A 56,020-nucleotide genomic window follows, 5' to 3' on the forward strand; every position below is an offset into this window, starting at 1 on the left:
CTGCAGCACGTGGCTGTAGCCTCGCGCGCCGGCTTCGGCGAAACCGGCCAGCATCGCCCCGCCCTTGCCCTGGTTGACGTCCAGGCGCAGCAGGTCGACGCCCTGGCGCTGTGCCAGCGAACGCAATGCTGCCGCGCACGCCTCATGCGAGCCATCGTCGATCAGCAGGCATGGCAGGCCGGCGGCCTGCACGCCGTCGACCACCGCCGCGATGGCGTGCTCGTGGTCGTAGACGGGAATCACCACCAGTGGCGCGAACGCGGCACCGGCAACGGCCGGATCAGTCCGCATCGGCGAAGACCACTTTGCCGCTGGCATGCACACCGTGGCTGGAGGTGTAACGGAAGGCCAGCACGCTGCGTGCAGCATCCCAGTCCAGCTGCAGGGTCAGCTCATCGCCCGGTCGGGCCACATGCTGGAACTTCACCGCATCCATGCGCAGAAACGCTGCCGGCATCGGGAACACCTGGCGGCCAAACCGCACCGCCCAGTCCAGCTGCGCCACGCCGGGCAGGATCGCCGCCTGCGGGAAGTGGCCCTGGAACGGCCGCAGCGCCGGGTCCAGGGTCATCCGCAGCGTGGCGCTGGCCGCATCGCGGTGATCCCAGACCGGCACCGGCATCAGCGGCTGGAACAGCGCTGCCAGTGCCGCCTGGGTGACTTTGCCCTGTGCGTTGATCGGCAGCGCCGGCACCAGCCGCCAGCGGCGCGGCCGGGTGACCGCGTCATGAGCCTGTGCCAGGCGTGTGCCAAGGCGCTGGCCCAGCGCGCGGCGCGCGGCCTCACCGCCCTCCAGCAGCGTCGGGTCGGCCGGTACCACCACCGCGGCCAGCTGCTCGCGCTGCCCGGGCAGCACCAGCACGCGCACGTCATCCACTTCGGCGTCTTCGCGCAACGCACGTTCCAGTGCATCCAGCGAAACGCGGCGCTCTTCAATCTTGACGATGCGGTCGGCGCGGCCCAGCAGGCGGAAGCGGCCATCGGCCAACGCTTCAACGCGGTCCTGGGTACGCCACCAATCCGGGGTTTCCAGATGTGCGGAGGCCACCGCCAGGCAGCCCTCCTCGATGCGCCACTGCACGCCGGGCAGCGGCTGCCACGGCGGCAGGTCGGTGTCCCAGCGGCGCCAGGCGATGCCGCCGGTCTCGCTGCTGCCATAGACCTCGGTCGGTGCCACGCCGAGCCACTGCCGCACCTGGCGTGCGGCTTCTTCCGGCAGCGGGCCGCCAGAGGAGAATACCGCGCGCAGGCGGCCATGCAGGCTGGCCCAGTCGAGCTGCTCGGGCAGGCGCTTGAGGTGGGCCGGGGTCGCGACCAGCACCGTATCGGTACCGGCCAGCGCACCCACCAGATCTTCGTGGAAGAACCGGCGTGGATGGATCAGGCGGCCGGCAGCCAGCGGCCACAGCACGCGGAACAGCAGGCCATAGATGTGCTGGTGCGACACCGTGCCATGCACCTGCACGCCTTCCAGCTGCGTGCCGAACGCAGCCTGCAGTGCGTCCACCTCGCGCGTCAGCTGGTCCATGCGCTTGTTGATCGCACTGGGCTGTCCGGTGCTGCCGGAGGTGAACACGCACAGCTCGCAGGCGCGCTCGTCCAGCGCCTGAAGACCCTCGTCCGGTGCGGCGTCCAGCGCCGCCAGCGGACGATAATCGGCGGACACGTCGCCTGCGAAACCACTCACCTGCGGCTGCAGCGCCTGCAGCGTGGCCGGCAGGTTGTCGGCAGCCAGGAACACCCGCTTGCCGGCATGCCAGGCACCGAACAACGCAGCGGCAAAGGCCACCGCATCATCGAAATACAGGGCCCAGTCACGGCCTGCGGCCGCCGCAAACGCGGCGCGCCAGGCCAGTACGCGCTGGCGGAAGCGGGCGTGGTCGATCACCTCGCCATCGCAGACGCCAACACTTCGATGCGGCCGCGCCTCCAGCAGCAACCGGTCCAGGGCAATCCACTCAGCCATGCGCGTGCGCCGCCTTCACCCGCCGCCGCACCAGCCACTCACCTGCGAACAACACGCCCATCATCACGTACGCCAACAATCCGTTGTAGAGCATCCAGACCCGGTCCGACGCGTACAGCGCGGTCAGCAGGGCCAGGCTGCCGTTGAGAACGAAGAAGCCGCACCACACCTGGGTGACGCGGCGGGTATAGGCCACCGCGAACGGGGGCAGGTCCGGTTCCTGCAGCCGTGCCAGGCGTTCCACCAGCGGCGGGCCGAAACGCAGGCTGGTGCCGAATACCGCCAGCATCACTGCGTTGACCAGCGCCGGGTACAGCTTCAGCGGCAGGGCCTGGTTGAGCACAGTGGCCAGCACCGCCAGCAGGCCGGTGCCGGCGGCCGCAGCCCACCACAGCGGCTGGCGCGTACTCAGCGCGCGCAGCAGGGCCAGGGTGAACAGCAGCAGCGACAGCCAGCGTGGCTCGAAGCGGCCCATCGCCAGGTACACCAGCACCGGGTAGGCCAGCGAGATCGCAGCCACCACGACCGTGCGTGCGCGTGCCATGGTGGAGCCGCCGACGCTGCGGTCAGGCGGCTGCCTGGTCCGGCAGCAGCCTGTGCACCACATCGACGATGTCCTGCACGGTACGCACAGCCTTGAACGCTTCCGGCTGCAGGTTGCGGCCGAGCAACGGCTTCAGCTGAACGATCAGGTCGACCGCGTCGATGCTGTCGATGTCCAGGTCGTCGTACAGGCGGGCCTCGGGGGTGATCCGGGCGGTTTCGATCTCGAAGCTGTCGGTCAGGATGCTGACGATGCGTTCGAACAGTTCATTCTTGGTCATGGCAATTCCTGGCGCCGTTACGACTGGCGGGCGGCGACGAACTCGCCGAGCGCGCGCACGCTGGAGAAATGGCGACGGGTTTCTTCCGAATCGGCCGAGAGGCTGACACCGTACTTCTTCTGCAACGCCAGGCCCAACTCCAGCGCGTCGATCGAATCCAGGCCGAGGCCCTCGACGAACAGCGGCGCGGTCGGATCGATGTCCTCCGGCGTGATGTCCTCCAGCGAAAGGGAGGAAATGATCAATTCCTTGATCTCGTGCTCAAGTGCTTGCACGGGGCGGCTCTCCAGACAGGTCGAAATAACGAGAAAGGTGCTCGGTAACGCGGCGTGCCGCCAAGGCATCCCCCCTTGGCGAGTCGTCTTCGGCCAAGAAAGGCGCGATCGGGATATCTTCGCCGATCTGCAGCCGAACGTGAAAGCGACGTGAGGGGACACGATACCACTTCTGTCCCTTGGTCAGGGTTGGCGGGCTGCAGGTGATCCGCACCGGGGTGACGTCGATGCGGCCCCGTACGGCGATGTTGGCGGCCCCGCGCTGCAGGCGCGGCGGCTGCCCGGGCACGCTGCGGGTGCCCTCCGGGAAGATGACCAGGGTGCCGCCGGCATGCACCGCGGCCACGCAGTCATCGACCAGGCCGGCGCCATCGTCATTGGAGATGTAGCCGGCGGCCCGTACCGGACCGCGCATGAACGGGTTGCAGGCCACGGCCCGCTTGACCACGCAGTCGGCGTTGGGAAGCAGCGAGATCAGGCAGACCACGTCGATCAGGGTCGGGTGGTTGGCCAGCACCAGCAGGCCGTCACGCTGCAGGCGTTCACCGCCTTCGATCTCGTAGGTCATCACCCCCAGCCCGCGCATCAGCCGCAGATGGCTGGCGAACGCGACCTGGACCACGCGCCGGGCGCGCCGGCGACGGGCCACCGGGTCCCGCATCAGCAGCAGTACCGGCATCACCAGGACGCCGAGCAGCAGCCCGCCCAGGCCAAACGCAACAAAGCTCAGGCCGGTGCCAAACACCCGCCAGGCGTGGTCGAGGCGGCGCGGCAGCTCACTCACGGCGGCCCCAGCGCCAGCGCTGGCCATGGGCCACGTGCTCCAGCACTGGCGCGCCGGACAACAGGAAGCGATGCAGGTCCAGCGCGTGCGGCAGCAGGCCAGGCACAGTGCTGGCCTGGCCGTCGGCCGGCTGCCACTGCAGCGCCAGCGTCGGCCGGCCCTCTGCTGGCGCGGTCAAACGCCAGCACCAGGCGAAGAACGGGTCGGGTTCGTCGGCGAACGTCGCGTAAACCTCCGGGAGCGGCGACTCGTAGACCACCACCCGTACCTCGCGGGCGCCATCGGCCAGCAGGCCGACGGCCTCCAGGCAAGCCGTCTCCACCGTGGCCTGGCCCGCCGCCAGCGCCAGGTAGTTGCCGCGGTGGCCGCGGGCGATGGAATACAGCGCGGCAATCGCGTTGTGCACGGACAGGCCGAATCCGGTCGGCGACAACGGCTGGTCGCCGACCAGCGCGCCCAGCAGGTCCATCGAACGGGCCACGTCGCCGTGGCGGCTGGCGAACACCAGCGGCACGTCACTGTCGGCGCCCTGCCCGTCCTCGCACCAGCACGCGGCCTGGATCGCCATCCGGCCCAGCCGCTCGATGCGGCGGCGCTGCATCGCCGGCACCTCGGCCAGCGCCGGCGTGTCCGCGCCGTGCGGCAGGTACGGCGCATCGGCCCAGCCCAGCCACTGGCTACGCTCACTCAGGCCGGGCGCCCAGGCAGCCCAGTCGACGATGGAGAATTCGATCATTTAGCGATGGTGCTTCAACGGGAGAACGATAGGCACGAGCCATTACGGCGACGCGCGGCGGCCCCCCGTTCCTGCAGCCGTGCGTCCGTCCAGGACGTCGCCGGCTGCCCCCTGGCCGCCGGAAAGGAGCGCACGCTAGCACGTCCCGCGCAGGGTGTGCAGGTTTCACATTCCCCAACACGGGGCCCGGCACCGGCAGGCCCCGTCTTCAATCGATCAGTGGTAACCGGTGTCGGCGTGCACCTTGCCACGGAATACCCGGTAGGACCACGCCGTATAGCCGAGGATGACCGGCAGCAATATGACCAGCCCGACCAGCGTGAAGCCCAGTGACGACGCCGGCGCGGCGGCCTGCCACAAGGTCATCGACGGTGGCAGCAGATAGGGCCACATGCCCAGCACCAGGCCGAGGAAGCCGAGCACGAACAGGGCCAGGCTGAGCAGGAATGGCGGCAGGTCGCGGCGCGGGTGGGTGGCACTGCGCCACAGCGCGGCGGCTACCGCCAGGGTCAGCAGCGGCACCGGCGACAGCCACCAGAAGTTGCCGTCGCTGAACCAGCGATCCATCAACCGCGAATCGAGGAACGGCAGCCAGCTGCTCACAAGGCCCATCGCCGCGATCACCGCCACCACCAGTGGCCGGGTCATCTGCCGCGCCAGCGCCTGCACGCGCCCCTCGGTCTTCAGGATCAGCCAGGTGCTGCCCAGCAGCGCATAGCCGGCCACCAGTGCGGCACCGGTCAGCATCGCGAACGGGCTGAACCAGGCAAACGGCCCGCCCTGATAGACACCGTCCACCAGCGGGATGCCCTGCACCAGGGTGCCAAGGATCACGCCCTGGGCAAACGTGGCCAGCAGCGAACCGAGGCCGAACGCCACGCTCCACAACCGGCGCGATCGATGCGCCTTGAAGCGGAACTCGAAGGCCACGCCGCGGAACACCAGCGCCACCACCAGCAGCAGCACCGGCAGGTACAGCGCCGACAGCAGCACCGCATAGGCCTTGGGGAAGGCCGCCAGCAGGCCAGCGCCACCGAGCACCAGCCAGGTCTCGTTGCCGTCCCAGATCGGCGCGGCGGTGTTCATCATCAGGTCCAGCTGTTCCTCGTCCTCGGCGAACGGGGCAAGGATGCCGATGCCGAGCACGAAGCCGTCCAGCACCACGTACATCAGCACGCCGAAGCCGATCACCGCGAACCACGCCACCGGCAGCCAGGTCATCAGGTCCATGTCAGCGCTCCTCCAGCGGTTCATCGGCGGCCGACAACGGACGTGCCGGGGTATGGCTGCCATGGTCCAGCGACGGCCCCTCGGCATACGGCTGCGGCCCGTGGCGCAGGATCTTCACCAGGTACCAGATGCCCCAGCCGAATACGAAGGCATAGCCAACCACATAGACACCCAGCGACAACGCCGTCATCCACGCACTCTGCGGGCCGACCGCATCAGCGGTGCGCAGCACGCCATACACCACCCACGGCTGGCGCCCCATCTCGGTGACGAACCAACCCGACAGCAGTGCGATGAAACCGCTGGGCAGCATCCAGTTCCAGCCGCGCAGCAGCCACGGCGAATCCAGCAGCTTCCTGCGCCACAGCTGGAAAGCCGACACCCAGGCCAGCAGCAGCATCAGCGTGCCCAGCCCAACCATGATGCGGAAGGCGAAGAACACCGGCGTCACCGGCGGCCGTTCGCTGGCCGGCACCGAGGTGAGCGGATCGAAGGTGCCGTCCAGGCTGTGGGTGAGGATCACGCTGCCCAGCTTCGGAATCGCCACTTCGAAGTCGTTGCGCTCTTCCTTCTCGTTCGGCAGCGCGAACACCACCAGCGGCACGCCCTCGCCTTCCTGGGTTTCATGCCAGTGCGCTTCCATCGCCGCGATCTTCATCGGCTGATGCTTGAGCGTGTTCAGGCCATGCATGTCGCCGACGAAGATCTGTACCGGCACCGTCAGCGCCGCGAACGCCACCGCCGCGATCAGCATGCGCCGTCCGGCCTCGACATGTGTGCCCTTGCGCAGGTACCACGCGCCGACGCCACCGATCACGAAACAGGTGGTGATGAACGAGCCCAGCGCCATGTGGGCCAGGCGATAGGGGAACGAGGGGTTGAACACCACCTGCCACCAGTCCACCGGATGCACGATGCCGTTGACCATCTCGTAGCCGGCCGGTGTATGCAGCCAGCTGTTGGACGACAGGATCCAGAACGTGGAGAACAGCGTGCCCAGCGCCACCATGCAGGTGGAGAAGAAATGCAGGCGCGGCGAGACCCGGCCCCAGCCGAACATCATCACGCCGAGGAAGCTGGCTTCCAGGAAGAACGCGGTCAGCACCTCATAGGTCAGCAACGGACCGATGACCGTGCCGGCCACCTCGCTCAGCCGCGGCCAGTTGGTGCCGAACTGGAAGGCCATGACGATGCCGCTGACCACGCCCATGCCGAACGACACGGCGAAGATCTTCTGCCAGAAGAAATACAGCTCGCGCCACACGGGCAACTTCGTGCGCAGCCACCGCCATTCGATGAAGGCCAGCCAGCTGGCCGTACCGATGGTGAAGGCGGGGAACAGCACGTGGAAACTGATGACGAATCCGAACTGGATCCGGGACAACAACAACGCGTCCAAGGGACGCCTCCTGCCTGTGACCGGTGGGATACCGGACCACTTTAGGAGGATTTCGTTAAGGTGGGATGCGACCGGGTGACGCGCTGCTTCACTTTGTCGCAGGGGTCAACCGTTCTGGTAGCTGCCAACCTTGGTTGGCACACACGCCCAGACGCCGACCAAGGTCGGCATCTACCAACAGCGACTGGAGCGGCCCACCGCCCGGAGGGTGCCTCAGTGCCAGAAATACCAGACAGCTGCCGCCACCAACGCCCCCAACAACACCACCTGCACCACCACATAGCCCACGCCACTATCGCGCGATTCAGCGGCAATGCGCTTCTGCAGCGCCTCGCTCACATCCGGCGTTTCTTCCTGCTGTGTCTGCTCACGCAACGCCTGCGCCAGCGCGCGTTCTTCCGCATCGCGAGGGTCGGTCGATGGGCTCACAGCAGTTCTCCGGCGGCGGCATGCCGCGTCAGTTCCTGCTTCAGGACCTGGCGCGCGCGGTGCAGGTGGCTCTTGATGGTACCGCGTGCCAGCCCGGTCACCTGCTCGATCTCGACCAGGTCGAAGTCCTCCAGGTAGTGCAGGCCGACGATCAGGCGCTGCGGTGCACTCAACCGCTCCAGCGCCACGCCCAGATGGCGCCCCGCCTGCAGCGCCTCGCTCAGTTCAGCCGGCCCCGGTCCTTCATCGCCGATTCCCAGTTCCTCCGGCACCTCCACCGCCACCATCCATTGCGCCTCCAGCCGCCGCCGGCGCAGGTGCTGCAGCGCGGTGGTGTAGGCCACCCGGGAAACCCAGGTGCGCAGCGAGGATTCAAAACGAAAGCGGTGCAGCTGGCGGAACACGGCCAGGAAGGTCTCCTGCAGCAGGTCGGCCACCTGATCGCGGTCGCCCACCATGCGCCCGATCACATGTGCGCAGGTGCGCTGGTGGGTCTCGACCAGCTGCGAAAACGCCGCCTGCGAGCCATCGATGATGGCCCGCACCAGGGCCTGGTCCGCATCCAGCGGTGCGGCGGGTGCCGCCGTCGCCGCTGCATCGTGGCGGCGACGGCCCCGCAGTGCCGACAATGCTTCGCCGAGCAGGCTCATCTGCGGGGCGCCCCCTGTGCCCGTGACATGGGCCGGCTCAGCCCTTGCGTGCGGCGGGGCGGGTGAAGTGCCAGGCCAGCAGCTGGCCCAGGCCAGCACTGCCGACCAGCGCGGCGGCGGCACCGAAGGTCAGGTCACGGGCACCGATGGCTTCCAGCAGGGCCATGGCCAACGCCAGGCAGACCAGGCTGATGCCCCAGCGCAGCGCCCCCTGGCGGCGGCGTTCTTCTTCCAGCACGGCCAGCGAGCGGATCACTTCCTCCGGCACGTGCGGGGCCACCAGCTTGCTGCGGGCGCGGGCATCGGCAATGGCGTGGATCGCATAGGCGATGCAGATGAAGAGGGTGATCGGGATCAGTTCCTGCATGGTCGGGCTCCTGTTCGGTGGATGATGCGGGTTCAGAAGAATGGATGCGCAACCCCGGCCACCGGTTGCACCACTTTGCCAATCCCGCCGCCATGACCTGTGGCCCCTGCCCCGGGCCCTTGCGGCTGCTACGCTTGGCCGGTTTCCTCTTCTGGTGCCGTCCGCCCATGTCCCGAGTGCTGCCCCTGTCCCTCCTGCTGTCGGCCGTGCTGGCCGCACCGGCTGCGCATGCCGCGCCGACGCCGATCACCATCGAACAGGCCATGGCCGACCCGGACTGGATCGGTCCGCCGGTCGAGAAGGCCTGGTGGTCGTGGAACAGCCAGCAGGTGGAATACCAGCTCAAGCGCAACGGCAGCCCGGTGCGCGATACGTTCCGCCAGCCGGTGGCGGGTGGCGTGGCCGCACAGGTGGCCGATGACCAGCGCGGCACCCTGGACGTGGCCGAGCCGGTCTACGACCGCAGCCGCAGCCGCAGCGCCTTCGTCCGCAATGGCGACGTGTTCGTGCGCGACCTGCGCAGCGGCGCGCTGACCCAGCTGACCCGCAGCAACGAGCGCGCGGGCAACGTGAACTTTGCTGCCGACAATGGCGTGATCTGGCGCGTTGGCCAGAACTGGTTCCACTGGACCGCCGCCAGCGGCGTGCAGCAGGTGGCCAGCCTGAAGGCCGAGAAGGATCCGCGCACGCCGCCGAAGGCCGACGTGCTGCGTGACCAGCAGCTGCGCACGCTGGAAACCCTGCGCCGCGACCGCGACCAGCGCGAAGCACTGAAGGACCAGGACCAGCGTTGGCGCCAGGCCGACCCGACCCGCGCGCCGGGCCCGGTGTACCTGGGCACCGACGTGGAGATCGCCGACAGCGTGCTGTCGCCGGACCTGACCCACCTGATCGTGGTGACCAAGCCGAAGGACTTCGATGACGGCCGCGGCGGCAAGATGCCGCTGTACGTGACCGAGTCGGGCTACGAGGAAACCGAAGACACCCGCACCCGCGTCGGCCGTAACGGCTTCGAGCCGCACACCCTGTGGTACGTGGACGTGCGCACCGGCAAGGCCGAGAAGGTCTCGCTGGCCGGCCTGCCTGGCATCAGCACCGATCCGCTGGCCGAGCTGCGCCGCAAGGCCGGCAAGGACGCGCTGAAGGGCGAGCGCAGCCTGCAGGTGATGAGCGACTTCATGGGCGGTGGCATCCGCTGGAGCCCCGATGGCCAGCAGGCCGCAGTGATGCTGCGTGCCAACGACAACAAGGACCGCTGGATCATCAGTGTCAACGCTGCCGATGGCCGCGTGCAGAACCGCCACCGCCTGACCGACAACGGCTGGATCAACTGGGGCTTCAACGATTTCGGCTGGATGGCCGATGGCCGCACGCTGTGGCTGCTGTCGGAGGAATCGGGCTTCTCGCACCTGTACACCCAGGCCGGCACCGCCAAGCCGCAGGCGCTGACCAGCGGCAAATGGGAAACCTCGGCACCGGTGCCGTCGGCCGATGGCAAGGGCTTCTACTTCCTGTGCAACCAGCAGGCCCCGCATGACTACGAAGTCTGCGCGGTCGACACCGGCAGCCGCCAGGTGCGCGAGCTGACCAGCCTCAACGGCGTGGAAGACTTCTCGCTGTCGCCGGACGGCCAGCAGCTGCTGGTGCGCTACTCCGGCGCCTACCTGCCGCCGCAGCTGGCCGTGCTGCCCAGCACCAGTGGCCAGGCCCGCGTGCTGACCGACACCCGCACCGCCGACTACAAGGCGCGCCAGTGGATCCAGCCGAAGCTGGTGGCAGTGCCGTCCAAGCATGGCGCCGGCGTGGTCTGGGCCAAGTACTACGAACCGGAAAACAAGGAACCGGGGAAGAAGTACCCGATTGTGATGTTCGTGCACGGCGCCGGCTACCTGCAGAACGTGCACCAGCGCTACCCGGCCTACTTCCGCGAGCAGATGTTCCACAACCTGCTGGTGCAGAAGGGCTACATCGTGCTGGACATGGATTACCGCGGCAGCGAGGGCTACGGCCGCGACTGGCGTACGGCGATCTACCGCAACATGGGCCACCCGGAACTGGAAGACTACAAGGACGGCCTGGACTGGCTGGTCGACACCCAGCAGGGTGACCGCGACCACGCCGGCATCTACGGCGGTTCCTACGGCGGCTTCATGACCTTCATGGCGCTGTTCCGCTCGCCGGGCACGTTCAAGGCCGGCGCCGCGCTGCGCCCGGTGGTCGACTGGCACCAGTACAACCACGGCTACACCAGCAACATCCTCAACACCCCGGACATCGATCCGGAGGCGTACCGCGTGTCCTCGCCGATCGAGTACGCGCAGAACCTGCAGGACAACCTGCTGATTGCCCACGGCATGATGGATGACAACGTGTTCTTCCAGGACTCGGTGAACCTGACCCAGCGCCTGATCGAACTGCACAAGGACAACTGGTCGATCGCTCCGTACCCGCTGGAGCGCCACGGCTACGTCCGCGCCGATTCCTGGCTGGACCAGTACAAGCGCATCCTCAAGCTGTTCGAGCAGAACCTGAAGTGAGCAACGCCGCGGCCACGATCCATATCGTGGCCGCGGTCATCCTGGATGACCGCGGCCGGGCGCTGGTGGTGCGCAAACACGGCGCCAGCCGCTTCATCCAGCCCGGCGGCAAGCCCGAACCCGGCGAAGCGCCACTGCAGGCGCTGGCCCGTGAGCTGGACGAGGAACTCGGCGTGCAGCTGTGCACCGATGCCTCCATCGCTGGGCACGTTCCAGGACTGGGCGGTGAACGAGCCTGGCCACCGCGTGCAGGCCCAGGCCTGGTGGGTGCAGGTGGACGGCATGCCACAGGCACGCGCGGAGATCGCCGAACTGGCCTGGGTGCCGCTGCAGCCACCGCACGGCCTGCCCTTGGCACCGCTGAGCGAACACCATATCCTGCCGGCCGTCGCCACCCGGGTGACGGCCCGCTGAGCGCGCGGGCACCGATTGCAAGGACACCGGATGTCAATGTCGATCCCGCCGATTCCTTCGCTGGTCCAACCGACCTATCACGCTTGGGTGCGCCCGATCGCACACGCCTCGTTCTGGCTGTCACTGCTGCTCACGGTCTACTTCGTGATGCAGGGACTGCTGCTGTGGCCGCTGCACAACCTTCCGATCTGGCACCTGGTTGAGAGGGAAGTACAACTCCAGCACCTGCACAGCCTGATCTGGCTTCTGGCGCATCCGGTGGCCGCGTCGATGATCGTCGCACTGCTGTGCCTTGCCTCGACACTGGCCAGCTGGGGACTGCTGCGCGAGCGCAGCTGGGGCCTGTGGAGCTTTGTGGCGATCCTGCTGATGAGTGCATTGACCAACTTTGCGATCGCCGGGTGGCTGGACGTGTTCATGCGCGACGTCATCCCGTTTCTCTCCGACGACGCCGTCCTGCAACAGGAACTCCATCTGAAACGCTGGTTGATCACGCTGACCATGGTGGCCATGTCGTTCGTACTCCTCGGCCTGCAGGGCTGGCTGGCCTGGCGCCTGCTGCGACCAGACATCCGCTCGCGCTTCCACTGAGCCACACCCCTTTTCCGCACGACAAGGACCGTCGCATGCGCTTGCTGACCCTTCTCCCCGCGCTGCTGCTGTTCGCCGCGCTGCCTGCCGCCGCCGATGCGCTGCGCTGTGGCGAATACCGCAGCACCGACGGTGGCATGGCGCTGATATTCACATCACCCAGCAGCGGCTACCGCCGCGACGACGGCAGCGAGCCGGAGCCGCTGTGGGTCGATCGCAGTGCGGCGCAGGCCCGACTGGTCATGCTCGACGATGGCGTGGCACTGCCGGTCCGGATCAGCGCCGATGGGCAGCGCATCGAAGACGACGTGGTGGTCTACACGCTGCGCCAGTCCCGGGGCTGCGCCAGCGAACCCGCCGCGATTGCCGGCAGCTGCCGCGCCGCCGGCAGCCACTGCATTGCGCAGCTGCCCGCGGCTTCGCCCGGCCAGATCCAGCGCGCGTGCGACGAAGGCGTTGGCGCGGGCTGCTCGGCGCTGCTGCGACAACTGCGGGATGGCAGCCCAGCAAAGGCCACCGACGACGTCGGTGCCACGGGCTTTGAACGCCCGCCTGCCTGCCGCGAACACACGCCCGGGCATGACCCGCAGGCCTGCGAGGCGCTGACCAATGATGCATTGGCTGCCGCCATGCAGCGGGTGAATCAACGCCTGCAGCAGGAAGACGAAGACACGCTGGGTTCGCCGCTTCCGGCCGCTGCACGCGATCAGCTGCAGCAGCGGTGCCTGCAGCACCGCAGTGGCCGCTTCTGCGTGGAAGTGGCCGCGCAGCAATTGAACGCGCTGGAACCTGCGTTGGCAGTGCAGGCCCTGCAGGTGGTCTGCGATGCAGGCCGCGTCAGTGCCTGTGAGCGTATCGCGCCACTGCGTGAACTCGGCACCGACCTGCGCCTGGTTCCGCTGCAGCAGGTGCCGTGCGGCCGTTACCAGGCCGACGGTGGCGTGATCGACATGCTCGACTTCGGTGATGGCGCGCATGCCCGCCTGCATGAAGGCGCCGTCCAGCTGCAGCAGAACGGCGAAACCCTTGTGCTGCGCCAGCTCGGCAACGGCGACCTGCTCGGCATGGACAACCAGACGGCCTACCAGCGTTACCAGCTCGTGCCCGGCACGGCACAATGCACGCCCCCGCGCGAGGGCCAGGGTTCGCCGTAGCGCCAGGAGCTTCCCGTTCGATCGTCAAGGAGACGACATGCATTCACCCGCACCGCGCCGCCGCTGGCTGGCCTGGGCGTTGCTGCTGGCCGCGCCGATGGCCGCCGCACAGTCGCCACAATGCGGCCTGTTCAAGGCCGACGAAGGCAGCGGCACGCTGCGCATCAGCTCACCGAACCGCGGCGAGCAGAAGCACTTCGGCAGTGCGCCGTCTCCGGTCGCGTTCCAGCAGATCGACGGAAAGCTGCAACTGGTGAACCTGGAGTACGGCCTGCCCAGCGCGCTGCAAGTGCGCGATCGTGGCCGCACGGTCGAGGTGGATGGCACGGTCTACCTCCTGCAGGCGCCCGCACAGTGCGCCGCAGCCGCCACGCCGGCTGCAGGCAGCTGCCTGGCTGATGCGGCGGCGTGCCTGGACAACCGTCGCGAAGCGACCCCGGCCGCCCTGGAAGCGGGGTGTCGGGAAGGCGTGCCCGGCATGTGCCTGCAACTGGCTGATCGTTGGCACGAGGAGGCCAAACCCTCGGTCGAGGCCGATCCCGCCCTGGCAAAGGCAGCGCTCGACGCCGCCTTGTCTGGCATCAAACTCCCCGCTGCCTGTGACAACGGTGGCTTCGAACAGGGAACCCCGGCGTGTGCCGCGGCACTCGAGGCCAACCCGGCAGTGCAGGAGCAGCTGGTCAAGGCCGCGATGACGGCCGCCATGACCGAAGCCATGGTAACGATGACGGCACCGACCGTGCCGGTGATCATTCCAGCTGAGCGGCGGCAACAGTTGTTGCGGTTGTGCCGCGAGGTACCGCACGGCGGCTTCTGCACCCGCGTGGCTGAGCTGTCCTGGGACGCGGGAGATCCCCAGCAGGCGGTGCAGGCGCTGGCTGCGGCCTGCACATCCGGCAATGACACCGCCACCTGCGAGCGCCTGCCGGCGTTGCAGGCGGTGGGCGCATCGCTGCGACCGCAGCCCGCAACTGCATTGCCCTGCGGCAACTACCGGTCCGACGGCGGCCTGATGGACACGCTGGATTTCGGTGACGCCGGCCTGGTTGGCGTTGGCTGGAGCAGCCATCTTCGCGCACGCGTCGAAGCGGGCGACATCCGCATCCACCACGACCGGGACGGCGACTTCGTGCTGCGCCCGCTGCCCGGCGGCCAGTTGCTGGGGCTGGATAACTGGACCCGCTTCCAGGTGTTCGTCCCCACCGGCGAGGGCCCGACCCGGTGCAGTGCACCGAAGCAGTTCAAGGTGCTGCCACTGCCGCAGGATTGCCCGCTGGCGCTGGCCAACGAGGGCGGTGCCGAAGCCTGCTGCGCGCAGGGCAAGCTGCAGGGCTGCAACATTCTCGGCAACCGCCTTGCGCTGTCCGGGAACTGGCTGCAGGCCGCCGAGCACTACACCACAGTCTGCCGCGCGGGCGTGCGCGAAGGGTGCGAGAACCTGGTGACCGCGCAGGGCAACGGCGCGGAACTGGACGCACGGGCAACCCTGGAGCAGCTGTGCAAGGCCGACCGTAGTGGCCTGCATGTGGCCTGCGACGTGCTCGGCACCCAGAACTGGGAGCTGATCACGCTGGGAGGTGCTCTGCAGAAGGCGGTTGACGAGGCAGCCGTGGACGACGCTCCGGCGCCGCGCAACTCCAACCGCAAGCGCTGAGCCCGCCAGGGCCTGCCCGCAGCTTCGGGCGGGCCCTGCGGTAAAGTACGCGCCATGAACGAATTCGAGCGCGTGCGCGCCTATCTCACCGACCTGCAGGACCGCATCTGTGCGGCGATCGAGGCCGTCGATGGCCAGGCCCGCTTCCAGGAAGACCTGTGGCAGCGTGCCGAGGGCGGTGGCGGGCGTACCCGCGTGCTGCGCGACGGTGCGGTGTTCGAGCAGGCCGGCATCGGCTTCTCCGACGTGGCCGGCAGCCGCCTGCCGCCATCGGCCTCGGCCAACCGTCCGGAACTGGCTGGCGCCTCCTGGCGTGCCACTGGCGTGTCGCTGGTGTTCCACCCGCTCAACCCCTACGTGCCGACCACCCATGCCAACGTGCGCTTCTTCCAGGCGCAGCGCGACGGCGAAGTGGTGGCCAGCTGGTTCGGCGGTGGCTTCGACCTGACCCCGTTCTATCCGTTCGACGAGGACGTGCAGCACTGGCACCGGGTCGCGCGCGACCTGTGCGCCCCGTTCGGCGAAGAACGCTATGCCGCGCACAAGCGCTGGTGCGACGAGTACTTCTTCCTGCGCCACCGCAATGAAACGCGCGGCGTCGGCGGCCTGTTCTTCGACGACCTGCACGGCGACTTCGAGCGCGATTTCGACTATCTGCGTGCGGTCGGCGATGGCTTCCTGGATGCCTACCTGCCGATCGTGCAGCAGCGCAAGGACACCGCCTACGGCGAGCGCGAGCGAGAGTTCCAGCTGTACCGACGCGGCCGCTATGTGGAATTCAACCTGGTCTACGACCGCGGCACGCTGTTTGGCCTGCAGAGTGGTGGCCGCAGCGAAAGCATCCTGATGAGCCTGCCGCCGCGGGTGCGCTGGGAGTACGGCTTCACCCCGGAAGCGGGTAGCGCCGAGGCATGCCTGGCCGATTACCTGGTGCCGCGCGACTGGCTCTGACCTTCCGGCGCCACGCCTGAGGCGTGGCGTCTTCTCCTGCCTGTGGTGCGCCCTGCACCGGACAGGTCCTGCTTTGCCTCCTTCAAGGATGACCCCATGCATGCTGCTGTTTCCCTCCGCCCCCGCGCTGCGGGCTGGCGCTCTCTGCTGTTGCTCGCACTGGCCTCGGCCAGCCTGCCGGCTGCCGCGCAATCGATGGCCTGCGGCACCTACAAGGACAGCGACGGCACTATCACGCTGACCATCGAGAGCGAAGGCCACGCCTTCCTGTCCGGTCCCTACCAGGCCACCGAGGAACTGCGCATCGCCCGCCAGGAAGACGTGCTCGGCACCGGCAACCTGTCCACGGGACGCCTGGAAAACTGGTTCTTCTCGGACAACGACCGCACGATCAACACGCCCTATCGCGAGTTCACCCGTGAGCACGCCGCCGCCTGCAAGACGATGCCCGAGCCCATCGAAGATGGTTGCGTGATGAACACCTCCGAGTGCCTGGAGGCGCTGCCCGAGGCCGCACCGGTGAAGCTGCACGCCTGGTGTGCCGAGGGCGTGGGCGCGGCCTGCTCCCAGCTGTTGGAGACCTACCAGCAGCAGGCCAAGGACGCTGCCCCGGCGCCTGCACGAGCCGAGCCGCCGAAGCCGGAGATCTGCAAGGAGGATTCCGCATCCTTCAACGCCGAGGGTTGCAGGGCGATCGCCGAGGTGGTCGGGCTGGAGATGATCGGCAAGTCCCTGCTCGGGCTGCAGCATTCGGTTGATCCCGTGTTGCCGTCCGCGCAGCTCGATGAGCTGGCCACATTGTGCCGGCAGCAGCACGGCGAGACCTTCTGCGCCGACGTTGCCGAGGTGCTGTGGAGTGGCGGGCGCCTGTTGCAGGCCCACGAAGCGCTGCAGCTGTCGTGCGCGCAGCGCGCGGACGGCGTGGCCTGCGGCCGCGCCAAGGCGCTTGCCAGCCTGGCCGCTGCGCCGGTCGCTTCACTGGCTCCGGTGCCGGCCTCTGCGCTGCCGTGTGGGAGCTATGAAGCCGAGTACGGTGTGCTCTCGCAGCTGCGCTTCCTCGATGGCGGCCTGGTTGAGGCCGAGGGCCGCGACCAGCGCCTGCGCGCGCGCCTGCAGGACGGCCGCATCCTCATCCGTCCCGATGTCGGCAGCGACTTCGTGCTGCAACCGCTGAAGAACGGAAACCTCGCCAGCGTCGACGGCGGCAACCGCTTTGCCTACTACGAGCGCAAGCCGGCCACAGGCAATGCCAGCTGCACGCCGCCGGTGGCGTTCGTGGAGATCCCGCTGCCACTGGATTGCCCCACCCTGGCACGCAAGGACGGCGCCAAGGCCTGCTGCACCGAGGGCAAGCTGCTGGGCTGCAAGGTTGCCGGCGAAGCCCTGTTCGAGGCCGAGAAATGGGCCGCGTCGCTGCCCTACTTCGAGACGCTGTGCGGCGCCGGTGTCCGCGAAGGGTGCCTGGCATTGGCAGCGGTGTATTCGCATACCGCCGACCCGAAGATCCCGCAGGCCATGGCGGCGCTCTGCGCGAAGGATGGCGAGGGCACGCATGTAGCCTGCGATGTGGACGCCACCCGCAACTGGCCGGCACTGAAGGCCGAAGCCGCGCTCTGAGGGCGCGGGAAGGGGTACCCGTAGCGTCGAGCTTGCTCGACGCTACACGTCAGGTGCTCTTCCTGGGGATGATGGTGATGTGCCCGTTGATCTCCAGCAGGGCCAGCTCGACATCCTCCACGCCCAGGCAGCCCTGCTGGCGCATCGCGGCCTCGAAATCGGCGCGGGTGACCTGCTCACGGCGCAGAACGGCGTCGAACAGGCGCCCATCACGCGCGATCACTACCGGTTCTCCTTCCACCAGGCGCTCGATGCGACGGCTGCGGGTGCTCACCCAGCCCACCCCGTAGTTGAGCAGGATCAGGCTCGCGGCCAGCAACAAGCCACCGCCCAGCGAGGTATCGGTGCCGAGCAGTGCGTTCTGCACGGCATTGCCCAGCAGCACCACCAGCAGCACGTCGAAGGGGGTGATCTGCCCCAGCGGACGTTTGCCACTGAGCCGGACCATGCCCAGCACCACGACGTAGACCACCACCGCGCGCAGGATGAACTCCCACCACGGCATCGCCAGTGAGAACAGATCGGGCATTGCGGGTTCCCCTGCGGAGCGGTGGCCCAGCGTGGCGCAGGCCACGTCATCTGGCAACGGCACAAATAAAAAGCCCCGCTGACCAGGGGGAGGTCAACGGGGCCGGGGAACGGGCACTTGGGGAGGAGTCCCCGTTCCGAGATCTGCTCCAGGGGATGGGAGAGATCCACAACAGGCGTTGCGCCTGTCGAGAGTTATAGAAGCACTCCGAACACTAACGGTTCGTGAAGGGGCCCAATTTAATGAACCTCCATCAGGGCAACATTCATGATCGAGTCAGAAACCTCTGACGAATGAACGAATTCACGTCGTTTTCGGCCTGAAACACCCTCAGTGTGCTTCGTCCCAGTTGTTGCCGATGCCGGTATCGACCACCAGCGGCACCCGCAGTTTGGCCGCTTGCGACATGCGCTCGACCACCTGCAAACGCAACTCCTCGACGAAACTGCTTTCGGTTTCGAACACCAGTTCATCGTGCACCTGCAGGATCATCCGTGCCGGTGCGCCGCTGTCACGCAGCCACTGGTCCACGTCCACCATCGCGCGCTTGATGATGTCGGCGGCGGTGCCCTGCATCGGCGCGTTGATCGCGGCGCGCTCGGCACCGGCGCGCAGGCCCTGGTTACGTGCATGAATGTCGTTCAGGTACAGGCGGCGGCCGAACAGGGTTTCCACATAGCCCTGGTCGCGGGCCTGCTGGCGCATCCGCTCCATGAAATCACGCACGCCCGGGTAGCGGCTGAAGTACAGCGCCACGTAGTCCTGCGCCTGGCCACGGTCGATGCCCAGGTTGCGCGCCAGGCCGAAGGCGCTCATGCCGTACATCAGGCCGAAGTTGATCGCCTTGGCCGCGCGGCGTTCGTTCGGGGTCACTTCCTCCAGCGTGCGCCCGAACACCTCGGCGGCGGTGGCGCGGTGCACGTCGGCGCCCTGCTCGAAGGCACGCACCAGGCCCGGGTCCTCGGACAGGTGGGCCATGATCCGCAGCTCGATCTGCGAATAGTCGGCCGCCAGCAGCTGGAAGCCCTCCGGGGCGATGAACGCACGGCGGATGCGGCGGCCATCCTCGGTGCGGATCGGGATGTTCTGCAGGTTCGGGTCTGACGAGGACAGGCGGCCGGTGGCGGCACCGGACTGGTGGTAGCTGGTATGCACCCGGCCGGTGTCCGGGTTGACCATCTCCGGCAGCTTGTCGGTGTAGGTGCTGCGCAGCTTGGCCAGGCCCCGGTAGTCCAGGATCACTCGCGGCAGCTCGTGCTGGTCGGCGATCGCCTCCAGCGCCTCTTCATTGGTGCTGGGCTGGCCCTTCGGGGTCTTCACCACCGCCGGCAGCTTCAGCTCATCGAACAGCACCGCCTGCAGCTGCTTGGGCGAATCCAGGTTGAAGCTACGGCCGGCCAGCTCGGTGGCCTTCTGCTGCGCGGCCAGCATGCGCGAGGACAGGTCCTGGCTCTGCCGGCGCAGTTCATCGGTGTCGATCCGCACGCCATTGGCTTCGATCGTGGTCAGCACCGGTACCAGTGGCATCTCGATGTCGCGGTACACGCTGTCCAGCGCCGGCTCGGCCAGCAGCTGCGGCTGCAGCGCGCGGTGCAGGCGCAGGGTGATGTCGGCGTCCTCGGCCGCATAGCGGCTGGCTTCGTCGATGCCCACCTGCGAGAACGGAATCTGCTTGGCGCCCTTGCCGGCCACGTCCTCGAACTTGATTGTGCTGTAGCCCAGGTAACGCAGGGCCAGCGAATCCATGTCGTGGCGGGTGGCGGTGGAGTTGAGCACGAAGCTCTCGAGCATGGTGTCGTCGTGGTAGCCCTGCACCTCCACGCCGTGGCGGCGCAGCACATGCAGGTCGTACTTGCCATGCTGGCCCAGCTTCTTCTTCGCCGGGTCCTGCAGCACCGGGCGCAGTGCGTCCAGCACCTGCTGCATCGGCAGCTGCGCCGGCGCGCCCGGGTAATCGTGGCCGACCGGAATATAGGCGGCCTTGCCCGGCTCGACCGCCAGGCTGATGCCCACCAAGCGCGCACGCATCGCGTCCAGCGCATCGGTTTCGGTATCGAAACTGATCAGGTCCGCCTGCTGCAGGCGCTCGACCCAGGCCTGCAGCTGCTCGGCGGTCAGCACGGTCTCGTATTCACCCGGTGCGGCCAGCGCCGGATCCAGCGTGCCGGCGGCCGGTGCCTCGGCGCTGCCACGGGCGAACCCGGCGGCGGTGCCACGCAGGCTCGGCGTTGCTTCGCTGGCGGCCGTCGGCGCCGGCAGCGGTGCACCCAGCTCCTTCAGCGCCTGGGTGAAGCCGTAGCGCGCATACAGCTCGGTCAGCTCCGGCACGTCCTGCTCGCGCAGGGCCAGCGTGGTCGGGCTGGCGTCCAGCTCTACGTCGGTGCGGATGGTCACCAGCTCGCGGTTCAGCGGCAGGCGCTCCAGCGCGGCGCGCAGGTTCTCGCCGATCTTGCCCTTCATGGTTGGCGCGGCGGCCATCACCCCGTCCAGGTGCTGGTACTCGGCCAGCCACTTGGAGGCGGTCTTCGGCCCGCATTTCTCCACGCCCGGCACGTTGTCGACGGTGTCGCCCATCAGCGCCAGCAGGTCGATGATCTGGTCGGCGCGCACGCCGAACTTCTCCATCACTGCGGCATCGGAATCCATGCGGCTGCCAGTCATGGTGTTGACCAGCTCGATGCCCGGGCGCACCAGCTGGGCAAAGTCCTTGTCGCCGGTGGAGATGGTCACCTTCAGGTCCTGTGCCACGCCCTGCAGGGCCAGTGTGCCGATCACATCATCGGCCTCCACGCCGGGAATGCGCAGGATGCTGATGCCCAAGGCTTCGACGATGCGGCACATCGGCTCGACCTGGCTGCGCAGCTCGTCGGGCATCGGCGGGCGGTTGGCCTTGTACTGGTTGTACAGGTCATCACGGAAGGTCTTGCCCGGCGCATCGACCACGAACGCCACGTAGGCCGGGCGCTCCTTCAGTGTCGAGCGCAGCATGTTGACCACGCCGAACAGCGCGCCGGTGGGTTCGCCCTGTGCATTGGACAGGGGCGGCAGCGCGTGGAACGCGCGGTACAGGTAACTGGACCCGTCGATCAGGACTAATCTGCTCATGGGTCGATTCTACGCGCCCGTGCCTGCACTGCGACGACACGGCACAGCCGCGGCGATGGGGCATAATCAAGGCTCTTTCCAGGCAAAGGCCCCCGCCGATGAAGATCCTGATGCTGGCTTCCCTGCTCCTGCTCGCTGGCTGCGCCAGCATGGGTGGCGCGGGCGCTCCCCCGGTGGACGTCAAGGGCGCGGATGTGTCCAAGCGCACCATGGACAACGGCGATGTCATCGAGGAATACCGCGTGTCCGGCCAGCTGCGCATGGTCAAGGTGACCCCGTCGCGCGGTGCCCCGTTCTATATGTACGACAAGAACGGCGATGGCCGTTTCGACAACGACAAGGACGGCGTGTCGCCGGTGTACTGGAAGCTGTACAGCTGGTGATGTGACCGGGGTCGGATCCCTGCGCTTCAGTAGATCCACGCCATGCGTGGATGGGCCCCTGCCGGCCCTACAAAAGATGACGCCGGCGCGCATCCTGCGGCCGGCGTCGGGTCCCCTCCCCGGGAACGCTTGTATCAGCGGATGACCAGCACCGGCAGCGTGCTGCGTGCCAGCACTTCAGCGGTCTGGCTGCCCAGCAGCACACGGGTCACACCACGGCGGCCATGCGAGGTCATCACGATCAGGTCGCTGTTGCGCTCGCCGGCGGTCTCGATGATGCCGTCAGCCGCATAGCGGTCCAGCACGTGCACCGGGTTGGCGGTAATGCCCTGCTCAGCCGCCTTGGCCAGCGCCGGCTGCAGCACCTTCTGCGCGCCTTCCTCGCGGTCGGCCTTGTATTCAGGGCTGTTCATGTAGCCCACGCTCCAGCCCATGGCGTCGTACATGCCGACGGCCCACGGCTCGGAAACGGTCACGATATCGACCTCGGCGTTGAGGTCCTTGGCCAGCTCCAGACCCTTGGCCAGGCCCTTGTCGGCCAGCTCGGATCCGTCGGTGGCAATCAGGATGCGCTTGTACATGGTGGGGCTCCGTGGCGGTCTGCCAGATGGGAACAACACCATTGCACACCGGATGTGCAGGGCGCGCCTTGAGCAGGATCAATCCGGCGCGGCGCAGCGGCGTGTGCGCACCGCCGGCTTGCGTACCCGGACACTGCAGCGCAAGCTGGGTGGGCGGCGGCACCGCCGCCTTGGGAGAACCCGCATGCAGGACAGCAAGCCGACACCACGAAGCCCCCTCAGGATCATCCTTTGGAGCCTCATCGCCGCCTTCGTGCTGTTCTACGGCGGCTATCATCTGGGCAAGGACATGGCGCTGCGTGACAACGCCCGGCAGTCAGCCGGCCGATAACGCTCTTCTGTAGAGCCGAGCCATGCTCGGCTGTTTTTCCCGCCAGAAGCAGCCGAGCATGGCTCGGCTCTACATTTTCTGCCCTCAGGCGATCTGCACCACGCGCGCGTTCTGGCACAGCGGATAGCTGCCGACGAACTCGGCAATCGCATCACGCATCGCTTCGAACGATTCGCCGTACATGTACAGCGCGGTCTCGGTCGGGCCCTGCCACCAGCTGCAGATCTCGCCCAGGCCGTCGATGCGCTCGGACAGCTGCTCGAACACGTGGTTGGAATCGCACTGCTCGTAGACCTCGTCCGGCAGGGTCAGGCCATCCAGGTAGATGCCCAGGCCTTCGGTCACGCCGAAGCCTCGATCAGCCTCGCCCGCCCCCTGCAGTTGCGAACCCTTCGGCGCGCCCAGCTGTTCCAGCAGGTCGATCAGCTTCGGCACGCCCGCAACGTCCACCAGCGCCACTTCGATATCGCCGTATTCGACCTCGCCGAGGTCGGACATCGCGGTGCCGCCGCCAGTCAGCTCACCCACCTGCGCCGCCTGCAGCAGCGCATCGAGCGGATCCTCGAACAGTTCATGACGATGCTCGGGCTGCAGCTTGGCGTTCAACTTCACGGTGACGTGCAACGTGGGTTCGGTCATCGGGGCGTTCCTGGAAGATGTCAGGCCCCATTGTAGAGTCGAAGGTAGCGGCAGGAGCCGCTGCCAACGTCGCTTGCGACGGCCCGAAGGGTGCCGGTCAGGACGACCGACATAGCTTGCTCGACTGCCTTTGTAGAGTCGAGCCGTGCTCGACTGCCTTTCCCACCAGAAGCAGCCGAGCATGGGCTCGGCTCTACAACAGCCCGTCAGCGCAGGAACGGCGCCACCTTGCGCTTGAGCAACTCCACCAGCACCGGGTCCATGTAGTCGTAATCGTCCGGGATTTCCAGGCAGATCACCCGCTTGCCGTTCAGCCATGCCTTGTAACGGCTGGACAGACGGTTGCGGTGCGCCTTTTCCATAACGAACACCAGGTCCGCCCACTGCAGCAACTCGGGGCTGAGTACTTCCTCGGCGTCGGCCAGCAACCCGGCCGAGGCGGTCTCGATGCCCGGCCAATCGGCAAATACCTGCTCGGCGGTGGGGCTGCGCAGGCGGTTCTGGCTGCAGAGGAAGAGCACGTTGCGGGTCATGCCCGCAGCGTATCGGGGTCGGACTCCTTTTCCAACGGAAAAGGGCTCTGACGCCAACCGGGTGCTTTCAGACAAGTTGCATGGCCGGAAGACCTTCAGCAAACCATTATGTGCCTTTCCACCATCCAGATGCCCATGATCACCAAGGATGACCTGTTAACGACGTTCGCAGAGGTAGCCGAGGCCCACGGCTGCTACTTCAGCAGGTACGTAGTCGCGACCTACACGCTCTATTGCTGCATAAGGAATGCCAAGGCACATGACCTCGCGATCGCGTCCAAGAATGTCGATGATCCGGAATTCGCCGCCAGCGTTGTGCTGAACGCACCGCACAATCTTTCACATGATGGGCCAACGATCTTCGAGATTCCACCCAACGCCTACGGGTTTACCCATGCGATGGCGGTTCCCAGCATGTATCACGGGCTTCTGAACCGAATCGAGAAGCGCACGGGTCTGTTCCTGTGCCTGCCGATCTTCCGGTGTGAATTCAACGGCAACGAATCAGAAGATGACTTCAGGTGGTCCACACATCACATCGTTGACGTCAACAACTGGCATAGGACCAGGCAGCCGAAGATAAGCGTGTACTTCGACAATCCCCGCACTGGCGGCGGAACGGACAAGGGCGGCGCCATCGTGAGCCTGGAGACATTGATTGCCGAGATCGACAACCTCAACGGCGTGGGCAACGGCTTCATCGAGATCACCAACTACCGCGGCGAGGTGATCGAGGTGCTGTCGCCGGCGGAAGGCCACTATGTGTTGATCCGCAACCGCCAGGATGAAGAAGCGATGGATCGCGCGAGCGTGATTTCCGCGGTGGAGAAATTCACCTCAGAATGACGCGCCACCGCTTTCGTACAGTCGAGCTTGCTCGACTGAACGCGCAAAGCAGTCGAGCAAGCTCGACTCTACAGGAGAGATTCTCCCCTCCCCGACGGTGATCAGATCACCGTCAGGTTGGCATACGCCATCACCAGCCACTTGCTGCCGGCGTCGGCGAACTCGACCTGCACGCGGGCGTGGGCGCCGTTGCCTTCGTAGTCGGTCACCATGCCTTCGCCGAACTTGGGATGGGTGACCAGCGCGCCGAGCTTCAGCGGCGGCGCCTCGATCGAGGCGTGGCCCATTACCCGGCTCGCGCCCATCGAGGCCGGGCGCGAGACCTGCACCTTCGGGCGCACTTCGTGCAGCAGCTCGCGCGGAATCTCGCGCAGGAAGCGCGACGGCAGGCTGTAGTTGTCCTGGCCATGGATGCGGCGCGATTCGGCGTAGCTCAGCACCAGTTTCTGGCGTGCGCGGGTGATGCCGACGTAGGCCAGGCGGCGCTCTTCTTCCAGCCGCCCGCTTTCCTCCAGCGAACGTGCGCTGGGGAACAAGCCTTCTTCCAGGCCGGCCAGGAACACCAGCGGGAATTCCAGGCCCTTGGCCGAGTGCAGGGTCATCAGCTGCACGCCGTCCTCGCCCGCCTGCGCTTGGCCCTCGCCGGCCTCCAGCGCGGCATAGGCCAGGAATGCGACCAGCTCGTCCATGTCCTCGCCCACTTCCTCGATGTCGTCGGCGCGGCGCACGAAGCGCGAGGCCACCGAGACCAGTTCGTCGAGGTTGTCGGTGCGCGATTCCGAGTCCAGCGCGTTGCGGCTTTCCTTGCTCCAGTGCTCGCGCAGCTGCGAGCGGGCCAGCACGTGGTCCACGCGCTCGGCCAGGGTCATGTGCAGGGTCTGCGCCTGCAGCTCGTTGACCAGCACCAGGAAGCCGGCCAGTGCATTGCGCGCACGTGCGGCCAGCGCGCTGCCCTGGGTGACCAGCATGGTCGCTTCCCACAGCGAAATACCCTGCGCGCGCGCCTCGCGGCGCACTTCGTCCAGCGTGCGGTCGCCGATGCCACGGGTGGGCGTGTTGACCGCGCGCTCGAAGGCGGCGTCATCGTTGCGGTTGGACAGCAGGCGCAGGTAAGCCAGCGCGTCCTTGATTTCGGCACGTTCGAAGAAGCGCATGCCGCCGTACACGCGATAGGGCACCTGTTCGCTCAGCAGCGCCTCTTCCAGCGCGCGCGACTGCGCGTTGCTGCGGTAGAGCACGGCCACTTCGGTGTAGCTGCCACCGTCGCGCACCCACTGGCGGGCACGCTCGACGATGTAGCGCGCCTCGTCCATCTCGTTGTACGCCGCGTACAGGTCAATCGGTTCTCCGTCGCCACTGTCGGTCCACAGCTGCTTGCCGATGCGATCCGGGTTGTGCGCGATCACCGCATTGGCAGCGCCGAGGATGTTGGCAGTGGAGCGATAGTTCTGTTCCAGGCGGATGGTCTGCGCACCTGGGAAATCACGCAGGAAGCCCTGCACGTTCTCGACCTTGGCACCGCGCCAGCCGTAGATGGCCTGATCATCGTCGCCGACCACGAACACGTGGCCGGAATCGCCGGCCAGCACGCGCACGAAGGCGTACTGGATGGCATTGGTGTCCTGGAACTCGTCCACCAGGATCTCGCGGAAGCGGGCGCGGTAGTGCGCCAGCAGCGCCGGGTTGTCGCGCAGCAGTTCGTGCGCGCGCAGCAGCAGCTCGGCAAAGTCGACCAGGCCGGCGCGGTCGCAGCGCGCCTGGTACTCGATGTAGGCCTGGCGCATGGTTTCCAGCCACGCATCATGCGGCTCGGGCTGGATGTGCTGCGGGCGGCGACCCTCATCCTTCTGTTCGTTGATCCACCACGCGATCTGCTTGGCCGGGTACTTGCCGTCGTCCAGCTCCAGCGCCTGCACCACGCGCTTGACCAGCCGCAGCTGGTCGTCCGAATCCATCACCTGGAAGCCTTCGGGCAGCTTCGCGTCCTGCCAGTGCAGGCGCAGCAGGCGGTTGGCCAGGCCGTGGAAGGTACCGATCCACATGCCACGGCTGCCGTTGGGCAGCTGGGCATCGATGCGGTGGCGCATTTCGCCGGCCGCCTTGTTGGTGAAGGTCACCGCGAAAATGCCGTGGGTCGGCACGCCATCGACTTCATGCAGCCAGGCGATGCGGTGGGTGAGTACGCGGGTCTTGCCGGAACCGGCACCGGCCAGCACCAGGTGGTGGCCGGGGGGAGCGGAGACGGCTTCGCGCTGGGCCGGGTTCAGGCCATCAAGCAGGTGGGAGACATCCATGCCCCCATTTTACGGCATCGCCGTCGCGGCTCCTGCGACCACCTGGGTGGCCAGTGCCTGCGCCTGCTGACGCAGTTCAGGCACCGCCAGGCTTTCCCACAGGCTGCCGATGCGCAGGCTGCCGAGCACGCCCAGCCGTGCCTGCGGCTGGCCACCGGCTGCACGCAGGCGGTCGCCCGGCACCGTGCTGTCCAGGCCCAGCCCATGCGGGCCGGGGCGGGCCAGGCCATCGGCCTGCAGCTGCTGCAGCAGCGGATTGCGTAGCGCACTGGCGCGGGTTTCCACGCCGGTAGCGTTGATCACGCCGCTGATCGTCCACTGCTGTTCATTGCCGGTGGCATCGCGACCCGACAGCCGCAGGGCATCGCCTTCGCGGCCGACGCGTTGCAGGCGGGACCGGTGAATACGCAGTTGGCCGCTTTCGATCAGCGCCTGCAGCTGTGCGTCGACCTCTTCGGCGATGCGGTGGCGATGCACGTCCCAGTAGCGCACCACATGGCGCAGGAAGCGGCGCTGGTCGGCCGCGTCGAGGCTACGCCACAGCGCCTGCCCGTGCGGACGGATGCGGTCCATCACGCCCTGCCACGGCAGGCCGTCGGCCTGTGCCTGGCGTGCGAACCCACGCAACGCGCGCAGGCGCTGGCGCAGGTTCATCGGCAACAGCGTGGCCGGGTCGAACGTGGGCAGGCCGCCGTGCGCATGCGGCAACGGCAGCAGGCCGTGGCGCGAGATCACGTGCAGCGGGCCGGTGTGGCCGGCAGCGACCAATGCCAGGACGGTGTCGGCCATGCTCAGGCCGGAGCCGACGATGGCCACGGCCTGCTCGCCGGCCAGGGTGCGCACGCCGTCGTAGTCCCAGGCCTCGATCACGTCATCGGCGGGCAGTGCCTCGGCACCGGCTACCGGCAGCGGTCGCATGCTGTTGCCGGTGGCCAGCACCGCCTGCGCGGCGTGCAGAGTGCTGCCATCGCCGAGTGTCAGCTGGTAGCCATGGTCATCCGGCTGTAGGCCCAGCACCGGCTGCGCGATCACCTGCAGCTGTGCCGGGCTGGTCGCAGCGGCCTCCTGCAGGCGCTGCTGCAGGTAGGCAGCAAAGTAGTGGCGGCACACATAGCGCTCGCCCAGCACCTCGCGCGCCTCGCCCGGGTAGGCATTGGCGGCCATCAGGTAGTCGAGGAAATCGCCGGGCTGGTCGGCAAACGCACTCATCTTCGCCGCCGGCACGTTCAGCAGGTGCTCCGGCCACGGCGTGGCATAGGCGATACCCTGGGCCAGCTGCGAGGCGGGTTCGAAGATGGCCAGCGCCAACGGCGCCTTGGCCTGGCGCAATACCTGGATCGCCACCAGCACCCCGGCCGCACCACCACCGATGATCGCCAGGTCCAGTTCGCCATTACGCGGTGAATCAATCATGTGCCGATTGTAGGCCATCGGCGATGACAGGCCGGATTGCCGAAATGGGCGGGATGGGCACAGCCTTATGTCGAAGTCCAAAGATCCGAAGAAGGCAAGAGGCGGCAATCCGGGAGCGCTAGCTCAGGAAGATGCTCTCACCTGACTGATCCGGATGGTGAACATTGCCTGTAGCAGGAGCTTGCTGACTGCATCGATATCGCCAGCGATTTTCTCGACCTCTGGAACGGAGTACCCCTCTGATATCTCCCCTGGGAACATCATGGCTTCCCTTATCGCTTCGCTCTCACCAGGTGTTCCAGCCAATTGCTGGACATCCAGTAGCTTTAGTGAGAAGGCAAGGTATTGATCACGGTGAACACGGTAGAGGCGATTTCTGTCCGCTGCCTTTCGTGCCCAAGTGTCATGTTGAACCCTATTGCGCAGGAGCCGAACTGCGTCTAGTGAATCCAAGGCTTCGTTGACAATTTGCAGCTCCAGACCGCTCAAGTTCTCGACCGCGATCCTCCGTGCTTCATCGGTCGCCTTCTTCGCAGTGCCGTACTTCTTGAGCCTCGCCTCTGCTACCTCCGGCGTCGTGTTCAGCAGTACTGCAAATAGGCAGTAGAGATTGATCTCTGCTTGAGCCCAAGTCGAAGCGACAGCCCCTACGGCAGCAGCAAAGCCCTGCACGTCATCAACAACATATGGCCCAACCTCAATGAGCAAATTTCCGCCTTCATCGAATATTTGCAGTCCATGATTTTCATTGCTCATTACGGCCGTAGCTCCCTGTCAACATAATGTTCAATAAATCGAACAACGGTTTTTCGCTAGCCTTCCTCACATCAACGCATCGGCCAGCCGTGCAATACCTTCGCGGCTGCGCCGCCACGCAGGGCGGCTGCGCCACTGCTGCAGGTCCAACTGCCGCGACTCGCGCAGGTAGCCATCCTCTATCGCGCACAGCTGCTGCACCAGCGCGCGGTCGTAGCAGATCAGGCCGATCTCGGCATTCAGCGCGAACGAGCGGATATCCATGTTGATCGAGCCGAGCACGGCGATGTCCTCATCCACGCTCATGTGCTTGGCGTGCAGGAACTGCGGCTCGTACAGCGCGATGCGCACACCACAGCGCAGCAGCTCATCGTAGTAGGCCTCCTGCGCCCACGACGTCAGCCGCTGGTTGTTGCTGGCAGACAGGATCAGCTGCACCTGCACGCCGGACAACGCCGCAATGCGCAAGGCGCTGAGCGTGGCTTCGTCCGGCACGAAGTACGGGGTGACCATCACCAGCCGGCGTCGCGCCAGGTGGATCAGCGCGGCTACCGCGTCGCGCGCGTTGCTGTACGGGTAGGCCGGGCCGCTGGGCAGCAGCTGGGTGGCGATGTCGTCGCCGCATTCGGGCACATCGGTGATCACATCCAGGCGCTGGCCGGTCTCCATGTACCAGTCGCTGGCGAATACGGCTTCCAGATGCGCCACCGCCGGGCCACGCACGCGCGCCACCAGCTCGCGGTTCGGGTGGCCCGGCACGAACTGCGGGCCCGCCAGGTTCTGCGAACCGACGTAGGCCACTTCGTTGTCGATCACCGCGATCTTGCGGTGGTTGCGCAGGTCCATGCGCCCGCTGCGGCGCCAGCGCAGGCCACCGGGCAGCATCGCGCGCACTTCGATGTCGCGCGCCTGCAGGCGCTTGCGATAGGCGCGCAGGCCACGCTTGGCGCCCACCGCATCGAGCAGCACGCGGCACTGCACGCCACGCGCGGCGGCACGCTGCAAGGCCTCGACAATGGCCTCGCCGACCGCGTCATCGAACATCAGGTAGTACAGCAGGTGCACGCGGTCTTCGGCCTGGTCGATGTCGGCGATCAGCGTGTGCAGCGACTCGTCGTAGTCGGTCAGCAGATCGACGGCGTTGCCGTGCACCGGCATGAAATCGCCCTGGCGCTGCACCAGCGGCACGATCTCAGCGCTGGCGGTGTCGGGCTGTGGGGTCCAGCGCAGGCGATGCTGCAGCGCCTGCTCCTCGCGGATCACCTGCGAGGCCTCGGCCTGGCGGCGGATGCGCTCGCGCGACAGCCACGGGTGGCCGAACAGCAGGTACAGCGGCAGGCCCAGCAGTGGCACGAAGCCGACCAGCAGCAGCCAGCTGCGCGCCGCCCCCGGCGTGGTGCGGGTGGGAATCCAGCACAGCGCGACCAGCCGGATCAGCCAGTCGATCAGCAGCAGGTAGGAACCCAGCAACCACTCGAACAGCATCGCGTCGCCCGTCGGGAGGTGATGGGCCATTCTGCCCAGCGGGGTGTGTAGAGTCGAGCCACGCTCGACTGCTTTGAAGCCGTGTGCCAACCAAGGTTGGCACCTACCGGGTGGGGGGGACAGCGTGTCGACCAAGGTCGACACCTACCGGGGGTGGGGACGGCGTGCCAACCAAGGTTGGCACCTACCGGGTGAAGGGACAGCGTGTCGACCAAGGTCGACACCTACCGGGGGCGGGACAAGTTGCCGACCAACGGTCGGCACCCACCCTCTGGATGCCAGGCATGAAAAAACCCGCCACAAGGGCGGGTTTCTTCGCGGGGATCAGCAATCCTTGCGGATTACTTGATCTTGCCTTCCTTGTACGGGACGTGCTTGCGCACGACCGGATCGTACTTGGAGAATTCCATCTTCCCCGGGGTGTTCTTCTTGTTCTTGTCGGTCGTGTAGAAGTGACCGGTACCAGCGGTCGAAATCATACGGACCTTATCGCGCTTGCCTGCCATGATCGTCTACTCCTCAGACCTTTTCGCCGCGCGCACGCAGCTCAGCCAGAACGGAATCGATACCGTTCTTGTCGATGGTGCGCAGTGCATGCGCGGAAACACGAAGCTTCACCCAGCGGTTTTCGCTGGCAACCCAGAAGCGGCGCTCGTGCAGATTCGGCAGGAAACGACGACGGGTCTTGTTGTTGGCGTGCGAGACGTTGTTACCCGTCTGCACTCGCTTGCCGGAAACCTGGCATACGCGGGACATTGCGCACCTCGATAGTAAGTTGTGTCAGCCCGTAGCCCGGGAGACGGCGGCCTCGATGGTTGCCCACCACACGTCAAGAGAATCAAAGGGTTACGCTGGCGTTGGGCGGCCGGGGACGTGCTCCCGGAGGCGCCGCCCGGTAGAAAACCGGACACAGCGAGCCGCGCATTATGCACGGGTTCAAGCACTTGCGCAAGTTACCCACAGGCTGGGGCTGAATGCGACGGTCGCTCCCTGTAGAACCAGCTCAGCGCAGATGCGGAATCACCTGGGCCAGTAGATGGGCATCCTTCAACGCGCCGTGCAGGCCGCGCTGGCTGGGAATGCGCAGGCGCTGCAGCACATCATCCAGCTTGTTGCCCTGACCCGGCCAGCGCCCGCGCGCCAGCTTCAAGCTGCAGGTAATGCGGCAATGCTGGGCCAGCGTGCCGGGGATGCCAGCCAGGCGCAGCTCGTTGTCCAGGAAACCCACGTCGAAGGTGGCGTTGTGCGCGACCATCTCGCTGCCACGCAGGAACTCCAGCAGCTCGGCGGCCTTGCTGGAGAACAGTGGCTTGCCCACCAGCATCGCGTCGCTGATGCCGTGCACGCGCTGCGCGCCCCAGTCCACCTTGCGCTGCGGCTGCAGGTAGGTGTGGAACTGGCGGCCGGTGAGCTGGCCATCGATCAGTTCGACGGCACCGATTTCGATCACCCGGTGCCCCAGGCGGTGGGAGATGCCGGTGGTTTCGGTATCCAGTGCGACGATGCGGCTCATCAGGGTGTGCGTTCTCCAGTACGTGCAGCCGGATTTTCGCACGCGACCGATGCACTCACCCCAACGCTTCCACCACCCAATCAATGAACACCCGCAGCCGCTGGCTCATGTGCCGGTTCGGCGGGAACATCACATGCATCGGCATGGGCGGCAGCTGCCAGTCCTCCAGCACCGGCAGCAGCTCGCCGCGCGCCAGATGCGGCTCGGCCATGTAGCTGGGCAGCGCGACCACGCCCAGCCCCGCCAACGCAGCGGCCAGATAGGCGTTGCCGTCGTCGAAGCCGACCGTGTAGCGGCCCTGCACCTCGACGCGCTCATCGCCGCGATGGGCGCGGAACACGCGGGCGCGGCCACTGCGCGGGCTGAGGAAACCGACCATGTGGTGATCGGGCCCTTCCAGCGCGCGCGGGTCGGTCGGCACGCCGAAGCGCTGCACATAGCCGGGGCTGGCATGGAAGCCGATCGGCAGCGCAGCAAGCGGCCGCGCCACCAGCGCCGGGTCGGCCGGCGTGCCGCCACGGATCACGCAATCCACGTTGTCAGCGATGACATCGACCTCGCGGTCACTCACGCCGATGTCCAGCTGGATCTCCGGGTAGCGCGCCTGGAAATCCGGCAGCGCCGGCACCAGCCGCAGCCGCGCGTAGGGTCCGGGCACGTCCACCCGCAGGCGCCCGCGCGGCTGGGTGGCCGCATCGCCCAGCCCGCCCTCCACCTCTTCCAGCTCGGCCAGCAGGCGGGCGATGCGCGGGTAATAGGCCGCGCCATCGGCGGTGACGCTGACCCGGCGCGTGGTGCGGTTGAGCAACCGCAGCCGCAGGTGCGCCTCCAGCTGCTGCACCAGCTGGGTGGCCGTGGTGCGGCTGATCTGCAGGGTCTGCGCGGCGCGGGTGAAGCTGCCGGTTTCCACTACCCGGGCAAAGGCCCGCATCGCCTCGAAACGGTCCATGGTGGGTCATGATTGTTTGGAATTGGCGATCAATCTAGGCCGATCATCGCGGTTTATCCAGACAGCGCTGGCGCGGAGGATGGGCGTTCTCTCCCACGGGATCTTCCCATGTCACAGCGTGATGTCGTTTTCCCCGCCAGCCGCCAGACCCTGTACGAGCGCAACCGCTACTCGCCAGCGATCCGATCCAACGGCTTCCTGTTCGTTTCCGGCCAGGTCGGCAGCCGCGAGGACGGCTCGCCCGAACCGGATTTCGAAGCGCAGGTGCGCCGCGCCTTCGAAAATCTCAATGCGGTACTGGCTGCCGCCGGCTGCAGCTTCGATGACGTGGTCGACGTGACCGTGTTCCTGGTCGACCCCGAGAAGAACTTCGAGAAGGCGTGGGCGATCGTGCCCGAGTACTGGGGCGAAGCACCGCACCCGACCCTGACCGGCATCGGCGTGACCTGGCTGTACGGATTCCAGTTCGAGATCAAGGTGATCGCGAAGCTGCCGTGATACGGGTAGTGCCGGCCGCTGGCCGGCAATGTGTCGGAGGTCGAAAAGCGTGTCGACCAAGGTCGACACCTACCAGGGCAGTCGGCGTGACCTGGCTGTATGGTTCCAGTTCGAGATCAACTTGATCGCGAAGCTGCCTGCAGACCGGTAGTGCCGGCCGCTGGCCGGCAACGTGTCGGGGGCCGAAAAGCGTGTCGACCAAGGTCGACACCTACCAGGGCAGTCGGCGTGACCTGGCTGTACGGGTTCCAGTTCGAGATCAAGGTGATCGCGAAGCTGCCGTGATACGGGTAGTGCCGGCCGCTGGCCGGCAATGTGTCGCAGGTCGAAAAGCGTGTCGACCAAGGTCGACACCTACCAGGGCAGTCGGCGTGACCTGGCTGTATGGTTCCAGTTCGAGATCAAGGTGATCGCGAAGCTGCCTGCAGACCGGTAGTGCCGGCCGCTGGCCGGCAACAACGTGTCGGGTTCGAAAAGCGTGTCGACCAAGGTCGACACCTACCAGGGCAGTCAGCGTGACCTGGCTGTATGGGTTCCAGTTCGAGATCAAGGTGATCGCGAAGCTGCCGTGATACGGGTAGTGCCGGCCGCTGGCCGGCAATGTGTCGGAGGTCGAAAAGCGTGTCGACCAAGGTCGACACCTACCAGGGCAGTCAGCGTGACCTGGCTGTATGGGTTCCAGTTCGAGATCAGGGTGATCGCGAAGCTGTCTGCAGACCGGCGGTAGTGCCGGCCGCTGGCCGGCAGCAATGTGTCGGAGGTCGAAAAGCGTGTCGACCAAGGTCGACACCTACCAGAGCTGGCGTGTGCCGCCCACCTGAACGGGAGGTTCCGACGAATTCCCGAGGTGGCCATTGATATTGTATCCGGCGAAAACCGCTTGCTAGCCTCCCCTCCATGCGCCGGATCACCCGCCAACTGCGTACGTACCTGATGATGCTGCTGATGGCGGCATTCGTGGTCGTGCCGGTGGCCGACGCACTGGTGTGTGCGGTGGAACCGCATGCCAGCAGCGCCCATGTCGAATCCCTCGCGGACGACGCAGGCGGTGACAGCGACAGCGACAGCAAGCACACGGGTGCCTGCACGCATAACCACTGCCACCACTCCACGCTGAGCCTGCCGGCGAACGATTTCGCCGCCTTCGGTACGCCGCTGCCGGCGCGCTGGATGAATGCCGGCGACGTTGCGACCTATGCGGTCGCCCAGGATGAATTGACGCGTCCCCCCCGGGCGTGAGTTGAGCGCGTCCCGCAATCGCGGGCTCCCGTTTCACTCACAACCGGAATCCCCCTATGTCGATCCTGACACCTCGGTCGCCGCGCGCGGCCGGGCTGGTCGTCGCCGTGTTGCTGGGCCTGGCCCCGGCAGCATCGGTGATGGCGCAAGCCGCCCCCTCCTACGACACCCTGCTTGAACGCCTGGACCAGCTGCCCGGTACCCGTGTGGGTACGGCACTGGCCGAGGCCGCCGATGCGCGTGCCGACCAGGCCCGTGCGTTGCCCAATCCTTCCCTCTCCTACTCCGCCGAAAACGCCTGGGGCACCGGCTCCTATGGCGGCATGGGCAAGGCCGATACCGTGCTCACCCTGTCCCAGCCGCTGGAGGTCTGGGGCCAGCGTGGCGCGCGTGTCCGTGCCGCCCGCGCCGAGGCACAGGCCGCCAACCTGCGTGGTGCCCAAAGCCGCAGCGACGTGGCCAGCCAGCTGGCGGTGGTCTACGCACAGGCGGAAAGCGCACTGCGCCGCTACAGCCTGGCCGAAGAAGCACTGACCCTCACCCGCGATGACGCCAACGCCGTCAACGCGATGGTCAAGCAGGGCCGCGAGCCGCAGCTGCGTGCGGTGCAGGCGCAGAGCGAAGTGGCCAACGCCAGTGCTTCACTGGATGAGGCACAGGCCTTCCGCGATGCCGCGCTGGCCCGCCTGGCCGGTGCCGCGCTGCTGGATGCGCCGGTGCAGTCGATTGACGACAGCCTGCTCGACCGGGCCCCGCCGCTGCCGCGTGGCGCCACCGACGTGGCACTGGCGGTGCGCATCGCCGAAGCCGAAGCCGATGCGGCCGGCAAGCTGGTCGACGTGGAGCGCAAGCGCGCCCTGCCCGACCTCAGTGTCACCGCCGCACAGACCCGCTTCCGCGAAGGCGGCGAGCGTGCCTACAACCTCGGGGTCAGCCTCAGCATCCCGCTGTTCGACCGCAACCGCGGGGGCATCCGCGCCGCCAATGCCGACCAGCGCGCGGCCGAGGCCCGCCTGGACCAGCAGCGCCGCGACAGCGAGGCCGCGCGCCTCTCCGCCGTAGCCGGACTGAAAGCCGCCGGAAGCCGGACCCGCGCAGCCGATGAAAGCGTGGTCGCCGCCGAAGAGGCGTATCGCCTGGCCCGCATCGGCTTCGATGCCGGACGCATCTCGCAGCTGGAACTGCGCAGCACGCGCAGCGCCCTCATCGCCGCCCGCGGCACCGCCGTGGATGCGCGCCTGTCGCGCGTCGGCGCCGAAATCGATCTTGCCCGCCTTGAGGGGCGCGCACCTTTTGTGGAGGCCAAATGACTCTCTCCCGTACTTTCCCGCTGATCGGCGGCGTGCTGCTGACCGTCCTGCTTGCCGGCTGCGCCGGCAACGCGCAGACGCCTGCCAATGAAGACCCCGCTGCGGCCAAGGCCGGCACCGACGATGGCCACGGCCATGCCGCCGACAGCAAGGAGGCCAAGGCGGAAACCGCGAAAGCCCCCGCCGACGCCGATGAAGGCGTGGTGCAGCTGACCCAGGAACAGATCAAGGCCTCCGGTATCGAAGTGGTCGCGATCGGTCGCGGTGGCGGTGGCTCGACCCGGCTGTCCGGCAGGGTCGAGCCCACCGTGGGCGCCCGCGCTTCGGTTGCCTCCACGGTGACCGGCCGCGTCGAGCGCGTGCTGGTCGCGCCGGGCACGGCGGTGAAGCAGAACCAGGCACTGGCCATCGTGGTCAGTGGCGAGGCCGCGGTGTTCCGCGCCAATGCGCTGGCCGCCTCGGCCGAAGCAGAAGCCGCGCGCCTGGCCTATGGCCGCGACAAGGCGCTGGTCGACCAGGGCGTGGTCGCCCGCCAGGAAATGGAAACCTCGCGCGCACGTTCGCTGGCGGCACAGGCCCAGGCCGCCGCCGCGCAGGCCCAAGCCGCCGCCAACGGTTCGCCGGACAGCAGCGGTCGCGTGCGCATCACCAGCCCGGTAGCCGGCATCGTCGGCAACGTGCAGGTCACCCCGGGTGGCGTGGTCGCCGCCGGCAGCGCGGTGGCCGACGTCGCCGACCCGACGATGAACGAGCTGGTGTTCACCGCACCGCCGGCGCTGGCCGCGCAGGTCACGCCGGGCATGAAGCTGGAAGTGAGCGTGCCGGGTGGCAGCTTCACCGCCACCGTCACCGGGTCGGCCGCCGATGTCCGCCAGCAGGGCGGCGTCGCGGTGATCCGTGCCACGCCGGTGGATGCCGCGCTGCCGCCGGCCGGTTCGCCGGTATCGGCGGTGGTCGTCACCGAAGGCCAGGATGGCTCGCTCAGCGTGCCCGCCGATGCGGTGCAGAACGTCGATGGCAGCAGCGCGGTGTTCGTCGCCGTCGAAGGCGGCTTCAAGGCGCAGCCGGTGCTGGCTGGCCGTCGTGCTGGTGACCGTATCGAGATCCTCGGTGGGCTGACCGGCAACGAGCGCATCGTCGGTGCCAACGCCTTCCTGCTCAAGGCCGAGCTGGCCAAGGGCGAAGCCGAGCACGGCCACTGAGGAGGCGACCATGTTCAAGCTGATCATTGAAACAGCGGTTCGGCACCGCTGGCTGGTGGTGTTCATGGCGGCGCTGATCGCTGCCGTGGGCCTGTTCCAGCTGGGCAAGCTGCCGATCGACGCGGTGCCGGACATCACCAACCGCCAGGTGCAGATCAACACGGTGGCACCTGCACTGACCCCGGAGCAGATCGAACGGCAGGTGACCTACCCGCTGGAAACCGCGCTGGCCGGCATTCCCGGCCTGACCACCACGCGTTCGCTGTCGCGCAATGGCTTCTCGCAGGTCACCGCGATCTTCACTGATGCGACCGACATCTACTTCGCCCGCCAGCAGGTGGCCGAACGCATGCGCGAAGCGTCTGAAGACCTGCCCGATGGTGCGTCGCCGATGCTGTCGCCGGTCACCACCGGCCTCGGCGAGGTGCTGATGTGGACGGTGGACTTCACGGCGTTCGATCCGGCCAGGCTGGCCAAGCCCGGTGAAGCGGGTTGGCAGGCCGGCGAGGTCTACCGCACGCCGGAAGGCAACCTGCTTCGCACGCCGGAAGAACGTGCCACCTACCTGCGCACCGTGCAGGACTGGATCATCGCGCCGCAGATGCGTTCCAGCCCGGGGCTGGCCGGCGTCGATACGGTCGGCGGCTACGTCAAGGAATACGGCGTGCATCCGGACAGTGCCAAGCTGGCCGCGCACGGCCTCGGCCTGGCCGACCTGGTCACTGCCCTGCAGCGTTCCAACGTACAGGCCGGTGCCGGTTTCGTGCAGCGTGCCGGCGAGGGCCTGGTGGTACGTGCTGACGGCCTGGCGCTGACCACCGACGATCTCGCACAGGCCCCGGTAGCCACCCGCAATGGCGTGGTGGTACGCGTGGCCGATGTGGCCGACGTCGACCTGAGCCGCGCACCGCGCCTGGGTGCGGCCAGCCGCAACGGCCATGAAGCCGTGCTGGGTACCGCGCTGATGATCGCCGGCGGCAACAGCCGCACCGTGGCGCAGGCAGCTGCGGCGCGCCTGGAACAGGTGAACAAATCGCTGCCGGCCGACATCGTGGCGGTACCGGTGCTGGACCGCAGCGTGCTGGTCAATTCCACCATCAAGACCGTGGCCAAGAACCTCACCGAGGGCGCGCTGCTGGTGGTGGTGGTGCTGTTCCTGCTGCTGGGCAACCTGCGTGCGGCAACGATCACCGCGCTGGTCATTCCGCTGTCGTTCCTCTTCGCGGTGATCGGCATGAACCGCTTCGGCATCAGCGGCAACCTGATGAGCCTGGGTGCACTGGACTTCGGCATCCTGGTGGACGGTGCGGTGATCGTGGTCGAGTCGACGCTGCTGATGCTGGGCCAGCGCCGCGCCGAACTGGGCCGTGCGTTGACCGCGATGGAACGCCTGCGCGTGGCCGCCGATTCGGCCATGAAGATGGCGCGCCCGGCGGCCTTTGGCCAGCTGATCATCCTGCTGGTGTTCGCGCCGATCCTTACCCTGGAAGGCGTGGAGGGCAAGACGTTCCACCCGATGGCGGCCACGTTCATGCTGGCCCTGATCGGTGCCTTCATCTTCTCCTTCACCTTCGTGCCGGCGATGGCCGCACTGCTGGTGCGCGAGCCGAAGGTGAAGGACGGCGATGCACATGCTGACGATGGCGAGCACGAAACCAAGCTGATCCGCGTGCTGCGTGCGCGCATCGAACCAGTGGTGCGCAAAGCCGTGGCGCATCCGCGCACGGTGCTGGCCGGTGCGGTGATGATGGTGGTGGTGGGTATCGGTTCGTTCTCGCTGCTGGGCCGCGAGTTCATGCCGACGCTGGACGAAGGCAACGTGGCGATGCAGGCCCTGCGCGTGCCGTCGACGTCGCTGGAGCAGTCGCTGGCGATGCAGCTGGCGCTGGAAAAGGCGATTGCCAAACAGCCGGAAGTGGAAACCGTGTTCTCGCGCACCGGTACCGCAGAGGCGGCGATCGACCCGATGCCGACCAACATCTCCGACAGCGTGATCGTGCTCAAGCCACGCAAGGACTGGCCGGATCCGAAGCTGGGCAAGGACGCGCTGGTGGCACGCTTCGAAAAGCTGGCCGGGCAGCAGCTGGGCAACAGTTTCGAGTTCAGCCAGCCGATCGAACTGCGCTTCAACGAACTGATCTCCGGCGTGCGTACCGACCTGGCGGTAATGATCTTCGGCGATGACTTCAGCCAGCTGCAGAAGGTGGCCGACCAGGTGGCGTTGAAGCTGCGTGCGGTGAACGGTGCGGCCGACGTGCGGGTGGAGCAGATCTCCGGCCTGCCCACGCTCAACGTGGCCATCGATCACGTGGCGGCGGCGCAGTACGGCCTGACCGCGGCGGATGTGAGTGACGCGCTGGCCACCGGCATCGGTGGTACCGCCGCCGGCAAGATCTTCGAAGGCGACCGTCGCTTCAACGTGGTGGTGCGCCTGGACGATGCCTCGCGCAATGATCCGGACCAGCTGGCTTCGCTGCCGATTGCCACGCCTGCGGGCCTGGTGATTCCGCTGTCGTCGGTCGCGCGCATCACGGTCAGCGAAGGACCGAACCAGATCAGCCGCAACAACGGCAGCCGCCGCGTGGTGGTGCAGGCCAACGTGCGTGGCCGCGACCTGGGCGGCTTCGTCGGCGAAGCGCAGGCAGCGGTGGCCGACGTGGCACTGCCGCCGGGTGCGTATCTGACCTGGGGCGGCCAGTTCGAGAACCTGCAGCGCGCGGAAAAGCGGCTGGCAACGGTGGTGCCGGTGGTGTTCCTGCTGATCGGCAGCCTGCTGTTCATGGCCCTGCGCAGCGGCAAGGAAGCCATTCTGGTGTTCAGCTGCGTGCCGTTGGCGCTGGTCGGCGGCATCCTCGCGCTGCTGCTGCGTGGCATGCCGTTCTCGGTGTCGGCGGCGGTCGGCTTCATCGCCGTCTCCGGCGTGGCCACCTTGAACGGCCTGGTGCTGATGCAGGCGATCCGCGAGCGCCTGGATGCCGGCGACCTGCCGCTGCAGGCGGCGATCAACGGTGCATCGAGCCGTATCCGTGCGGTGCTGACCACGGCGCTGGTGGCGATCGTCGGCTTCATTCCGATGGCGATCGCCAGCGGTTCCGGTGCGGAAGTGCAGAAGCCGCTGGCGACGGTGGTGATCGGTGGCCTGATCACCGCCACCGTGCTGACCCTGCTGGTGCTGCCGACCTTTGCAGCGCGGGTGGCCAAGCCAAGGGCGGTGGGCTGAAAGACCACGGGGTCGGATCCTGCGATCCGACCCCGTTTTCCAATCAGGGGTAGTGCCGGCCGCTGGCCGGCAATGTCGAACAATTGCGGTGCATGCGGGTTGCCGGCCAGCGGCCGGCACTACCTTGGAACGGTCAGGCCTTCTTTCGTTCGGCGATGTACGCCTGGATCTGCTGTTCCAGCACCGGCAGAGGCACCGAGCCCTGCTTGAGCAGGGTGTCGTGGAAGCCCTTGATGTCGAACTTGTCGCCCAGCTCCTTCTCGGCCTGCGCACGCAGGCGCACGATGGCGATCTCCCCCAGCTTGTAGCTCAGGGCCTGGCCCGGCCAGGAAATGTAGCGGTCCACTTCGGTGGTCACTTCATGCTCGCTCAGCGCGGTGTGGTCACGCAGGTAGGCCAAGGCCTGCTCGCGGCTCCAGCCCTTGCTGTGCACACCGGTGTCGATCACCAGGCGCGTGGCGCGCCACATTTCGTAGGTCAGGCGGCCGAAGTCCTCATACGGGGTTTCGTAGATGCCCATTTCCACGCCCAGCTTCTCGCAGTACAGCGCCCAGCCTTCGCCGTAGGCGGAGATGTAGGCGTTGCGGCGGAACTCGGGCAGGTTCTTCTGCTCGGCGGCAATGGCACCCTGCAGCGCGTGGCCCGGATCGGATTCATGCAGGGTCAGCGCCGGCAGGTTGTACAGCGGGCGCGACGGCAGGTTGTAGGTGTTGAGCCAGTAGGTGCCCATGCCACCGCGGCCGGCGGTCCAGAACGGCGCGATGTCCGGCGGCACCGGCACGATGGTGAAGCGCGCGCGCGGCAGCGTCATGTACTTGCCGAGCTGACCGTCGGCCCGCTTGGAGATCCATGCGGCGCGCGACAGCAGCTCTTCCGGCGTCTTCGCATAGAACTGCGGATCGGTGCGCAGGAAGGTCAGGAACTCGGCGAAGCTGCCCTTGAACTTCACCTGCTTGATGATGTCGTTCATTTCCTTCTGGATGCGTGCGACTTCATCCAGACCGATGCGGTGGATCTCGTCCGGCGACAGGTCCAGCGTGGTGTATTCGTGGATCTGCTGCTTGTAGTACGCCTTGCCGCCCGGCATCGCTTCGGCGGCCAGCGTGGTACGCGCCTGCGGCACGTACTCGCTGACGAAGAAGGTGCGCAGCTGCTGGAACGCCGGCACTACCTTGCCACTGATCGCTTCCCGCGCCTGCGCCTGCAGCCTGGCCTGTTCGGCGGCCGGGATGCTGTTGGGCAGCTTCTTGAACGGCGCGTACAGCGGCGACTCAGTGGGATCCATCAGCTCGGCGACGGTGGCGATGGACACTTCGCGGCCATCGAGCACCGCGCGCGGCACGCTGAAACCTCGCTTCAGGCCGGCGCGCATGTTTTCGGTCTGCTGGCCGAAGTAACGCGGTACATCGTTCAGGCGTGCGATGTAGCTCTGGTAGTCCTGCACGGTCTTCATCTCGCGCCGGGCCATGAAGGACAGGTTGGACCAGAACGAGGAGTCGGCGTTGAACGGCATCTCGTAGCCACGCAGGCGCACTTCTTCGGCCAGGTTGAACACCTGATCGCGGTAGATCGCGTAGTTGATCTGGTTGTCGGGCGACAGGGTCTTCGGGTCGATCTTCTTCAGCGCAGCGAGGGTTTCATCCCATACCTTCAGGCGCGCCTGCTGCGCGGCCGGGCCGACGTCGGGCATGCGGGTGGCGTTGGCTGGCGCGTCCTCGTCCTCGCTGGCCTCGCCGCCGCCCTCCTGGCGCCACTTCCATTCCTTCTCGTACAGCGCGCGGAAGGCGGCATCGGCGGGCGATTCGGTAGCCACGCTGGCCGGCGCGGCGGCGGCGGGCGGTGCGGCCAGGGCTACGGCGGGGGTGGACAGGGCGATCAGCAGGGCAACGGCAAGACGGGTTTTCACGAGCACAGGTTCCCGGGAAGGCAGACCCCGATGATGGCACCGCCCACGGCCCGTGGCATGGGACGAAGGTCCTGCCTGGGCCGTGCCGGGTAGCTGCCGACCTTGGTCGGCGCTGGCTTTCCCCGTGTGCCAACCAAGGTTGGCAGCTACCCGGCACGGCCGCCGGACATGCAACAGAGCCACGCCATGCGCGGATGCGCCGGCGATCCGGTCGGGGTCAGAGCCCTTTCCTGCGGAAAGGGCTCTGACCCCGCAGCCTCAGTGGCTGGCCTTGTCCCGCTTCCAGCCGCGGTGCTTGATGTCCAGCTGCAGGCTGTACAGCGCGGTGAACGCCGGGAACAGGTTCTGCAGCACGCCCACCGAGTCCTGCTTGGCCGAGAACAGGAAGTAGCTCAGCGTCATCAGGCTGCCGACCACGCTCATGTACCAGAACAGGCGCGGGATGACCGGCTTGCCGGCGCGCTTGGAGGCCACGAACTGGACCAGCCAGCGGCCGCCGAACATCAGCGCACCGGTGTAGCCGATCAGCTTCCAGCCGGTCACATGCAAGCCGGTCCAGTACAGCCAGGTCAGCGGCTGGTCGAGCCAGTGCAGTGCCAGTGCCATCATCGCTCTTCCACCGCGGTGCGCTTGCTGCGGGTGATCAGCCAGGCCACGCCACGCAGGTCACGGATGCCGACCAGGGCGCGGCCGAGGTTGTTGTACTTGGAGACACCGGCGGTACGGTGGCGGTGGTTGACCGGCACGCTGGTGGTCTTCCAGCCGGCGCGCTGCATCAGCGCCGGCAGGTAGCGGTGCATGTGGTCGAAATACGGCAGGTCGAGGAACGCGCTGCGCTCGAACAGCTTGATGCCGCAGCCGGTATCGGGCGTATCGTCGCGCAGCATGCGTGCACGGATGGCGTTGGCCCACTTGCTGGCCCAGCGCTTGCTGCCACTGTCCTGGCGGTTGACGCGCCAGCCGGCGAACAGCTTCACCTGTGCCTCGGCGGCATCGCGCGCCGCCAGCAGCTTGGGAATGTCGGCCGGATCATTCTGCCCGTCGCCATCCAGGGTCGCGATCCACGGCGCACGTGCGTGCTTGACGCCGGTGCGCACGGCGGTGCTCTGCCCGCTCTGATTCACATGGTGCAGCACCCGCAGTTCCGGGGTGGTCGCCTTCAGGCCCTGCAGCACCGCCAGGGTGTCATCGCGCGAGTGGTCGTCGATGTAGACGATCTCGAACGGAAGCCGTCCACGCAGTGCGGCGGTGATTTCGGCAACCAGCGGGGCGACATTGTCGCGTTCGTTGAACACCGGGACGACAACGGAAAGCTCGGGTTGGCTCATAAGGCACTCGGCCAAAGGGGGACAAAGACCGCGCATTCTCCGAAGCCGAGGTTATCCGAAGATGAATCCGGCTGTGTGAGGATCCCTCCTCAGGCGCGGTCGCCAAAATACTCGCGGCACCACTGCACGACGGGGGGCAACCCTGCTTCGATCGGGGTCACCGCGTCGAAGCCGAATGCGTCATGGGCGCGCCGGGTATCGGCCATCGTGCGCACCATGTCGCCCGGCTGCATCGGCTTGTAGACCTTCTGCGCGGGGCGACCGGCGGCCTGCTCGATCACGCTGATGAAGCGCTCCAGCTCGACCGGCGTATGGTTGCCGAGGTTGAACACCCGGTGCGGTACCGGACCATCGGCCGGATGCGCGAGCGCGCCGAGAATACCGGACACGATGTCGGAGACATGTGTGAAGTCGCGCTGCATGCGGCCTTCGTTGAACACGTCGATCGGCCGCCCGGCCAGCACCGCGCGCGAGAACAGCAACGGTGCCATGTCCGGCCGGCCCCACGGGCCATACACGGTGAAGAAGCGCAGGCCGGTGGCATGCAGGCCGTACAGCTGCGCGTAGGTGTAGGCCATCAGCTCGTTGGCCGCCTTGGTGGCCGCATACAGCGAGCGCGGCTGGTCCACGCGCTGGTCCTCGGAGAACGGCGGCGTGGCCGAATCACCGTAGACCGAGCTGCTCGACGCATACACCAAGTGCTGCACGCCACGGTGGCGGCACAGCTCGAGCATGTTGACGAAGCCGATCAGATTGCTGTCGACGTAGGCCTGCGGATTCTCCAGCGAATAGCGCACTCCGGCCTGTGCGGCCAGGTGGATCACCGCAGTCGGCTTCACCTCGTCGAACAGCGCCGCCAGGCCTTCGCGATCGGTCAGGTCGAGCGTGCGCAGGTCCAGCGCCGGGCACAGCGCGGCCACGCGGTCGCGCTTGATCTGCGGGTCGTAGTAGTCGTTGAAGTTGTCCAGGCCGACCACCGGCTGGCCCGCCTCCAGCAGCGCGCGGGCGGTGTAGGCACCGATGAAGCCGGCAGCGCCGGTAAGCAGGATGGTCATGGCAGGGGCCCGGAAGCAGAAATTCAGGCCCCTGATGTTACCGGTCTCAGAACAAACCGAAACGCTTCTTCGCCACGTTGACGCGGCCCGGCTCGATCACATCGTTGATCTGCTTCGCATCGAAGCGGTCGAGCAGGGCGTCGGCGCCCTTCTTCAGCTTCAGGTCCATCTCTTCCGGATACAGCGGAACCAGGCTCATGAAGCTGATGGTCCTGCCATCCTCCAGCTCCAGCGTGGCGAAGTCCTCCGGAGCAGTCACCGGCATCAGCACGATGGCACCGTCGAAGCCTGCTCCGGGCGCATAAGGCTCGCTGGGATGGCCGTTGGGAATGGTGTGGCCGAAGCCCAGCCAGGTGTCGTACTCATGCGGCAACCGCGCCATGCCCTTCAGCAGGCGCACCGGCCAGTAATTGCGCTCGTCCTCGAAGGCGTCCTGGGACATCGGCCAGTCGGCCGGCAGGGTCACCATCAGCTCCATGTAGCGCGGCACGTCCGCGTCCACGTCGGCGGGCACGGTCATCGGCAGGTCGCTCATGCCGGAGGTGACCAGGCGCAGGTACGGGCAGTGGTCATTGGCCGGCACCACGTGCACGTCAATGTGCACCAGGTCGGAAATGAGTTCGTGCAGGACCGTGGCGATCGGTCCGAGATGGCGCTCGATATGGCCGCTGATCGCTTCGATGTGCTGCTCTTCGCCGATGGCGAGCACAAAATCCTTTTCGCGCCGGTGCCTCAGTATCTGGGTACCGTCCGGGCTGACGTCCTCGTACTCGTATTCGTTGCTCATGTCCTGCTCCCTGGATGAGGCCACGGGCCGGAAGGCAGTACATCCCACGGCGCGCGCGGCGGTACGTTCCCTGTCATTCGCGGGACACGGCAGGAACGGGCCGCGCCCCCTGTCACTGCGCCGGGCTCAGCCCTGGCGCGTGCGCAGCTTTTCCAGCACGCCGTCCAGGGTATCCAGGTCGGTGTAGTGGATGATCAGCTTGCCCTTGCCGCCGCGACCATGGTTGATCGCCACCTTGGCCCCCAGGGCTTCGGACAGCTCGGTTTCCAGCGAGGCGATGTCGGCCTGCTGCACCTTCGGCGTGGCCACCGGGCGGTTGCTCGGCACCTTGCCGGCCGCGAAGGCCTGCGCACGGCGCTCGACCTCGCGCACCGACCAGCCTTCATCGGCCGCTTCCTGCGCCAGCTTGCCAGCCAGCTCGGGGGCCAGGGTCAGCAGCGCGCGGGCGTGGCCCATTTCCAGGCGACGGGTTTCCAGCAGCAGGCGGATCGCCACCGGCAGCTCCAGCAGGCGCAGCAGGTTGGACACCGCCGCGCGCGAGCGGCCGACGGCCTCGGCGGCCTCGGCATGGGTCAGGGTGAATTCGCTGATCAGGCGCTGCAGCGCTTCGGCTTCTTCCAGCGGGTTGAGGTCTTCGCGCTGGATGTTCTCGATCAGCGCCATCGCGATGACGGTGCGGTCTTCCAGCTCGCGCACCACCACCGGCACTTCGTCCAGGCCGGCCAGCTGCGAGGCGCGCCAGCGGCGTTCACCGGCGACGATCTCGTAGTTGCCCGCCGGCAGCTGGCGCACCAGGATCGGCTGGATCACGCCCTGCGACTTGATCGAATCAGCCAGCTCGGAGAGCTTGCCCTCGTCCATCTCGCGGCGCGGCTGGTACTTGCCCGGCTGCAGCTGGCCGACGGCCAGCTTGCGCAGCACCTCACCCGGCAGCGGTTCGATCACCGCGGTACTGGCCTGCACCTGGCTGACCGCACCCTTGGGACCCAGCAGGGCATCCAGGCCACGGCCGAGGCCTCGCTTCTTGGCTGCCGGCTTGCTGCTGGTCATCAGACGGTCTCCACGGCCTTGCCGGCCTTGTTGCGTTCGTTGTTGCGGCGGATGATCTCGCCGGCCAGGCCCAGGTAGGCCACGCCACCGCGCGAGGCGCGGTCGTAGCCGACGATGCTCTGGCCATGGCTGGGTGCCTCGGCCAGGCGCACGTTGCGCGGCACGATGGTGCGGAACACGCGGTCGCCGAAGTGCTCGGTGAGCTCGGCCGAGACCGCGTTGGCCAGGTTGTTGCGCACATCGAACATGGTGCGCAGCACGCCTTCGATCTCCAGCGCCGGGTTGAGGTTGGCACGCAGCGCTTCGATGGTTTCCACCAGCGCGCTCAGGCCTTCCAGTGCGTAGTACTCGCACTGCATCGGTACGATCACCGAATCGGCGGCGGCCAGCGCGTTGAGCGTCAGCAGCGACAGCGCCGGCGGGCAGTCGATCAGGATGTAGTCGTACTCGTCGCGGATCGGTGCCAGCGCGCGCTTCAGGCGCTGCTCGCGCTCGCTCTGCGCCATCAGCTGGATCTCGGCCGCAGTCAGGTCGATGTTGCCCGGCAGCAGGTCGTAGCCTTCGGCCGTCTGCACGCGCACATCGGCGGCGCTGGACTCGCCCAGCAGCAGATCGTAGGTGGAGGAGACCAGCTCGCGCTTGTCCACGCCACTGCCCATGGTCGCGTTGCCCTGCGAATCCAGGTCGACCAACAGCACGCGCTTGGGTGCGTTGGCCAGGGAAGCGGCCAGGTTGACGGCGGTCGTGGTCTTGCCGACGCCACCCTTCTGGTTGGCGATGGCGATGATGCGGGCCATGCGGGTGTGCCTCGTCGACGTGTGCTGGGACCGGTCATTATGCGTACAACCGGGCCCTTGCGGAAATCGTGGATCGCCAACCTCTTGTTCCACAAGGGGCTGGCGACGGGAATCAGGGACCTGTAACAGTGACCAGGTGGCGTTCGCCGGCCAGGCCGGGCACGCTCAACGGGGTCACCTCGCGCACCTGCCAGCCAGCCGGCAGCTCCGCGATCTCTTCATGCGGGTAGACGCCCTTCATGGCCAACAGCACGCCGCCGGGGCGCAACAGATGGCCACCGACGCGGACGATGCCGGCCAGGGTGTCCATCGCACGCGCGGTCAGCTGGTCGTAGTGGCCAGCTTCGTCCAGCGCCTCGGCGCGCGATTCGGCCACGCGGGCATTGCCCAGACCGAGCTGGCGCACGGCCTCGCGCATGAAGCGCGCCTTCTTGCCGTTGCTCTCCACCAGGGTGACCTGCAGGCCCGGGCAGGCGATCGCCAGCGGGATGCCGGGCAAGCCGGGACCGGTGCCGAGGTCGGCCAGGCTGCCATCGGCCACGAACGGCTGCATCGCCAGTGAATCGAGCAGGTGGCGGGTGACCATCTCCTGCGGATCGCGGATGGCGGTGAGGTTGTAGGTGCCGTTCCAGCGGTGCAGCAGGGCCAGGTAACGCAGCAGCGGCGGCGCCAGCGCGGCGTCCAGGCCCATGCTGGCCAGGCCCTGTTCCAGCGTGGCAGCCACGCTGGCGGGAAGTGGGTGTTCGCTCATGCCGCCATTATCGCCGGTTTTGCGCGCTGATTCCCCGCTTCAGTGTGGATACCAGGCCAATGCCGCACGGAACTGGCCGGTGGCCTGCCATTCGTGCAGGTGCCAGCGCGCGGCCTCGCCCAGTTCCGGGTCGCACCAGCGCAGGTGCAGGGCGCCATCGGCCCCCGGTGCCAACTGCAGGCGGTGCAGGCCGAACGAGATGCCCTGCCCGTGCGCCTTCAGGATGGCCTCCTTGACGCACCACACGCGGAAGAACCAGTGCTCGCGCCCGGCCTCGTCCAGGCTTTCCAGCCAGGCCACTTCCTCGGGGTGGAAGAAGCGCTGCACGATTTCCAGAAGACGCGGCCGCGGGCGCAGCAGTTCCAGGTCGACGCCCAACCGCACGCCCTCGCCCAGCGCCACCAGCAGCACCTCGCCGCTGTGGCTCCAGCCGGTGCCGTAGTGGGCCAACGCGCCGCTCAGCTCCGGCCGGCCCTTGTCATCGCGGACCAGCGGCAGCGTGTCCGGGTCGGCGCCCAGAGCCTGCGCCAGCACCTGCCGCGCCTGCGGTTCGCCGCGGTGGCCCGGCACGTGCGGGCGCCGCCAGACCGTCACCGGACCGAAGCGCCACGGGCCGTCGAGGGTGGCTGGCAGGCTCATCCGCACGCGCCCATCACGCAATTCCACGACGGGTTCACAGCCCTGCGCGTCAACTGGTCACAGTTCCCCACCGGAGGTTCGATCATGGGCATCATCATCTGGCTGATCGTCGGCGGCATCGTAGGCTGGCTGGCCAGCATCATCATGAAGCGCGATGCCCAGCAGGGCATCATCCTCAACATCGTGGTCGGCATCGTCGGCGCGCTGATTTCCGGCTGGCTGTTCGGCGGCGGCATCAACGAAGCGATCACCATCCGCACCTTCCTGTTCTCGCTGATCGGTGCGGTGATCCTGCTGGCAATCGTCAACCTGTTCACCCGCAAGAGCATACGGTGATCTGAGGGTAGTGCCGGCCGCTGGCCGGCAGACGTTTCAGAACGGGCCCGGCAATCGTCGGGCCCCGTTCGTTCAACCCAACTGCACCCACGCCGGCGCATGGTCGCTCGGGCGCTCCCAGGTACGCGGCTCACGGTCGATGCCCGAGGCCACCGCACTGCCCTTCAGCGCGTCGGAAACCAGGGTCAGGTCGATGCGCAGGCCCAGGTTGCGGCGGAAGCCCGCGGCACGGTAATCCCACCAGCTGAACACACCGGTCTCGTCGTTGTGCAGGCGGAAGCCATCGTGCAGGCCCAGCTGCAGCAGCTTGTTGAGCGCGCCGCGCTCGGCGGTGGAGGTCAGGATGTGGTTCTCGTTCCACACCTCCGGGTCGTGCACATCGCGCGCGTCCGGGGCGATGTTGAAATCGCCCATCACGATCAGCTTCGGGTGCCGCTGCAGTTCTTCGGCGATCCAGGCATGTACCGCCTCCAGCCAGCGCAGTTTGTACTCGTACTTGTCGGTGCCGATGTCCTGGCCGTTGACCACGTACAGGTTGATCACCCGCAGGTCGCCGAAGGTACCGGCGATGACGCGCTTCTGCTCGTCCTCGAAGCCGGGAATGCCGATCTGCACGTCCTGCGCCGGCTCACGCGACAGCAGCGCCACGCCGTTGTAGGTCTTCTGGCCGGCGAACACGCTGCGGTAGCCCGCGGCGATCAGCGCCGAATCGGGGAACTTGTGGTCCTCCAGCTTGGTTTCCTGGATACCGACGATGTCCGGGCCGAACTCCTTGAGCCACTGCTCCAGGTGCGGCAGGCGGACATTGAGCGAATTGACGTTCCACGAGGCGATCTTCATGGGGGCATTCTACCCGGGTGGGCCCTGATGGGCGCCCCTATACCCCGGTAGACGCCAACCTTGGTTGGCGCCAGCAATCACCGTGTGCCAACCAAGGTTGGCAACTACCGGAACCCGATCACCGCAAGAGGAACTTCAACAACCCCGCAATCTTCGAATATGGTGGCCGCAGCCGGTCGCTGGCGGCCCAGCGCGACTGCCACAGTACCGGCAGCCGCTTGCTCATCGCATCGAACCCGGCCCGGCCGTGGTACGCGCCCATGCCGCTGGCCCCTACCCCGCCAAACGGCAGACCATCGGCGGCGAAATGCAGCAGCGTGTCATTCACCGTCACCCCACCGGCCACCACCTGGCCGAGGATGCGCTCCACCGTCGCCGTGTCATGGCTGAAGGGATACAGCGCCAGCGGCCGGTCGCGCGACAGCACGTCGGCCAGCGCCGCATCCAGATCCGGGTACGCCCGCACCGGCAGGATCGGCCCGAAGATCTCCTCGCGCATCAGGTCCAGGTCGTCCGGCGGGTCCAGCACCACAGTGGGCACCAGCAGCCGCTCACGATCAGCGCGCGCATCGTCCACCTGAGCCAGCGGAATCACCGGCACACCGCGTTCGCGCGCCTGCGCCAGATAACCCTGCAGGCGCCGGTACTGGCCTTCGTTGATGATGCGCGTGTAGTCGTCGGCGCTGCTGAAATCGCCGTAGCGCTCGCGCACCTGCTGCTGCAGCGCCTGCACGAACTCGCGCTGGCGCGCGGTGTCGATCAGCACGTAATCCGGCGCGATGCAGGTCTGCCCGGCGTTGAACCATTTTCCGGTGGCGAGCCGCGCTGCGGCTTTATCCAGCGGGAAATCGCGACAGACAATCGCCGGCGACTTGCCGCCCAGTTCCAGCGTGACCGGCACCAGATGCTCGGCGGCGGCCGCCATCACCTTGCGGCCAACCGCCGTCGAGCCGGTGAACAGCAGATGGTCCAGCGGCAGCGACGACACCGCCGCGGCCACATCCGCCCCACCCTGCACCACCGCCACGCGATCGGGCGGGAACACGCTGGCCAGCAGATCGGCCAGGAACGCGCTGGTGCACGGCGTGTGTTCGGAGGGCTTGAGCAACACGTGATTGCCGGCGGCAATGGCGGTGACCAGCGGCACCAATGCCAGCGTAACCGGATAGTTCCAGGGCGAGATCACCCCGACCACGCCCAGCGGCGTCGGCCGCAGCTGCGCGCGCGCCGGCCACAGCCGCCAGCCGGCACCGACGTGCTGCGGCTTCGACCAGCGGCGCAGGTGACGGCGCAGGTGGTCGATGGCCGACAGCACACTCATGCCATCGGCCAGCTTCGATTCGACGTGGGCGCGATGGCCGAAGTCCTCGGCGATGGCCTGGGCCATCTCGTCCAGGCGCGGCTTCAGCGCCTCGCGCAGGCGGCGCAGGTCGGCTTCGCGCTGGTCGAGCGAGGGGCGCTGGGCCTGCCACGCACTGCGGAGGGTGAGCAGGACGGCGGGAAGGTCGGCTGGGGCGGTGGTGGTCATGGGCCGACTATACGGCGTGCTGTGCAACGCAAAGGTAGTGCCGGCCGCTGGCCGGCAGCCCCATGGATCTCCGGCAGACATCGTGCATTTGCCGGCCAGCGGCCGGCACTACCAAAAAGAGGGCCGCGGTCTGCACCGCGGCCCCTGAAACCCGGTGGGTGCCGACCGTTGGTCGGCACGCCGGTTACTTGGTGATATCCACGTCCTTGGTCTCGCGCAGGAACAAGCCGCCGATCACCACCGACATCAGCGCGATGATGATCGGGTACCACAGGCCGTAGTACAGGTTGCCGGTACCGGCCACCAGCGCGAACGAGATCGCCGGCAGGAAGCCACCGAACCAGCCGTTGCCGATGTGGTACGGCAGCGACATCGAGGTGTAGCGGATGCGGGTCGGGAACAGTTCGACCAGGTAGGCGGCGATCGGGCCGTAGACCATGGTCACGTACAGCACCAGCAGCCACAGCATGAAGATCGTGCCGGCGATGTTGATGCGTGCGCCATCGGCCTTGGCCGGGTAGCCGGCGGTGGTCAGGGCGGTCTTCAGTTCCGCACCGAACGCATCGGCCTTGGCCTTGCCGTCTTCCTTGGTCAGGCCGGCGGCCTCATACGAGGTGACGCTGGCGCTGCCCACGTTCACCATCGCCAGCGAACCGGCGGCGGCGGGCTGCACGTCGTACGGCACACCGGCCTTGGTCAGCGCGGCGGTAGCCACGTCGCAGGAGCTGGTGAACTTGCGCAGGCCGACCGGATCGAACTGGAACGAGCAGGTGGCCGGATCGGCCACGACCAGGGCCGGCGAGCTGCTGCGGGCTTCTTCGATGGCCGGGTTGGCGAAGTGGGTCAGGCCCTTGAAGATCGGGATGTAGGTGACGGCGGCCAGCAGGCAGCCCGCGAGGATGATCTTCTTGCGGCCGATACGGTCGGACAGCCAGCCGAAGAAGATGAAGAACGGCACGCCCAGTGCCAGCGCGGCCGCGATCAGCAGGTAGGAGGTGGTGGCATCGACCTTCAGCATGCTGCTGAGGAAGAACAGCGCGTAGAACTGACCGCCGTACCAGACCACCGCCTGGCCAGCCGCAGCGCCGAGCAGGACCAGCAGCATCAGCTTCAGGTTGCCGCCCTTCAGGCTGTCACGGAACGGGGTCTTGGAACCCTTGCCCTCGGACTTCATCTGCTGGAACAGCGGCGATTCGCTCAGCTGCAGGCGGATCCACACGGACACGCCCAGCAGCAGGATCGAGACCAGGAACGGAATACGCCAGCCCCAGGCTTCGAAGGCTTCGTTGCCGAGGAAGTAGCGGCAGGCCAGGATGATCAGCAGCGACATGAACAGGCCGAGCGTGGCGGTGCACTGGATGAAGCTGGTGTACAGGCCGCGCTTGTCGTCCGGCGCATGCTCGGCCACGTAGGTGGCGGCACCGCCGTACTCGCCGCCCATTGCCAGGCCCTGGGCCAGGCGCAGGATGATCAGGATCACCGGTGCGGCGAAACCGATCGAGGCGTAGTTGGGCAACACACCGACCAGGAAGGTCGAGATGCCCATGATCAGGATGGTGACCAGGAAGGTGTACTTGCGGCCGATGCGGTCGCCGAGGCTGCCAAAGAAGGCCGCACCGAACGGACGCACGAAGAAGCCGGCAGCGAACGCCAGCAGGGCGAAGATCATGCCCGTGGTTTCATTGACGCCACTGAAGAACTGCTTGGCGATGATGGCGGCGAGTGAGCCGTACAGGAAGAAGTCATACCACTCGAAGACCGTACCGAGGCTCGAGGCGAAGATGACCTTCTTGTGGCCCTTGGTCAGGGTGCCCGCCGCATTGTGCGGGCTGGATGCAGTGCTGGACATGGGACGTTTTCCCTCTGTAGATGCCGACCTGGGTCGGTGGGTGCCGACCGTTGGTCGGCACACAATTCGGTAGGTGCCGGCCGCTGGCCGGCACGCTCTTAGAAGCTGTACTTCGTGGTGAACTGCAACCGGGTGATGTCACCCTTGTTGCCGTTCTCCACTTCGCGACGGCCGTACATCAGCTCGGCGCCGATATCGACCTTGGGCAGCGGCGAGTAGAAGATGTTGCCGCGGATGCTCTGCACGCTCTTGGTCACCAGCGGGCCGAGGATGCTGTCGTTGTCGTAGTCGCTGCGCGCGTAGATCAGGTTGGTGCGCAGCTTCGGCGAGAACGCATGCCGCCAGCCCACGTAGCCGGCAAGCACGCCGGTCGGGTTGAGCTCGTCGCGTGCCACGTCGTAGGCGCTGTCGGCGGTGATGCCCAGGCCAATGTAGCGGGCGATGCCTTCGCCGCCGGTCAGCTGGTAGTGCAGCGAATCGCTGTCACCCATCACCCACTTGCCGCCCAGGGTCAGGCCGCCGGCCACCTTGTCGGCCTTGGCGCCGGTGGCCTGGTTGTCGACCTTCAACTGACGGACGATGCCGCCGACGCCGAACGTGCCCCAGTTGCCCTTCCAGCCATAGCGCATCGTCAGATCAGGCAGGCTGCCACGATCGGAGTTGGCGCTGGCGTTGGTCCAGGCGCCGGTAACCGGGTTACGGGTACCGGTGAGCGTGGTGGTTTCCGGGTTTTCCAGCGCGACGCTGAAGCCACCCTGGGTGTAGCGCACCTGGGCCTGGCGCACGAAGATCACGCCGTCGGTGGGTCCGACGAAGTCGACCGCTTCCGGCAGTGCGGCCGCGTCCATGAAGTTGGACCAGGTCTGGCCCGCCATCCAGTTGTTCCAGTACATGTAGGCGTGGCGCAGGGTCACACCGTAGGTATTGGTCGCGGTCTGGTTGCCCAGCGAATTGCCGAAGAAGTCCATCTCGAAGAACGCACCGGCCTTGTTGCCCGATTCGCTCACGTTGTCGATGCCCAGGTTGAAGCGCGAGAACTTGGCATGGGCGTTGAAGTCAGTGCCCGAACGCTTGCCGCTGCCGCCGGCGCCTTCCACCGGCGTCTGGCCCGGCAGGTACAGCGAGCGGCCGGTGGCGTCGTCGGCCAGCTGGCCATCGCTGGTCTGGGTGGCGAGGAAGTCGGCCTTGATGAAGCCGCCGATCTTGACCGTGGTGCCCGGCGCGGCGCCCGGGGTGATGGTGGTGACCTGGATCGGCTGCTTGCCGGTCGGCACCGAGGCGACCGGCTTCTGCTCGGCCTGCACGGTGCGGACTTCGGTTACGGCCTGCTGGGTCTGGCTGATCTGGGTCTGCTGTTGCTGTTGCGAAGACAGCAGCGCCTGGACCTGGCGTTCCAGTTCGGCAACGCGTGCTTCCAGCGCTTTCTCTTTGGCGGTCTCTGCGAACGCCATGCCCGGTGCGACCAGGGCGACCAACAGGCAGGCCGCCAAAGGTTTGCGCACGGCTTTCAACGTACGGTGGCTCATGTTGCCCTCTCTCCCAAGTGGCAAGGTGATGCCGCGCGTGGGGCACGGTCGAGCCGAGACTGCGGGGCGTTCACGCACACCGGCTATTCGCCATTGGTCGAACCCGGCCCTGCAGGACGCTCACTTTCGACCATGGTCTAAGCAAGGTGGTGACGCGGGCGGGGGTGGATGGGGCAAACTGAGGGGGATCGGTCGCTGCGATGCTGCGACCGCACATACAAAGTCAACGTGCAAGTGAGGGTGCCATGGCTGATATCTACCCCGTCGATCCGCAGTTCGCCGCCAAGGCACGCATCGACAAGACGTCCTATGAACAGCAGTACCAGGCCTCGGTGTCCGATCCGGATGCGTTCTGGGGCAAGGCCGCCGAGCGGCTGGACTGGTCGCGCAAGCCGACGAAGATCAAGAACGTCAGCTACGACCTGTCCGACTTCCACATCAAGTGGTTCGAGGATGGCGAGCTCAACGCCAGCGTGAACTGCCTGGACCGCCAGCTGGAAAAGCGCGGCGACAAGACGGCCCTGCTGTTCGAGCCGGACAGCCCGGACGCGCCGGCCCAGCACGTGACCTATCGCGAGCTGTACGAGCGCACCTGCCGTCTCGGCAACGCGCTGCGCAACCTGGGCGTCAAGAAGGGCGACCGGGTCACCATCTACCTGCCGATGATCGTCGACGCTGCCGTGGCCATGCTGGCCTGCGCGCGCATCGGTGCGATCCACTCGGTGGTGTTCGGTGGCTTCGCCCCGAATTCGATCGCCGACCGTGTCAGCGACTGCCAGAGCAAGCTGATCATCACCGCCGACGAGGGCCTGCGCGGTGGTCGCAGGATTCCGCTGAAGGCCAATGTTGATGCCGCGCTGAAGCTGCCCGGCACCAATACCGTCGAAACCGTGCTGGTGGTGCGTCACACCGGCGGCGCGGTGGACATGCAGGCACCGCGCGACCGCTGGTTCCACGACGTGGTGGACAGCCAGCCGGCCAGCTGCGAGCCGGAACGCATGAACGCGGAAGACCCGCTGTTCATCCTCTACACCTCCGGTTCCACCGGCAAGCCGAAAGGCGTTCTGCACACCACCGGTGGCTACCTGCTGTATGCGGCCTACACCCATGAAGCGGTGTTCGACCTGCGCGAGGACGACATCTACTGGTGCACCGCCGACGTCGGCTGGGTCACCGGCCACAGCTACATCGTGTACGGCCCGCTGGCCAACGGCGCGACCTCGC

General features: G+C 67.0%; 54 protein-coding genes and 1 pseudogene (2 of these 55 only partly in view). 17 read left to right on the top strand and 38 right to left on the bottom strand.

All coding sequences use genetic code 11. From position 1 onward, the window contains the following. The 12 genes from ACZK3W_RS21280 to ACZK3W_RS21335 form a co-directional block, all read right to left on the bottom strand. On the bottom strand, window positions 1-291 hold the start of the coding sequence (locus ACZK3W_RS21280) for a glycosyltransferase family 2 protein (RefSeq protein WP_071228592.1). It extends 480 nt beyond the left edge of the window; only the first 291 of its 771 coding nucleotides appear in the window; the start codon lies at window positions 289-291; its stop codon lies beyond the left edge, outside the window. After that, window positions 281-1,966, bottom strand: a complete 1,686-nt coding sequence (locus tag ACZK3W_RS21285; protein WP_293793771.1) for an ApeI family dehydratase — start codon at window positions 1,964-1,966, stop codon at window positions 281-283. The genes ACZK3W_RS21280 and ACZK3W_RS21285 overlap by 11 nt, the downstream gene beginning before the upstream one ends. Beyond that, window positions 1,959-2,510 (bottom strand): COG4648 family protein, encoded by a 552-nt coding sequence (locus ACZK3W_RS21290; RefSeq protein ID WP_012512473.1) that lies wholly within the window; start codon window positions 2,508-2,510, stop codon window positions 1,959-1,961. Before ACZK3W_RS21290 ends, ACZK3W_RS21285 begins: the two co-directional genes overlap by 8 nt. A gap of 22 nt (window positions 2,511-2,532) precedes the next feature. Further along, the gene (locus tag ACZK3W_RS21295; RefSeq protein ID WP_006402206.1) at window positions 2,533-2,790 is read right to left on the bottom strand and encodes an acyl carrier protein; all 258 of its coding nucleotides are present in this window, start codon (window positions 2,788-2,790) and stop codon (window positions 2,533-2,535) included. Between the two features lie 17 nt (window positions 2,791-2,807). Continuing rightward, window positions 2,808-3,065, bottom strand: a complete 258-nt coding sequence (locus ACZK3W_RS21300) for a phosphopantetheine-binding protein (protein ID WP_005411610.1) — start codon at window positions 3,063-3,065, stop codon at window positions 2,808-2,810. Further along, window positions 3,052-3,849, bottom strand: a complete 798-nt coding sequence (locus ACZK3W_RS21305) for a lysophospholipid acyltransferase family protein (RefSeq protein WP_005414875.1) — start codon at window positions 3,847-3,849, stop codon at window positions 3,052-3,054. Before ACZK3W_RS21305 ends, ACZK3W_RS21300 begins: the two co-directional genes overlap by 14 nt. Continuing rightward, window positions 3,842-4,585 (bottom strand): beta-ketoacyl synthase chain length factor, encoded by a 744-nt coding sequence (locus tag ACZK3W_RS21310; RefSeq protein ID WP_478450259.1) that lies wholly within the window; start codon window positions 4,583-4,585, stop codon window positions 3,842-3,844. Before ACZK3W_RS21310 ends, ACZK3W_RS21305 begins: the two co-directional genes overlap by 8 nt. Window positions 4,586-4,801: 216 nt before the next feature. Continuing rightward, window positions 4,802-5,815, bottom strand: coding sequence for a cytochrome d ubiquinol oxidase subunit II (cydB, locus tag ACZK3W_RS21315; protein ID WP_010482330.1), 1,014 nt, complete (start codon window positions 5,813-5,815; stop codon window positions 4,802-4,804). 1 nt (window position 5,816) lies between these two features. Beyond that, on the bottom strand, window positions 5,817-7,214 hold the full coding sequence (locus ACZK3W_RS21320) for a cytochrome ubiquinol oxidase subunit I (RefSeq protein WP_049462287.1): 1,398 nt from the start codon (window positions 7,212-7,214) through the stop codon (window positions 5,817-5,819). Window positions 7,215-7,427: 213 nt separating this feature from the next. Then, window positions 7,428-7,643, bottom strand: coding sequence for a hypothetical protein (locus tag ACZK3W_RS21325; protein ID WP_125893349.1), 216 nt, complete (start codon window positions 7,641-7,643; stop codon window positions 7,428-7,430). Then, the gene (locus ACZK3W_RS21330) at window positions 7,640-8,293 is read right to left on the bottom strand and encodes an RNA polymerase sigma factor (protein ID WP_180837868.1); all 654 of its coding nucleotides are present in this window, start codon (window positions 8,291-8,293) and stop codon (window positions 7,640-7,642) included. The genes ACZK3W_RS21325 and ACZK3W_RS21330 overlap by 4 nt, the downstream gene beginning before the upstream one ends. Before the next feature lie 37 nt (window positions 8,294-8,330). Further along, complete coding sequence (locus ACZK3W_RS21335) at window positions 8,331-8,660, bottom strand: hypothetical protein (protein ID WP_005414880.1); 330 nt, start codon at window positions 8,658-8,660, stop codon at window positions 8,331-8,333. Window positions 8,661-8,827: 167 nt separating this feature from the next. Between ACZK3W_RS21335 and ACZK3W_RS21340 the strand changes: the two genes are divergently transcribed. From ACZK3W_RS21340 to ACZK3W_RS21370, 7 genes and pseudogenes are all read left to right on the top strand, one after another. Continuing rightward, window positions 8,828-11,197: a S9 family peptidase gene (locus ACZK3W_RS21340; protein ID WP_293793696.1), complete on the top strand. Its 2,370-nt coding sequence runs from the start codon at window positions 8,828-8,830 to the stop codon at window positions 11,195-11,197. Then, window positions 11,194-11,611, top strand: a pseudogene (locus ACZK3W_RS21345) (NUDIX hydrolase). Before ACZK3W_RS21340 ends, ACZK3W_RS21345 begins: the two are co-directional and overlap by 4 nt. Window positions 11,612-11,641: 30 nt before the next feature. Then, the gene (locus ACZK3W_RS21350) at window positions 11,642-12,202 is read left to right on the top strand and encodes a hypothetical protein (RefSeq protein WP_049398641.1); all 561 of its coding nucleotides are present in this window, start codon (window positions 11,642-11,644) and stop codon (window positions 12,200-12,202) included. Between the two features lie 35 nt (window positions 12,203-12,237). After that, window positions 12,238-13,356 (top strand): hypothetical protein, encoded by a 1,119-nt coding sequence (locus ACZK3W_RS21355; protein WP_478450260.1) that lies wholly within the window; start codon window positions 12,238-12,240, stop codon window positions 13,354-13,356. Window positions 13,357-13,393: 37 nt separating this feature from the next. Then, window positions 13,394-15,010, top strand: coding sequence for a hypothetical protein (locus ACZK3W_RS21360; protein WP_478450261.1), 1,617 nt, complete (start codon window positions 13,394-13,396; stop codon window positions 15,008-15,010). A gap of 54 nt (window positions 15,011-15,064) precedes the next feature. Then, a complete protein-coding gene (hemF, locus tag ACZK3W_RS21365) occupies window positions 15,065-15,961 on the top strand; it encodes an oxygen-dependent coproporphyrinogen oxidase (protein WP_134952110.1) in 897 nt (298 codons plus the stop codon). Window positions 15,962-16,057: 96 nt separating this feature from the next. Further along, window positions 16,058-17,578 carry a hypothetical protein gene (locus ACZK3W_RS21370; RefSeq protein WP_293793683.1) on the top strand — a complete coding sequence of 507 codons (1,521 nt, stop codon included), beginning with the start codon at window positions 16,058-16,060 and terminating at the stop codon, window positions 17,576-17,578. A gap of 49 nt (window positions 17,579-17,627) precedes the next feature. Here the strand turns inward: ACZK3W_RS21370 and ACZK3W_RS21375 are convergent, their stop codons facing one another. Together ACZK3W_RS21375 and polA are read right to left on the bottom strand one after the other, a co-directional pair. After that, window positions 17,628-18,107 (bottom strand): DUF421 domain-containing protein, encoded by a 480-nt coding sequence (locus ACZK3W_RS21375; protein WP_478445225.1) that lies wholly within the window; start codon window positions 18,105-18,107, stop codon window positions 17,628-17,630. A 330-nt stretch (window positions 18,108-18,437) separates the two neighbouring features. Next, entirely contained in the window at window positions 18,438-21,212 is a 2,775-nt protein-coding gene (gene polA, locus ACZK3W_RS21380) for a DNA polymerase I (RefSeq protein WP_478450262.1), read from the bottom strand. A gap of 98 nt (window positions 21,213-21,310) precedes the next feature. Here polA and ACZK3W_RS21385 point away from each other — a divergent pair, with 98 nt between their 5' ends. Next, a complete protein-coding gene (locus tag ACZK3W_RS21385) occupies window positions 21,311-21,595 on the top strand; it encodes a DUF2782 domain-containing protein (protein WP_180837861.1) in 285 nt (94 codons plus the stop codon). A gap of 134 nt (window positions 21,596-21,729) precedes the next feature. Here ACZK3W_RS21385 and ACZK3W_RS21390 read toward each other — a convergent pair whose 3' ends face one another. Beyond that, window positions 21,730-22,176 (bottom strand): universal stress protein, encoded by a 447-nt coding sequence (locus ACZK3W_RS21390; protein WP_005411629.1) that lies wholly within the window; start codon window positions 22,174-22,176, stop codon window positions 21,730-21,732. Between the two features lie 184 nt (window positions 22,177-22,360). Here ACZK3W_RS21390 and ACZK3W_RS21395 point away from each other — a divergent pair, with 184 nt between their 5' ends. After that, window positions 22,361-22,507, top strand: coding sequence for a hypothetical protein (locus ACZK3W_RS21395; protein ID WP_006402488.1), 147 nt, complete (start codon window positions 22,361-22,363; stop codon window positions 22,505-22,507). 84 nt (window positions 22,508-22,591) lie between these two features. On the opposite strand, the gene ACZK3W_RS21400 is transcribed toward ACZK3W_RS21395, so the two are convergent. Then, window positions 22,592-23,146, bottom strand: coding sequence for a hypothetical protein (locus ACZK3W_RS21400; RefSeq protein WP_180837860.1), 555 nt, complete (start codon window positions 23,144-23,146; stop codon window positions 22,592-22,594). Between the two features lie 206 nt (window positions 23,147-23,352). Continuing rightward, window positions 23,353-23,679, bottom strand: coding sequence for a low molecular weight protein tyrosine phosphatase family protein (locus ACZK3W_RS21405; RefSeq protein ID WP_180837859.1), 327 nt, complete (start codon window positions 23,677-23,679; stop codon window positions 23,353-23,355). Window positions 23,680-23,814: 135 nt separating this feature from the next. Here ACZK3W_RS21405 and ACZK3W_RS21410 point away from each other — a divergent pair, with 135 nt between their 5' ends. Next, window positions 23,815-24,525, top strand: coding sequence for a hypothetical protein (locus ACZK3W_RS21410; RefSeq protein ID WP_253143654.1), 711 nt, complete (start codon window positions 23,815-23,817; stop codon window positions 24,523-24,525). 101 nt (window positions 24,526-24,626) lie between these two features. On the opposite strand, the gene uvrD is transcribed toward ACZK3W_RS21410, so the two are convergent. From uvrD to ACZK3W_RS21450, 8 genes are all read right to left on the bottom strand, one after another. Then, on the bottom strand, window positions 24,627-26,819 hold the full coding sequence (gene uvrD, locus ACZK3W_RS21415; protein ID WP_478450263.1) for a DNA helicase II: 2,193 nt from the start codon (window positions 26,817-26,819) through the stop codon (window positions 24,627-24,629). 9 nt (window positions 26,820-26,828) lie between these two features. Continuing rightward, a complete protein-coding gene (locus ACZK3W_RS21420; RefSeq protein ID WP_478450264.1) occupies window positions 26,829-28,250 on the bottom strand; it encodes an FAD/NAD(P)-binding protein in 1,422 nt (473 codons plus the stop codon). 105 nt (window positions 28,251-28,355) lie between these two features. Further along, window positions 28,356-28,988 (bottom strand): hypothetical protein, encoded by a 633-nt coding sequence (locus tag ACZK3W_RS21425; protein ID WP_478450265.1) that lies wholly within the window; start codon window positions 28,986-28,988, stop codon window positions 28,356-28,358. Window positions 28,989-29,054: 66 nt separating this feature from the next. Then, complete coding sequence (cls, locus tag ACZK3W_RS21430) at window positions 29,055-30,473, bottom strand: cardiolipin synthase (protein ID WP_049403632.1); 1,419 nt, start codon at window positions 30,471-30,473, stop codon at window positions 29,055-29,057. A gap of 341 nt (window positions 30,474-30,814) precedes the next feature. Further along, the gene (gene rpmG, locus ACZK3W_RS21435) at window positions 30,815-30,982 is read right to left on the bottom strand and encodes a 50S ribosomal protein L33 (protein WP_170272460.1); all 168 of its coding nucleotides are present in this window, start codon (window positions 30,980-30,982) and stop codon (window positions 30,815-30,817) included. A 10-nt stretch (window positions 30,983-30,992) separates the two neighbouring features. Then, window positions 30,993-31,229, bottom strand: coding sequence for a 50S ribosomal protein L28 (gene rpmB / locus ACZK3W_RS21440; RefSeq protein ID WP_005411638.1), 237 nt, complete (start codon window positions 31,227-31,229; stop codon window positions 30,993-30,995). 247 nt (window positions 31,230-31,476) lie between these two features. After that, window positions 31,477-31,986 carry a DNA polymerase III subunit epsilon gene (gene dnaQ / locus ACZK3W_RS21445; protein WP_049462269.1) on the bottom strand — a complete coding sequence of 170 codons (510 nt, stop codon included), beginning with the start codon at window positions 31,984-31,986 and terminating at the stop codon, window positions 31,477-31,479. Between the two features lie 55 nt (window positions 31,987-32,041). Next, the gene (locus ACZK3W_RS21450; RefSeq protein ID WP_180837856.1) at window positions 32,042-32,935 is read right to left on the bottom strand and encodes a LysR family transcriptional regulator; all 894 of its coding nucleotides are present in this window, start codon (window positions 32,933-32,935) and stop codon (window positions 32,042-32,044) included. Window positions 32,936-33,043: 108 nt separating this feature from the next. On the opposite strand from ACZK3W_RS21450, the gene ACZK3W_RS21455 reads away from it, so the two are divergent. The 5 genes from ACZK3W_RS21455 to ACZK3W_RS21475 all read left to right on the top strand — a co-directional run bounded on the left by ACZK3W_RS21455 (window position 33,044) and on the right by ACZK3W_RS21475 (window position 40,404). Then, window positions 33,044-33,433, top strand: coding sequence for a RidA family protein (locus ACZK3W_RS21455; protein WP_180837855.1), 390 nt, complete (start codon window positions 33,044-33,046; stop codon window positions 33,431-33,433). Between the two features lie 897 nt (window positions 33,434-34,330). After that, entirely contained in the window at window positions 34,331-34,672 is a 342-nt protein-coding gene (locus ACZK3W_RS21460) for a hypothetical protein (RefSeq protein WP_049399170.1), read from the top strand. A gap of 56 nt (window positions 34,673-34,728) precedes the next feature. Then, window positions 34,729-35,982: a TolC family protein gene (locus ACZK3W_RS21465; protein ID WP_180837854.1), complete on the top strand. Its 1,254-nt coding sequence runs from the start codon at window positions 34,729-34,731 to the stop codon at window positions 35,980-35,982. Continuing rightward, a complete protein-coding gene (locus ACZK3W_RS21470; protein ID WP_049399168.1) occupies window positions 35,979-37,184 on the top strand; it encodes an efflux RND transporter periplasmic adaptor subunit in 1,206 nt (401 codons plus the stop codon). The genes ACZK3W_RS21465 and ACZK3W_RS21470 overlap by 4 nt, the downstream gene beginning before the upstream one ends. Before the next feature lie 10 nt (window positions 37,185-37,194). Then, the gene (locus ACZK3W_RS21475) at window positions 37,195-40,404 is read left to right on the top strand and encodes an efflux RND transporter permease subunit (RefSeq protein WP_293795656.1); all 3,210 of its coding nucleotides are present in this window, start codon (window positions 37,195-37,197) and stop codon (window positions 40,402-40,404) included. 133 nt (window positions 40,405-40,537) lie between these two features. On the opposite strand, the gene ACZK3W_RS21480 is transcribed toward ACZK3W_RS21475, so the two are convergent. The 9 genes from ACZK3W_RS21480 to ACZK3W_RS21520 form a co-directional block, all read right to left on the bottom strand. After that, on the bottom strand, window positions 40,538-42,310 hold the full coding sequence (locus ACZK3W_RS21480) for a DUF885 domain-containing protein (protein WP_125893313.1): 1,773 nt from the start codon (window positions 42,308-42,310) through the stop codon (window positions 40,538-40,540). A 258-nt stretch (window positions 42,311-42,568) separates the two neighbouring features. After that, entirely contained in the window at window positions 42,569-42,916 is a 348-nt protein-coding gene (locus tag ACZK3W_RS21485; RefSeq protein WP_046983511.1) for a lipid-A-disaccharide synthase N-terminal domain-containing protein, read from the bottom strand. Continuing rightward, entirely contained in the window at window positions 42,916-43,638 is a 723-nt protein-coding gene (locus tag ACZK3W_RS21490; RefSeq protein ID WP_005420380.1) for a glycosyltransferase family 2 protein, read from the bottom strand. The genes ACZK3W_RS21485 and ACZK3W_RS21490 overlap by 1 nt, the downstream gene beginning before the upstream one ends. Window positions 43,639-43,727: 89 nt before the next feature. Continuing rightward, entirely contained in the window at window positions 43,728-44,693 is a 966-nt protein-coding gene (locus ACZK3W_RS21495; protein WP_121504109.1) for an NAD-dependent epimerase/dehydratase family protein, read from the bottom strand. 46 nt (window positions 44,694-44,739) lie between these two features. Then, window positions 44,740-45,480 carry a suppressor of fused domain protein gene (locus tag ACZK3W_RS21500; protein WP_071229452.1) on the bottom strand — a complete coding sequence of 247 codons (741 nt, stop codon included), beginning with the start codon at window positions 45,478-45,480 and terminating at the stop codon, window positions 44,740-44,742. 126 nt (window positions 45,481-45,606) lie between these two features. Beyond that, entirely contained in the window at window positions 45,607-46,530 is a 924-nt protein-coding gene (locus ACZK3W_RS21505) for a ParB/RepB/Spo0J family partition protein (RefSeq protein ID WP_106469530.1), read from the bottom strand. Further along, entirely contained in the window at window positions 46,530-47,327 is a 798-nt protein-coding gene (locus ACZK3W_RS21510) for a ParA family protein (protein ID WP_012512504.1), read from the bottom strand. The genes ACZK3W_RS21505 and ACZK3W_RS21510 overlap by 1 nt, the downstream gene beginning before the upstream one ends. 112 nt (window positions 47,328-47,439) lie before the next feature. Next, window positions 47,440-48,078 (bottom strand): 16S rRNA (guanine(527)-N(7))-methyltransferase RsmG, encoded by a 639-nt coding sequence (gene rsmG, locus ACZK3W_RS21515; RefSeq protein ID WP_012512505.1) that lies wholly within the window; start codon window positions 48,076-48,078, stop codon window positions 47,440-47,442. A gap of 39 nt (window positions 48,079-48,117) precedes the next feature. Further along, window positions 48,118-48,717 carry a 4'-phosphopantetheinyl transferase family protein gene (locus ACZK3W_RS21520; protein ID WP_049399162.1) on the bottom strand — a complete coding sequence of 200 codons (600 nt, stop codon included), beginning with the start codon at window positions 48,715-48,717 and terminating at the stop codon, window positions 48,118-48,120. Between the two features lie 84 nt (window positions 48,718-48,801). Between ACZK3W_RS21520 and ACZK3W_RS21525 the strand changes: the two genes are divergently transcribed. Beyond that, window positions 48,802-49,053, top strand: a complete 252-nt coding sequence (locus tag ACZK3W_RS21525) for a GlsB/YeaQ/YmgE family stress response membrane protein (protein ID WP_005411656.1) — start codon at window positions 48,802-48,804, stop codon at window positions 49,051-49,053. Between the two features lie 72 nt (window positions 49,054-49,125). Here the strand turns inward: ACZK3W_RS21525 and xth are convergent, their stop codons facing one another. From xth to ACZK3W_RS21545, 4 genes are all read right to left on the bottom strand, one after another. Further along, entirely contained in the window at window positions 49,126-49,893 is a 768-nt protein-coding gene (xth, locus tag ACZK3W_RS21530; RefSeq protein ID WP_293795634.1) for an exodeoxyribonuclease III, read from the bottom strand. 118 nt (window positions 49,894-50,011) lie between these two features. Continuing rightward, a complete protein-coding gene (locus ACZK3W_RS21535) occupies window positions 50,012-51,421 on the bottom strand; it encodes a coniferyl aldehyde dehydrogenase (RefSeq protein ID WP_478450266.1) in 1,410 nt (469 codons plus the stop codon). A 184-nt stretch (window positions 51,422-51,605) separates the two neighbouring features. Further along, complete coding sequence (locus ACZK3W_RS21540) at window positions 51,606-53,270, bottom strand: MFS transporter (protein WP_049399160.1); 1,665 nt, start codon at window positions 53,268-53,270, stop codon at window positions 51,606-51,608. A 98-nt stretch (window positions 53,271-53,368) separates the two neighbouring features. Beyond that, window positions 53,369-54,796, bottom strand: a complete 1,428-nt coding sequence (locus tag ACZK3W_RS21545) for a DcaP family trimeric outer membrane transporter (protein WP_046983432.1) — start codon at window positions 54,794-54,796, stop codon at window positions 53,369-53,371. Between the two features lie 245 nt (window positions 54,797-55,041). Here ACZK3W_RS21545 and acs point away from each other — a divergent pair, with 245 nt between their 5' ends. Then, window positions 55,042-56,020, top strand: the 5' portion of a protein-coding gene (acs, locus tag ACZK3W_RS21550) for an acetate--CoA ligase (protein ID WP_478450267.1). The gene runs 965 nt beyond the window's last position; only the first 979 of its 1,944 coding nucleotides appear in the window; the start codon lies at window positions 55,042-55,044; its stop codon lies beyond the right edge, outside the window.

Source organism: Stenotrophomonas sp. 80084_Sma (assembly GCF_056481995.1).

Excerpts from the sequence above, each read along its gene's own strand:
- ACZK3W_RS21525 (WP_005411656.1), top strand. The coding sequence starts at position 48,802 with ATGGGCATCATCATCTGGCTGATCGTCGGCGGCATCGTAGGCTGGCTG.
- ACZK3W_RS21505 (WP_106469530.1), bottom strand. The coding sequence starts at position 46,530 with ATGACCAGCAGCAAGCCGGCAGCCAAGAAGCGAGGCCTCGGCCGTGGC.
- ACZK3W_RS21350 (WP_049398641.1), top strand. The coding sequence starts at position 11,642 with ATGTCAATGTCGATCCCGCCGATTCCTTCGCTGGTCCAACCGACCTAT.
- rsmG (WP_012512505.1), bottom strand. The coding sequence starts at position 48,078 with ATGAGCGAACACCCACTTCCCGCCAGCGTGGCTGCCACGCTGGAACAG.
- ACZK3W_RS21470 (WP_049399168.1), top strand. The coding sequence starts at position 35,979 with ATGACTCTCTCCCGTACTTTCCCGCTGATCGGCGGCGTGCTGCTGACC.
- ACZK3W_RS21500 (WP_071229452.1), bottom strand. The coding sequence starts at position 45,480 with ATGAGCAACGAATACGAGTACGAGGACGTCAGCCCGGACGGTACCCAG.
- ACZK3W_RS21295 (WP_006402206.1), bottom strand. The coding sequence starts at position 2,790 with ATGACCAAGAATGAACTGTTCGAACGCATCGTCAGCATCCTGACCGAC.
- dnaQ (WP_049462269.1), bottom strand. The coding sequence starts at position 31,986 with ATGAGCCGCATCGTCGCACTGGATACCGAAACCACCGGCATCTCCCAC.
- ACZK3W_RS21340 (WP_293793696.1), top strand. The coding sequence starts at position 8,828 with ATGTCCCGAGTGCTGCCCCTGTCCCTCCTGCTGTCGGCCGTGCTGGCC.
- ACZK3W_RS21390 (WP_005411629.1), bottom strand. The coding sequence starts at position 22,176 with ATGTACAAGCGCATCCTGATTGCCACCGACGGATCCGAGCTGGCCGAC.
- ACZK3W_RS21395 (WP_006402488.1), top strand. The coding sequence starts at position 22,361 with ATGCAGGACAGCAAGCCGACACCACGAAGCCCCCTCAGGATCATCCTT.
- ACZK3W_RS21520 (WP_049399162.1), bottom strand. The coding sequence starts at position 48,717 with ATGAGCCTGCCAGCCACCCTCGACGGCCCGTGGCGCTTCGGTCCGGTG.
- ACZK3W_RS21410 (WP_253143654.1), top strand. The coding sequence starts at position 23,815 with ATGATCACCAAGGATGACCTGTTAACGACGTTCGCAGAGGTAGCCGAG.
- ACZK3W_RS21455 (WP_180837855.1), top strand. The coding sequence starts at position 33,044 with ATGTCACAGCGTGATGTCGTTTTCCCCGCCAGCCGCCAGACCCTGTAC.
- ACZK3W_RS21490 (WP_005420380.1), bottom strand. The coding sequence starts at position 43,638 with ATGAGCCAACCCGAGCTTTCCGTTGTCGTCCCGGTGTTCAACGAACGC.
- ACZK3W_RS21545 (WP_046983432.1), bottom strand. The coding sequence starts at position 54,796 with ATGAGCCACCGTACGTTGAAAGCCGTGCGCAAACCTTTGGCGGCCTGC.
- ACZK3W_RS21475 (WP_293795656.1), top strand. The coding sequence starts at position 37,195 with ATGTTCAAGCTGATCATTGAAACAGCGGTTCGGCACCGCTGGCTGGTG.
- ACZK3W_RS21540 (WP_049399160.1), bottom strand. The coding sequence starts at position 53,270 with ATGTCCAGCACTGCATCCAGCCCGCACAATGCGGCGGGCACCCTGACC.
- ACZK3W_RS21450 (WP_180837856.1), bottom strand. The coding sequence starts at position 32,935 with ATGGACCGTTTCGAGGCGATGCGGGCCTTTGCCCGGGTAGTGGAAACC.
- ACZK3W_RS21335 (WP_005414880.1), bottom strand. The coding sequence starts at position 8,660 with ATGCAGGAACTGATCCCGATCACCCTCTTCATCTGCATCGCCTATGCG.
- ACZK3W_RS21310 (WP_478450259.1), bottom strand. The coding sequence starts at position 4,585 with ATGATCGAATTCTCCATCGTCGACTGGGCTGCCTGGGCGCCCGGCCTG.
- ACZK3W_RS21460 (WP_049399170.1), top strand. The coding sequence starts at position 34,331 with ATGCGCCGGATCACCCGCCAACTGCGTACGTACCTGATGATGCTGCTG.
- polA (WP_478450262.1), bottom strand. The coding sequence starts at position 21,212 with ATGAGCAGATTAGTCCTGATCGACGGGTCCAGTTACCTGTACCGCGCG.
- ACZK3W_RS21360 (WP_478450261.1), top strand. The coding sequence starts at position 13,394 with ATGCATTCACCCGCACCGCGCCGCCGCTGGCTGGCCTGGGCGTTGCTG.
- xth (WP_293795634.1), bottom strand. The coding sequence starts at position 49,893 with ATGAAGATCGCCTCGTGGAACGTCAATTCGCTCAATGTCCGCCTGCCG.
- ACZK3W_RS21495 (WP_121504109.1), bottom strand. The coding sequence starts at position 44,693 with ATGACCATCCTGCTTACCGGCGCTGCCGGCTTCATCGGTGCCTACACC.
- ACZK3W_RS21535 (WP_478450266.1), bottom strand. The coding sequence starts at position 51,421 with ATGACCACCACCGCCCCAGCCGACCTTCCCGCCGTCCTGCTCACCCTC.
- ACZK3W_RS21425 (WP_478450265.1), bottom strand. The coding sequence starts at position 28,988 with ATGAGCAATGAAAATCATGGACTGCAAATATTCGATGAAGGCGGAAAT.
- ACZK3W_RS21330 (WP_180837868.1), bottom strand. The coding sequence starts at position 8,293 with ATGAGCCTGCTCGGCGAAGCATTGTCGGCACTGCGGGGCCGTCGCCGC.
- ACZK3W_RS21465 (WP_180837854.1), top strand. The coding sequence starts at position 34,729 with ATGTCGATCCTGACACCTCGGTCGCCGCGCGCGGCCGGGCTGGTCGTC.
- ACZK3W_RS21420 (WP_478450264.1), bottom strand. The coding sequence starts at position 28,250 with ATGGCCTACAATCGGCACATGATTGATTCACCGCGTAATGGCGAACTG.
- uvrD (WP_478450263.1), bottom strand. The coding sequence starts at position 26,819 with ATGGATGTCTCCCACCTGCTTGATGGCCTGAACCCGGCCCAGCGCGAA.
- cls (WP_049403632.1), bottom strand. The coding sequence starts at position 30,473 with ATGCTGTTCGAGTGGTTGCTGGGTTCCTACCTGCTGCTGATCGACTGG.
- hemF (WP_134952110.1), top strand. The coding sequence starts at position 15,065 with ATGAACGAATTCGAGCGCGTGCGCGCCTATCTCACCGACCTGCAGGAC.
- ACZK3W_RS21285 (WP_293793771.1), bottom strand. The coding sequence starts at position 1,966 with ATGGCTGAGTGGATTGCCCTGGACCGGTTGCTGCTGGAGGCGCGGCCG.
- ACZK3W_RS21370 (WP_293793683.1), top strand. The coding sequence starts at position 16,058 with ATGCATGCTGCTGTTTCCCTCCGCCCCCGCGCTGCGGGCTGGCGCTCT.
- cydB (WP_010482330.1), bottom strand. The coding sequence starts at position 5,815 with ATGGACCTGATGACCTGGCTGCCGGTGGCGTGGTTCGCGGTGATCGGC.
- ACZK3W_RS21355 (WP_478450260.1), top strand. The coding sequence starts at position 12,238 with ATGCGCTTGCTGACCCTTCTCCCCGCGCTGCTGCTGTTCGCCGCGCTG.
- ACZK3W_RS21405 (WP_180837859.1), bottom strand. The coding sequence starts at position 23,679 with ATGACCCGCAACGTGCTCTTCCTCTGCAGCCAGAACCGCCTGCGCAGC.
- ACZK3W_RS21485 (WP_046983511.1), bottom strand. The coding sequence starts at position 42,916 with ATGGCACTGGCACTGCACTGGCTCGACCAGCCGCTGACCTGGCTGTAC.
- ACZK3W_RS21290 (WP_012512473.1), bottom strand. The coding sequence starts at position 2,510 with ATGGCACGCGCACGCACGGTCGTGGTGGCTGCGATCTCGCTGGCCTAC.
- ACZK3W_RS21510 (WP_012512504.1), bottom strand. The coding sequence starts at position 47,327 with ATGGCCCGCATCATCGCCATCGCCAACCAGAAGGGTGGCGTCGGCAAG.
- ACZK3W_RS21375 (WP_478445225.1), bottom strand. The coding sequence starts at position 18,107 with ATGCCCGATCTGTTCTCACTGGCGATGCCGTGGTGGGAGTTCATCCTG.
- ACZK3W_RS21400 (WP_180837860.1), bottom strand. The coding sequence starts at position 23,146 with ATGACCGAACCCACGTTGCACGTCACCGTGAAGTTGAACGCCAAGCTG.
- rpmB (WP_005411638.1), bottom strand. The coding sequence starts at position 31,229 with ATGTCCCGCGTATGCCAGGTTTCCGGCAAGCGAGTGCAGACGGGTAAC.
- ACZK3W_RS21385 (WP_180837861.1), top strand. The coding sequence starts at position 21,311 with ATGAAGATCCTGATGCTGGCTTCCCTGCTCCTGCTCGCTGGCTGCGCC.